At 68.0% G+C, this 57,111-nt stretch carries 53 protein-coding genes (1 of these 53 running past the window's edge); 23 read left to right on the forward strand and 30 right to left on the reverse strand.

The window, feature by feature from the left end; genetic code table 11:
• Together FB464_RS06400 and FB464_RS06405 are read right to left on the reverse strand one after the other, a co-directional pair.
• Window positions 1–799 carry the 5' portion of a glutamate ABC transporter substrate-binding protein gene (locus FB464_RS06400; RefSeq protein ID WP_116414601.1) on the reverse strand. The gene continues 158 nt to the left of window position 1, outside the view, so 799 of the gene's 957 nt are visible here — the first part of the coding sequence; it begins with the start codon at window positions 797–799; the stop codon falls past the left edge of the window.
• A 56-nt stretch (window positions 800–855) separates the two neighbouring features.
• Window positions 856–1,584: an amino acid ABC transporter ATP-binding protein gene (locus FB464_RS06405; RefSeq protein WP_116414600.1), complete on the reverse strand. Its 729-nt coding sequence runs from the start codon at window positions 1,582–1,584 to the stop codon at window positions 856–858.
• Window positions 1,585–1,739: 155 nt separating this feature from the next.
• On the opposite strand from FB464_RS06405, the gene FB464_RS06410 reads away from it, so the two are divergent.
• Window positions 1,740–2,912: an ROK family transcriptional regulator gene (locus tag FB464_RS06410; protein ID WP_116414599.1), complete on the forward strand. Its 1,173-nt coding sequence runs from the start codon at window positions 1,740–1,742 to the stop codon at window positions 2,910–2,912.
• A 15-nt stretch (window positions 2,913–2,927) separates the two neighbouring features.
• On the opposite strand, the gene FB464_RS06415 is transcribed toward FB464_RS06410, so the two are convergent.
• Window positions 2,928–3,557 carry a TetR/AcrR family transcriptional regulator gene (locus FB464_RS06415; protein WP_246092952.1) on the reverse strand — a complete coding sequence of 210 codons (630 nt, stop codon included), beginning with the start codon at window positions 3,555–3,557 and terminating at the stop codon, window positions 2,928–2,930.
• A gap of 88 nt (window positions 3,558–3,645) precedes the next feature.
• Here FB464_RS06415 and FB464_RS06420 point away from each other — a divergent pair, with 88 nt between their 5' ends.
• The 6 genes from FB464_RS06420 (at window position 3,646) to FB464_RS06445 (ending at window position 9,174) form a co-directional block, all read left to right on the forward strand.
• Window positions 3,646–4,620: a zinc-binding dehydrogenase gene (locus tag FB464_RS06420; protein ID WP_116414598.1), complete on the forward strand. Its 975-nt coding sequence runs from the start codon at window positions 3,646–3,648 to the stop codon at window positions 4,618–4,620.
• A 349-nt stretch (window positions 4,621–4,969) separates the two neighbouring features.
• Window positions 4,970–6,223, forward strand: coding sequence for a phosphatase PAP2 family protein (locus FB464_RS06425; protein ID WP_211327362.1), 1,254 nt, complete (start codon window positions 4,970–4,972; stop codon window positions 6,221–6,223).
• A gap of 65 nt (window positions 6,224–6,288) precedes the next feature.
• The gene (locus tag FB464_RS06430) at window positions 6,289–7,335 is read left to right on the forward strand and encodes an NAD(P)-dependent alcohol dehydrogenase (RefSeq protein ID WP_116414597.1); all 1,047 of its coding nucleotides are present in this window, start codon (window positions 6,289–6,291) and stop codon (window positions 7,333–7,335) included.
• Window positions 7,336–7,367: 32 nt separating this feature from the next.
• The gene (locus FB464_RS06435) at window positions 7,368–7,754 is read left to right on the forward strand and encodes an MmcQ/YjbR family DNA-binding protein (protein ID WP_116414596.1); all 387 of its coding nucleotides are present in this window, start codon (window positions 7,368–7,370) and stop codon (window positions 7,752–7,754) included.
• A 19-nt stretch (window positions 7,755–7,773) separates the two neighbouring features.
• The gene (locus FB464_RS06440) at window positions 7,774–8,562 is read left to right on the forward strand and encodes a thioesterase family protein (protein ID WP_116414595.1); all 789 of its coding nucleotides are present in this window, start codon (window positions 7,774–7,776) and stop codon (window positions 8,560–8,562) included.
• A gap of 171 nt (window positions 8,563–8,733) precedes the next feature.
• On the forward strand, window positions 8,734–9,174 hold the full coding sequence (locus FB464_RS06445) for an iron chaperone (protein WP_116414594.1): 441 nt from the start codon (window positions 8,734–8,736) through the stop codon (window positions 9,172–9,174).
• A 38-nt stretch (window positions 9,175–9,212) separates the two neighbouring features.
• Here FB464_RS06445 and FB464_RS06450 read toward each other — a convergent pair whose 3' ends face one another.
• From FB464_RS06450 to FB464_RS06475, 6 genes are all read right to left on the reverse strand, one after another.
• Window positions 9,213–9,524 (reverse strand): hypothetical protein, encoded by a 312-nt coding sequence (locus FB464_RS06450; RefSeq protein WP_116414593.1) that lies wholly within the window; start codon window positions 9,522–9,524, stop codon window positions 9,213–9,215.
• Window positions 9,521–10,210, reverse strand: a complete 690-nt coding sequence (locus FB464_RS06455; protein ID WP_116414592.1) for a hypothetical protein — start codon at window positions 10,208–10,210, stop codon at window positions 9,521–9,523. The genes FB464_RS06450 and FB464_RS06455 overlap by 4 nt, the downstream gene beginning before the upstream one ends.
• Before the next feature lie 61 nt (window positions 10,211–10,271).
• Window positions 10,272–11,312, reverse strand: a complete 1,041-nt coding sequence (locus FB464_RS06460) for a WXG100 family type VII secretion target (protein ID WP_142206625.1) — start codon at window positions 11,310–11,312, stop codon at window positions 10,272–10,274.
• Window positions 11,313–11,356: 44 nt separating this feature from the next.
• Window positions 11,357–13,018, reverse strand: a complete 1,662-nt coding sequence (locus tag FB464_RS06465) for an MDR family MFS transporter (protein WP_116414590.1) — start codon at window positions 13,016–13,018, stop codon at window positions 11,357–11,359.
• Window positions 13,015–13,680, reverse strand: coding sequence for a TetR/AcrR family transcriptional regulator (locus tag FB464_RS06470; RefSeq protein ID WP_116414589.1), 666 nt, complete (start codon window positions 13,678–13,680; stop codon window positions 13,015–13,017). Before FB464_RS06470 ends, FB464_RS06465 begins: the two co-directional genes overlap by 4 nt.
• A 69-nt stretch (window positions 13,681–13,749) precedes the next feature.
• Complete coding sequence (locus FB464_RS06475; RefSeq protein ID WP_170151904.1) at window positions 13,750–15,279, reverse strand: cellulase family glycosylhydrolase; 1,530 nt, start codon at window positions 15,277–15,279, stop codon at window positions 13,750–13,752.
• A gap of 259 nt (window positions 15,280–15,538) precedes the next feature.
• Here FB464_RS06475 and FB464_RS06480 point away from each other — a divergent pair, with 259 nt between their 5' ends.
• Entirely contained in the window at window positions 15,539–15,883 is a 345-nt protein-coding gene (locus FB464_RS06480; protein ID WP_211327361.1) for a MarR family winged helix-turn-helix transcriptional regulator, read from the forward strand.
• Window positions 15,884–15,910: 27 nt separating this feature from the next.
• On the opposite strand, the gene FB464_RS06485 is transcribed toward FB464_RS06480, so the two are convergent.
• The 9 genes from FB464_RS06485 to FB464_RS06525 form a co-directional block, all read right to left on the reverse strand.
• Complete coding sequence (locus tag FB464_RS06485) at window positions 15,911–17,215, reverse strand: anthranilate synthase component I family protein (RefSeq protein ID WP_246092953.1); 1,305 nt, start codon at window positions 17,213–17,215, stop codon at window positions 15,911–15,913.
• Window positions 17,212–18,030, reverse strand: a complete 819-nt coding sequence (locus tag FB464_RS06490) for a glycosyltransferase family 2 protein (protein WP_170151903.1) — start codon at window positions 18,028–18,030, stop codon at window positions 17,212–17,214. Before FB464_RS06490 ends, FB464_RS06485 begins: the two co-directional genes overlap by 4 nt.
• Before the next feature lie 122 nt (window positions 18,031–18,152).
• On the reverse strand, window positions 18,153–19,733 hold the full coding sequence (locus FB464_RS06495; RefSeq protein WP_116414586.1) for an amino acid permease: 1,581 nt from the start codon (window positions 19,731–19,733) through the stop codon (window positions 18,153–18,155).
• Window positions 19,734–19,837: 104 nt separating this feature from the next.
• The gene (gene mnhG, locus FB464_RS06500; protein WP_116414585.1) at window positions 19,838–20,206 is read right to left on the reverse strand and encodes a monovalent cation/H(+) antiporter subunit G; all 369 of its coding nucleotides are present in this window, start codon (window positions 20,204–20,206) and stop codon (window positions 19,838–19,840) included.
• On the reverse strand, window positions 20,203–20,466 hold the full coding sequence (locus FB464_RS06505; protein ID WP_116414584.1) for an MrpF/PhaF family protein: 264 nt from the start codon (window positions 20,464–20,466) through the stop codon (window positions 20,203–20,205). The genes mnhG and FB464_RS06505 overlap by 4 nt, the downstream gene beginning before the upstream one ends.
• Window positions 20,463–21,092, reverse strand: coding sequence for a Na+/H+ antiporter subunit E (locus FB464_RS06510; RefSeq protein ID WP_116414583.1), 630 nt, complete (start codon window positions 21,090–21,092; stop codon window positions 20,463–20,465). Before FB464_RS06510 ends, FB464_RS06505 begins: the two co-directional genes overlap by 4 nt.
• Complete coding sequence (locus tag FB464_RS06515; protein WP_116414582.1) at window positions 21,089–22,651, reverse strand: Na+/H+ antiporter subunit D; 1,563 nt, start codon at window positions 22,649–22,651, stop codon at window positions 21,089–21,091. The genes FB464_RS06510 and FB464_RS06515 overlap by 4 nt, the downstream gene beginning before the upstream one ends.
• Complete coding sequence (locus FB464_RS06520) at window positions 22,648–23,121, reverse strand: sodium:proton antiporter (protein ID WP_116414581.1); 474 nt, start codon at window positions 23,119–23,121, stop codon at window positions 22,648–22,650. Before FB464_RS06520 ends, FB464_RS06515 begins: the two co-directional genes overlap by 4 nt.
• The gene (locus FB464_RS06525; protein ID WP_246092954.1) at window positions 23,118–26,066 is read right to left on the reverse strand and encodes a Na+/H+ antiporter subunit A; all 2,949 of its coding nucleotides are present in this window, start codon (window positions 26,064–26,066) and stop codon (window positions 23,118–23,120) included. Before FB464_RS06525 ends, FB464_RS06520 begins: the two co-directional genes overlap by 4 nt.
• 115 nt (window positions 26,067–26,181) lie before the next feature.
• Between FB464_RS06525 and FB464_RS06530 the strand changes: the two genes are divergently transcribed.
• The gene (locus tag FB464_RS06530) at window positions 26,182–26,643 is read left to right on the forward strand and encodes a YchJ family protein (protein WP_116414580.1); all 462 of its coding nucleotides are present in this window, start codon (window positions 26,182–26,184) and stop codon (window positions 26,641–26,643) included.
• A gap of 28 nt (window positions 26,644–26,671) precedes the next feature.
• Entirely contained in the window at window positions 26,672–28,144 is a 1,473-nt protein-coding gene (gene cls, locus FB464_RS06535) for a cardiolipin synthase (RefSeq protein WP_116414579.1), read from the forward strand.
• A gap of 91 nt (window positions 28,145–28,235) precedes the next feature.
• Here the strand turns inward: cls and glgX are convergent, their stop codons facing one another.
• On the reverse strand, window positions 28,236–30,290 hold the full coding sequence (gene glgX, locus FB464_RS06540) for a glycogen debranching protein GlgX (RefSeq protein ID WP_116414578.1): 2,055 nt from the start codon (window positions 30,288–30,290) through the stop codon (window positions 28,236–28,238).
• Window positions 30,291–30,472: 182 nt separating this feature from the next.
• On the opposite strand from glgX, the gene FB464_RS06545 reads away from it, so the two are divergent.
• From FB464_RS06545 to FB464_RS06565, 5 genes are all read left to right on the forward strand, one after another.
• Window positions 30,473–31,630, forward strand: coding sequence for an acyl-CoA dehydrogenase family protein (locus FB464_RS06545; protein WP_142206627.1), 1,158 nt, complete (start codon window positions 30,473–30,475; stop codon window positions 31,628–31,630).
• 41 nt (window positions 31,631–31,671) lie between these two features.
• Window positions 31,672–33,066: a PIG-L family deacetylase gene (locus FB464_RS06550; RefSeq protein WP_246092955.1), complete on the forward strand. Its 1,395-nt coding sequence runs from the start codon at window positions 31,672–31,674 to the stop codon at window positions 33,064–33,066.
• Window positions 33,063–33,866 (forward strand): glycosyltransferase family 2 protein, encoded by an 804-nt coding sequence (locus FB464_RS06555; protein ID WP_116414575.1) that lies wholly within the window; start codon window positions 33,063–33,065, stop codon window positions 33,864–33,866. The genes FB464_RS06550 and FB464_RS06555 overlap by 4 nt, the downstream gene beginning before the upstream one ends.
• A gap of 163 nt (window positions 33,867–34,029) precedes the next feature.
• Window positions 34,030–35,808, forward strand: a complete 1,779-nt coding sequence (locus tag FB464_RS06560; RefSeq protein WP_116416552.1) for a glycoside hydrolase family 15 protein — start codon at window positions 34,030–34,032, stop codon at window positions 35,806–35,808.
• A gap of 105 nt (window positions 35,809–35,913) precedes the next feature.
• Window positions 35,914–36,459, forward strand: a complete 546-nt coding sequence (locus tag FB464_RS06565; RefSeq protein WP_425472403.1) for a Dps family protein — start codon at window positions 35,914–35,916, stop codon at window positions 36,457–36,459.
• Window positions 36,460–36,528: 69 nt separating this feature from the next.
• On the opposite strand, the gene dhaM is transcribed toward FB464_RS06565, so the two are convergent.
• The 4 genes from dhaM to trpD all read right to left on the reverse strand — a co-directional run bounded on the left by dhaM (window position 36,529) and on the right by trpD (window position 40,089).
• Complete coding sequence (gene dhaM / locus FB464_RS20405; RefSeq protein ID WP_342780664.1) at window positions 36,529–37,263, reverse strand: dihydroxyacetone kinase phosphoryl donor subunit DhaM; 735 nt, start codon at window positions 37,261–37,263, stop codon at window positions 36,529–36,531.
• Between the two features lies 1 nt (window position 37,264).
• Entirely contained in the window at window positions 37,265–37,942 is a 678-nt protein-coding gene (gene dhaL / locus FB464_RS06575; RefSeq protein ID WP_116414574.1) for a dihydroxyacetone kinase subunit DhaL, read from the reverse strand.
• A 5-nt stretch (window positions 37,943–37,947) separates the two neighbouring features.
• Window positions 37,948–38,949, reverse strand: a complete 1,002-nt coding sequence (dhaK, locus tag FB464_RS06580; RefSeq protein ID WP_116414573.1) for a dihydroxyacetone kinase subunit DhaK — start codon at window positions 38,947–38,949, stop codon at window positions 37,948–37,950.
• 81 nt (window positions 38,950–39,030) lie between these two features.
• Window positions 39,031–40,089 (reverse strand): anthranilate phosphoribosyltransferase, encoded by a 1,059-nt coding sequence (gene trpD / locus FB464_RS06585; protein WP_116414572.1) that lies wholly within the window; start codon window positions 40,087–40,089, stop codon window positions 39,031–39,033.
• A 140-nt stretch (window positions 40,090–40,229) separates the two neighbouring features.
• On the opposite strand from trpD, the gene ctaE reads away from it, so the two are divergent.
• From ctaE to FB464_RS06620, 7 genes are all read left to right on the forward strand, one after another.
• Window positions 40,230–40,841, forward strand: coding sequence for an aa3-type cytochrome oxidase subunit III (ctaE, locus tag FB464_RS06590; RefSeq protein WP_116414571.1), 612 nt, complete (start codon window positions 40,230–40,232; stop codon window positions 40,839–40,841).
• Between the two features lie 48 nt (window positions 40,842–40,889).
• Window positions 40,890–41,681, forward strand: a complete 792-nt coding sequence (gene qcrC / locus FB464_RS06595; protein WP_116414570.1) for a cytochrome bc1 complex diheme cytochrome c subunit — start codon at window positions 40,890–40,892, stop codon at window positions 41,679–41,681.
• Between the two features lie 61 nt (window positions 41,682–41,742).
• Window positions 41,743–42,843, forward strand: a complete 1,101-nt coding sequence (gene qcrA / locus FB464_RS06600) for a cytochrome bc1 complex Rieske iron-sulfur subunit (RefSeq protein WP_116414569.1) — start codon at window positions 41,743–41,745, stop codon at window positions 42,841–42,843.
• Complete coding sequence (gene qcrB / locus FB464_RS06605; protein WP_116414568.1) at window positions 42,840–44,501, forward strand: cytochrome bc1 complex cytochrome b subunit; 1,662 nt, start codon at window positions 42,840–42,842, stop codon at window positions 44,499–44,501. The genes qcrA and qcrB overlap by 4 nt, the downstream gene beginning before the upstream one ends.
• A 124-nt stretch (window positions 44,502–44,625) precedes the next feature.
• Window positions 44,626–46,179 (forward strand): Ig-like domain-containing protein, encoded by a 1,554-nt coding sequence (locus FB464_RS06610; RefSeq protein WP_116414567.1) that lies wholly within the window; start codon window positions 44,626–44,628, stop codon window positions 46,177–46,179.
• A 116-nt stretch (window positions 46,180–46,295) separates the two neighbouring features.
• Window positions 46,296–47,858 carry an Ig-like domain-containing protein gene (locus tag FB464_RS06615; protein WP_170151902.1) on the forward strand — a complete coding sequence of 521 codons (1,563 nt, stop codon included), beginning with the start codon at window positions 46,296–46,298 and terminating at the stop codon, window positions 47,856–47,858.
• A 113-nt stretch (window positions 47,859–47,971) separates the two neighbouring features.
• Window positions 47,972–49,633, forward strand: a complete 1,662-nt coding sequence (locus tag FB464_RS06620) for a hypothetical protein (protein ID WP_142206628.1) — start codon at window positions 47,972–47,974, stop codon at window positions 49,631–49,633.
• On the opposite strand, the gene FB464_RS06625 is transcribed toward FB464_RS06620, so the two are convergent.
• From FB464_RS06625 to FB464_RS06650, 6 genes are all read right to left on the reverse strand, one after another.
• Window positions 49,630–49,890 (reverse strand): hypothetical protein, encoded by a 261-nt coding sequence (locus tag FB464_RS06625; RefSeq protein WP_142206629.1) that lies wholly within the window; start codon window positions 49,888–49,890, stop codon window positions 49,630–49,632. The two genes, FB464_RS06620 and FB464_RS06625, sit on opposite strands and share 4 nt — an antisense overlap.
• Before the next feature lie 99 nt (window positions 49,891–49,989).
• On the reverse strand, window positions 49,990–50,406 hold the full coding sequence (locus FB464_RS06630) for a cytochrome c oxidase subunit 4 (RefSeq protein ID WP_116414563.1): 417 nt from the start codon (window positions 50,404–50,406) through the stop codon (window positions 49,990–49,992).
• Window position 50,407: 1 nt separating this feature from the next.
• Entirely contained in the window at window positions 50,408–52,114 is a 1,707-nt protein-coding gene (ctaD, locus tag FB464_RS06635; RefSeq protein ID WP_116414562.1) for an aa3-type cytochrome oxidase subunit I, read from the reverse strand.
• A gap of 9 nt (window positions 52,115–52,123) precedes the next feature.
• Complete coding sequence (gene ctaC / locus FB464_RS06640) at window positions 52,124–53,011, reverse strand: aa3-type cytochrome oxidase subunit II (protein WP_211327359.1); 888 nt, start codon at window positions 53,009–53,011, stop codon at window positions 52,124–52,126.
• Between the two features lie 248 nt (window positions 53,012–53,259).
• Window positions 53,260–53,628: a HesB/IscA family protein gene (locus FB464_RS06645; RefSeq protein WP_104243474.1), complete on the reverse strand. Its 369-nt coding sequence runs from the start codon at window positions 53,626–53,628 to the stop codon at window positions 53,260–53,262.
• Window positions 53,629–53,721: 93 nt separating this feature from the next.
• A complete protein-coding gene (locus FB464_RS06650) occupies window positions 53,722–55,164 on the reverse strand; it encodes a dipeptidase (RefSeq protein ID WP_116414560.1) in 1,443 nt (480 codons plus the stop codon).
• A gap of 57 nt (window positions 55,165–55,221) precedes the next feature.
• On the opposite strand from FB464_RS06650, the gene FB464_RS06655 reads away from it, so the two are divergent.
• Window positions 55,222–55,818 (forward strand): DUF3043 domain-containing protein, encoded by a 597-nt coding sequence (locus FB464_RS06655; protein WP_116414559.1) that lies wholly within the window; start codon window positions 55,222–55,224, stop codon window positions 55,816–55,818.
• A gap of 138 nt (window positions 55,819–55,956) precedes the next feature.
• Here the strand turns inward: FB464_RS06655 and FB464_RS06660 are convergent, their stop codons facing one another.
• Window positions 55,957–56,991: a quinone-dependent dihydroorotate dehydrogenase gene (locus FB464_RS06660; protein ID WP_116414558.1), complete on the reverse strand. Its 1,035-nt coding sequence runs from the start codon at window positions 56,989–56,991 to the stop codon at window positions 55,957–55,959.
• Window positions 56,992–57,111: the final 120 nt, after the last annotated feature.

Genomic DNA, 57,111 nt, shown 5'->3' on the forward strand with positions numbered 1-57,111 from the left:
TCAGGCCGATGCCGTACGACTCGGTCGTGAACGGCTGTCCGACGACCTTGATCGCCGAGTTCGACGCCGCGTCGCTCGCGAGCAGCGTGAAGTCCTGCACGTAGGCGTCACCGCGGCCCTGGGTCAGAGCCTGCACGGCCTCGGGGTCGGTGCCGAAGCTGACGATCTCCGCCGTCGGCTGCTTCTCGGGAACAGCGGTCACGGCCGGCGTGTTCGCGCCGACGATGACCTTCTTGCCGCCGAGGTCGTCGATGCCCTGGATGTCGGTGTTGTCGCTCTTCACCGCGACAGCCAGCCCCGACTGGAGGTAGGGGCCCGCGAAGTCGACCTGCTCGTCGCGCTGGGTGGTGATCGTGTAGGTGTTGAAGACGACGTCGACAGTACCGTTCTGGAGCAGCGCCTCGCGGGTCTCCGAGGCCGGCGGGATGATCTCCACGTTCGGCTCGCCGAGGATGTAGATCGCGAGCAGCTTGGCGAGATCCGCGTCGAAACCTTCGACGTCGTCGGGGCTCGACGGGTTCTGCTGCGAGAGCAGCGGGGCATCGAGCGCCTCCGCGACGACCAGCTTGCCGCGGGCCTTGATCTTCGCCATCGTCGAGTCGGGCAGGAGCGCGGCGGCATCCGCGACAACGGCGTTGTCGTACACCGAGGCCAGGGCGTCCGTCGACGCTGACGAGCTCGGAGCGGCGCCCGGCACGGCCGAGCTGTCCGACGAGCATCCGCTGAACGCGAGAGCCGCGGTGACGGTGATGGCGAGCAGGGGGATGCCCCTCTGGAGGGTCTTACGAGTGCTGGGCACGGGTGGTACCTTTCTGTTCTTCCGGGTGCGGTGGGGTGGTGCAGGAGGGTTCGAAATCAGTGCGGCAGGATCTTCGAGAGGAACGCCTGGGCGCGCGGGCTCGACGCGTGGTCGAAGAAGTTCGCGGGGGTGTCCTCTTCGACGATGCGCCCGTCGTCCATGAAGATGACGCGGTCGGCGGCCCGCCGGGCGAACCCCATCTCGTGCGTGACGACCACCATGGTCATCCCGTCGCCGGCCAGCGACGTCATCACGTCGAGCACTTCGCTCACCATCTCGGGGTCGAGGGCGCTGGTGGGTTCGTCGAACAGCATCACTTTCGGCTTCATCGCGAGGGCGCGGGCGATGGCCGCCCGCTGCTGCTGGCCGCCCGAGAGCTGGGCCGGAAAGCGGTCGGCCTTGTCGGCGATGCCCACCCGGTCGAGCAGCGCGAGGCCCTCGGCGCGGGCCTCCTTGCGAGAGCGGCCGAGCACCTTGATCGGGGCAAGGGTCACGTTGTCGAGGATCGTGCGGTGCGCGAAGAGGTTGAACGACTGGAAGACCATGCCCACCTCGGCCCGCAGCTTCGCGAGCGCCCGGCCCTCGGCCGGAAGGTCGACCCCGTCGACCGCGATGGAGCCCGAGGTGATGGTCTCGAGCCGGTTGATGCAGCGGCAGAGCGTCGACTTGCCGGAGCCCGACGGCCCGACTACGACGACGACCTCGCGCGGGGCGATCGAGAGCGTCACATCCTTCAGCACATGGTGTGAACCGAAGTGCTTCTGCACGTCGGTCAGCTGCACCATCGCCGTTGTCGTATCGGTGGGGGTGGGTGCCACGGTTGCCGCCTTTGCTTCGAGTGTCTCGTCGTTGAAATCAAACTAACAATCCATTGTTGCATCTATATTTCGAGGAACTTTGTTTGATAATGGAATAAGCTTTCCCTCAAAGATCGGATCCCATGCCCTCACGACTCCCCGCGTCGTTCACGCGCTTCTCGGCACAGAACCTCGCCATCCTGGGGCCGCTCCGCGCGGGCACGGCCGATTCGAAAGCCGATCTCGCGAAGGTCACGGGCCTCTCCCCCTCCACCGTCACCGCCCGGATCGACGAGCTCATCGGGCTCGGACACGTGGTCGAGGTGGGCGACGGCGTCTCGCGCGGCGGCCGTCGCCCCCGCACACTGGCCCTCCGCCGCGACGCGGGAATCGTCGGCTGCGTCGACCTCGGCGTCGACCGCACGTCGATCGGCCTCGTGGACCTCTCGGGCGAACTGCTCGCGCGGAGAGACCTCGACCTCGACATCGCCAGCGGTCCCGACGTCGTGCTCGGCCAGGTCTGGACGGCCCTCCAGGCTCTGCTCGCAAGCGACACCGAGCACTCCCGCCGACTCCTCCGCGGCGTCTCGGTCGGCGTGCCCGGCCCCGTCTCGGCCGAGAGCGGTCGGGTCGTCGCCCCGAGCCGCATGCCCGGCTGGAACGGCACGGATGTCGCCCGCATCCTCGGTGGCATCGCCGGCGTCCCCGTGCTGGTGAACAACGACGCCAACCTGATGGCGGTCGGCGAGTTCGCGTGCGGCGACCGCTCGGAGCCCAACCAGGTCTTCGTCAAGGCCGGATCGGGTATCGGCTGCGGCATCATCGCCCGGGGCGAACTCTTCGTCGGCAGCCGGGGCGCCGCGGGCGACATCAGCCACGTCGCCGTGCCGGAAGCCCCGCCCGTGCCCTGCTCCTGCGGGCGCTACGGCTGCCTCGACGCCCTGGCCAGCGGCAACGCCCTCGTGCGCGAACTGCAGAACGCCGGGCTCGAGGTCGCGAACGTCGAGGCCATGATCGCGCTCGCCCGCGATGCGGATCCCGTGGCCACCCGGCTGCTCCGCGAGGCGGGCAGCGTGACAGGCGGCGTGCTCGCGAGCATCGTCAACTTCTTCAACCCCGGCCGTCTCATCGTGGGCGGGGTGCTCAGCCAGTCTGAGGTGTTCGTGGCCGGCGTGCGCTCCACCCTCTACGCCCAGTGCCTGCCGATGGCCACGGACCAGCTCACGATCACCACGCCTCTCCGGCCCGACGACTGCGGCCTGCTGGGCGCCGGCACCGTCTTCCTCGACCGCCTCTTCTCGGAACAGGGCCTCTGAGCGGGGACGAACCGCTCAGCGATCGTCGCCGTCCCGCAGGCCGGGCGGGGTGGCGCGGAAAGCGTCGATCGCGAGTTCGGCGAACCGGCGGGCGGCCAGCACGCGGCGCTCCGGCGTGGTGGCGGTGACTCCCCGGCCCGCCTGCAGGATCAGCACGAGGTCGTCGACCCCGGCATCGGCACGGAGCGCTCCCGCTGCCTGGGCGCGTCGGCAGAGTCCGGCGAGCGACCGGAGCATGCTCACCCGGTGTGCCGCGATCTCCTCGGAAGCGGGGAACGTCGAGAGAAAGGCCTCGGTGAAGCCCTGGTTGCGGGCGTTCAGCTCCCCGATGCGGCGGAGGAACATGCAGAAGCCCCGCCACGGATCACGATCTGCGGAAGCGTCTTCGACGATCTCCCGGCAGAGCCGCATCTCGTCGGCGAAGGCGGCCTCGATCAGCGACGCCCTGGTCGGAAAGCGACGGTAGAGGGTCGCCGGCCCGACCCCCGCCTCGCGGGCGACGACCCGCATCGGCACGTCGAGGCCGCGTTCGGCGAAGAGGGCGCGTGCGGCATCCAGCAGGCTCTCCCGGTTCTCCGCCGCATCGGCACGGAGCACCGGCGACGCGTGGGCTGCGGTGTGGATCTGAGACATCTGGTCGGTCACGGTTCTCACTTCAGCCAAACGGACGGGTGCGTCCGTTACCGTCACTCTACATCGGCGTCTTCCCGGGCGCGATCGAGAGGACGCACCCGTGCAGGCAGTCACCATCCAGACATTCGGTGGAGCAGAGGGCCTCGCGCCCACCGAGGTACCGGACCTACAGCCCGCGGACGGTCAGCTCCTCATCGGCGTCGAGGCGATCGGAGTCGGCGGCGTCGACGCCATGATCCGCCGCGGCACCCTCGGCAGCTCGGCGTTCCAGCCCGGCCATATCCCGGGCAGCGAGGTGGCGGGGCGGGTGCTCGCGGTCGGCGCCGGAGTGGATGCCGCGTGGCTCGGTCGCCGCATCTGGGCATTCACCGGGGTCGGCGGCGGCTACGCCGAGCAGGCTGTCGCGGCACTCGACGACGTGACCGTACTGCCGGAAGGGCTGTCGAGCATCGATTCGGTCGCACTGGGCAGCGCGGGCCCCGTGGCGCACTTCGCCCTCGCGCACGCCCGGTTCGTGGCTGGCGAGAACGTACTGGTGCGCGGCGCCGCGGGGAGCATCGGAATCTCGGTGGTACAACTCGCCGCCGCGGGCGGGGCGGGCCACGTTGCCGTCACGACCTCCTCGCCCGAGCGGGGCGACCTGTTGCGCGCGCTCGGCTCCGACCTCGTGCTCGACCGGACGGGGCAGCGGATGATCGGCGGCACCGCCTCGCCAGAGACACGTTTCGACGTGGTGATCGACCTCATCGGCGGCGAAGCGCTGCCCGGCGTCTTCAACCTCCTCGCCCCGAACGGCCGGCTGGTGTCGGTCGGGATCGTGGGCGGCCACCCGCCTGCAGATTTCGGCATGGCGCTCATTCGCGCATTCCAGCGCTCGCTGACGTTCTCGACCTTCAGTCTGAACACCGTGCCGGTGCCCGAACGCAACCGGGTGCGCGCCGAGTTGTTCACCGCCGCCGCGCGCGGCGAGTTCCGCGCGGTCGTGCAGGGGGTGCTGCCGCTCTCCGCCGCCGCCGATGCACACCGCCGGATGGACGCGGGAGAGGTGTTCGGCCGCGTCGTGCTCGCGCCCTGACCGGCACAGCACGGGTGGTGGAACGCCACCGAATCTGAGAGGAGAGACTGCGCATGCGCCGGTCATCTTCACGCATCGCCACAGTCGCCGTCGCCACGGCAGTCGCGGCATCCATCGCCCTGACGATGCCTGCCACAGCCTCAGCCGCCGAGACCTACCCGAGCGACACGACTCCTCCCGACCTGATCGCCCTGCTTCAGGGATATGACTCGTTCTGGACATCCGACGGCACTCGGCCTACCAGAATGCCGACAACACCGGCTACGACCAGTCGATCACGATTTCGACCGCCCTCGGCTCGGTACTCGGCCCGCTCTACGTGAAGGGTCGCGAGAGCGGCGAACTCCCGTTGACCAGTGCGCTCATCAACAGTTCGAACGGCACCAGCGGCGCCTATGTCAGCACGGGCGCCGCGAAGGCGCACTTCAGCTACCCCCGTCCGTACCTGCCGACGGATCCCGCCACCCCCGCCGTGTCCGGCGACGCCGTCGCCTGCGCGCCAGACGTCGTCAACGCTTCGTCGCTCACGGCGAACCGTACGGGGAAGGCCTACACCGATGCGAACGGCAACCTGGACATCCTGCGCGTTCCGGCGACGGTCGACGCGACCCACGCGTTCTCCCCGAACGACGTGACACTGGATCCCGGCTACGGCACCGTGGGCATCTGCACGGGCGGCTCCTACCCGAGCGGCCACACCACCACGGCATACCAGGCCGGCGTGACCCTCGCCACACTGTTGCCCGAGCTCGCGCCGGAGATCCTGGCCCGGGCATCCGAGGCCGGCAACGACCGCATCGTGCTCGGCGTGCACTACCCGCTCGACATCGTCGGAGGCCGCATCGGCGGTGAGGCCGCTCTCGCCGCCCGCTGGAGCGACGCCGAGTACCGCAGCGCGGCGCTGGAGCCAGCCCGCACCGAACTCGTCGACTACCTCGAGAAGGCGACCGGCAGCAGCATCGCCGCCACGATCGCCGCGGAGGCGCCGTACACGTCGAACCCGTACGGCGGGGCCGCGATCCCCGGCGGAACCTCCCAGATCGTCACCGATCTCGCCTCCGCCGTCGCAGTGTTCGCCGAGCGGGCCACCTACGTTTTCGCCCAGACGGGAACCGAGGGCCTCGCAGCATCCGTGCCCGCGGGGGCGGAGAATCTGCTGCTGACGACGTTCCCGACCCTGACCGACGCGCAGCGCACCTCGGTGCTCGCCCAGACCGAACTCGACTCGGGCTACCCGCTCGACGGCTCCGAAACGGCCGACGGGTCATGGCAGCGCCTCGACCTCGCGGCCGCCACCAGCGCCACGGTACAGCTGAAGGCCGACGATTCGGTCACGGTCGTCTCGACCGGCGGTGCGGCTGCGGTGCTGCCCGTCTCGGTGCCGACCGCCACGCCCACGCCCACGCCTACAGCAACTCCGTCGACGGCGCCGGTGCTGCCGACTGCGACGCCGACGGAGGGCGCATCCGGTTCCGGCTCGAACCTCGCGAACACGGGGTCGGATGTCGCAGCCGTCGCCCCCTGGACCGCCGGCCTACTCGGCCTCGGCCTTCTTCTCTCGGCCATCGCGGGAGTTCGCCGCCGCAGGCACGCGCGCAGCTGATGCCCCGGCGCCCGGTTTAGCTGTATCTACAGCGACCGGGCGCCGTTCGGCGTACAGTGAAGAACATGAAAGCACTCCGTTATGTTGCCGTCGGCCAGGCTCCCGAGGTCGTCGAGATTCCCATTCCCACGCCCGGCCCCGGCCAGGTTCTGCTCAAAGTCACCGCGGGTGGCGTCTGCCACTCCGACGACTACGTGATGAGCCTGCCCGAGAAGGACTACCTCGAGCAGGGCTACCCTCTGCCCATGACGCTCGGCCACGAGGGCGCCGGAATCGTGCACGAGATCGGCGAGGGCGTCGACTCGACCCTGAAGGTCGGCGACGCCGTCGCTGTCTACGGGCCCTGGGGCTGCGGTCGCTGCCACAACTGCTCGGAGGGCAAAGAGAACTACTGCACCAATGCGGCGGCAGAGGGAATCCGTCCTCCGGGTCTCGGCAGCCAGGGCTCCATGGCGGAGTACATGATCGTCGACAACGCCCGCCACCTGGTTCCGCTCGGCGACCTCGACCCGGTCAAGAACGTGTCACTGACAGACGCCGGACTCACTCCGTACCACGCCATCAAGCGTTCGCTGCCGAAGCTCGGCGCCGGCACGGTCGCGGTCGTGATCGGAACGGGCGGGCTCGGCCACGTCGGCATCCAGATCCTGAAGGCCCTCTCGGGTGCCACCGTCATCGCCCTCGACGTGAGCGACGAGAAGCTGAAGCTCGCGACGCACGTCGGTGCGGACCACGTCGTCATCAGCGACGCGGATGCCGCCCGGAAGATCCGCGACCTGACCGGCGGCCTCGGCGCCAATGCCGTCTTCGATTTCGTGGGAGCGAAGCCGACGATCGCCCTCGCCCAGAGCATCGCCGCGGTCGAAGCCGACCTGACCGTGGTCGGCATCGGCGGCGGGTCGCTGGAGTACGGTTTCGGCTCGATCGCCTACGACGTTGCTGTGCGCATCCCCTACTGGGGTTCCCGCAGCGAACTGATCGAGGTGCTCGATCTGGCTCGCGCCGGAAAGATCGACGTCGAGGTGCAGGAGTACAGCCTCGACGACGGCCCGAAAGCGTACGCCGACCTCGCCGCCAGCACCATCCGCGGCCGCGCCGTCATCGTTCCGTAGCGCGCCGACCGGCCGTCGGGCAGACTGGGACCATGGATCGGGTCTCGCTCGTCGATACAGCCCTGCGGGTGGCGGCGTCCTTTCCCGCCGTCACCCAGGGGCAGCCGTTCGGTGAGGGCGCCGAGGTCTTCAAGGTCGTCGGCAAGGTGTTCGCGATCGTGGACACCTCCGACGACGGCAGCGGAGCCGCGCATCACCATAGCCATTCCGTGATCACCCTGAAGTGCGCGCCGCCGCACGGCCGCTCACTCGTGCGGGACCACCCCGGCATCATTCCCGGCTACCACATGAACAAGGAGCACTGGATCTCGGTCTGCCCCACCGACGACATCGACGAGACCCTGGTCGAAGACCTCGTCGGCAACTCGTACGACATCATCGTCGCGCAGCTCCCCCGTGCGAAACGCCCGAGCGCCTAGCCGGAGGTAGTGTCGAACGGTGCCTGCCTACTTCGAGCCCCTCGGCGACGACCGCTACCGCCCGACCGCCGAGGCCGAAGGTGCCTGGAACCCGGGCGAGATCCACTTCAGCCCGCTCGGCGGACTGGTCGTGCATGCGATCGACAAGCACCGCGCTGAGCGGGCCCCGGGTGGCCCCGACACCAAGCTGCTGGGGCGGATCAGCTTCGACATCCTCGGATTCCTGGCCGACGATGTCTGCACCGTCTCGGTGCGCACCACGAGGCCCGGGCGCACGATCGAACTCGTCGAGGCCACCGTCGTCATCGGCGACCGGCCCGCGGTGCTGGCCCGGGCCTGGTTCATAGGGGCTTCCGACACCGCGATCGTCCGGGGCGGGGAACCCGATCCGATTCCCTCGCCGGAGACGGTCGAACCGCAGACGCTCTCGCACACCTGGTCGGGTGGCTTCGTCGCCTCGCTCGACGTGCGGGAGGTCGCGCCCCGGTCACCCGGCCGCGGCACGGTCTGGCTCAACACCGATGCGCAGCTCGTCGAGGGCGAGCAGGTGAGCCCTGCCGCATCCTTCATCGCCCTCGTCGACACGGCCAACGGGATCGCCGCCCGGGAGCCGGGCAGCGCGTGGATGTTCCCGAACGTCGACCTGACCGTCCACCTCTTCCGTCAGCCGCAGGGCAGCTGGGTCGGGCTCGACACGTCCGTCGTCTTCGGTGCGTCGGGCCTCGGTCTCACCAGCTCGGTGCTCCACGACGCGCACGGCGCCGTGGGACGCGCCGAGCAGCTCCTCACGGTGCGCCCGGTCCCCTGACCCCCGGCCCTCCTCCCCTCCCGCGCCCCTCGCCCCCGCCCCGCGCCCCTGCGGGTTTCGCGCCGGTTCGTCGCTTCCGCGCGTGCGCGCCGGGGCGCGGAAGCGACAATCGTGCGCGGAAACCCTGTCGATGTAGTTGGATGGTGTCCCGACGAGGGGAAGGGCAACACGATGACCGCCGAGGACGCCGCGAGCTTCAGCGCCGAAGAGAAGGCCGCGATGAAGGAGCGCGCGAAGGAGCTGAAGACAGCCGCGCGCCGGAAGGCCACGGGCGCGAAGGCCGATCCGCTCGCCGATCAGCTCGAGAAGATCGCCGAACTGCCCGAACCCGACCGCAGCACGGCCCGGCGCATCCACGACATCGTCAGCGCCAGCGCCCCCGCCCTCACGCCGAAGACGTGGTACGGGATGCCCGGCTGGGCCCGCGACGGAAAAGTGGTCGTCTTCTTCCAGAGTTCCGCGAAGTTCAGCACGCGGTACTCCACCCTCGGTTTCAACGATTCGGCGGCTCTCGACGAGGGCGACATGTGGCCGACGTCGTACGCGATCGCCGAGCTGACCCCCGAAGTCGAGGCCCGCATCGCCGACCTGGCGGCACGCGCGGCGAGCTGACACGGAGCCCGACGCCGACTCCGGCGCTGGCGCTGGCCCTAGAAGGGTGGATGCCCGTGCACCTGCCGGTACGCGCGGGCCCACCGGGAGCGGGCCGACGCCATCACGAGCAGCACGATGCCGAAGCCGCCGAAGATCACGAAGAGCAGCACGCCGAGGGCCACCGCGCCGCCGGCCCCCCGGCTGAAGAGGAACACGGCGAAGACGATCCCGGCGAGCAGCAGGAAGACGCCGAGCACGGCCTCACTCGTCGGAGTCACCAGCGAGATCTTGTACCGGCCGGCAGGCTTGTCCCGGCTCAGCCAGGCGAACGGCTCGGGGGGCACGGCGCCCGGGCGCGTTCCGCTCATCGCTGGGGCAGCCGCACGAGGTCGGCGAGCCGGTCGAGCAGGGCCGCCGTGCTCGTGTTCTCGGTGCGCTCCTGCGTGACGCTCTCCCCGTCGGTCGCCCGCACGTCGGCGACATCCCAGCTGAAGACGCCGGCAGGGCGCACGAACAGGTTGCCCGTCACAGCATCTGCCGGACCCGTCCCCACCAGCTCCGTGCCGAAGTAGGCGACCCCCTCCGGGTGCCGGCGCGCGTTGTCGTCGATCACCTGCTTGAGCAGTGCGCTGTCGGCGGCCTCCGGCGCTTTCACCACCATCGACCAGGTGCCCATCGACCCCGGCTGCAACAGCAGCGAGAGCTCAGGTGACTGCACGTAGAGCGCAGCCTCCGGCCCGGCCTCGTTCACCATCGCGATCTCGGTGAACCGCACGGCGTTCTGCAGCACTCCGATCAGCAACCGGATCCCGCCGCTCGGAACAAGAGCGTCCCCGTCGACGGTCAGCTCACCGCGCGCGATCAGGCTCGACGCACCGAGTGCCGCGACCTGGGGCGTCACGAAACCCGGCTCGACCTGCAGGAACCTCGACGCCCGCTCACGCGCCTCCTCGCTGCAGAGGGAGAGCGCGTAGGCGACCTCACCCGCTCCGAAGACGGCGATGTCGTCGAGTGACGCGGCGGGCGGGGCCGCCTGCTGCCAGGTGCTGGTCATTTCTGCTCCCCTGTCGAGAATGTGTACACGTGTCTTGGTTCAGGTGCGCTGCGGATGCCCATCAGAACGGCCACAGGTCTTTGGCTTTGTCGGCGACGTCGCCCGCGAAGTCCTCGGCACCGTGGGCGAGCGCCACTGCCCCGTCGCCGATGGCCTCGGCACCGTCACCGGCGGCCGCGATCGTACCGTCCACCGCATCGTGGAACACCGGAACGTGGTCGTAGAGCAGGCCGCCGAGCGCCATCGTGCCGGCGGCGGCACCGAGGACGAGGTCGGCGGGTGGCGGGGTGACCAGGGCGGCGAAGCCGAGCCCCGTCGCGACACCGTCGTAACCGGCCCGGCCGTAGTTGCCCTCGGCGATGTCCGTGCCGACGCCGACCACGCCGAGTACGACACCCGCGGGGCCGAGCACTTTGCCCGCGGAGCCGAGGAACTCCGCCGCCGAGCCGAGCCGGCCGGCCAGAGCACCATCGCCGAGCAGGTTGCTGAGGCCCTGGGTCGCAGCCCCCCAGTTGCGGCCGCCGAGAAAGTCGTTGAGCACGTCGAACTTGCCGGCGAACTGGCTGAAGCGGAGGGCGTCGTCGAGCGACCCGAACGAGCCGAGCAAACGCAGCTGGGCGAGGGCGTTGGCCCCGTCGACCACGCCGAGCGAGTCGAACAGTTCGCGGGTGGCGAGGAGCGCCGGATTCTCCAGCAGATCGCGCAGGAGGTCGTCGTCCTCAGGCGCGCCAGGGGTTCCCGGAGAACCCGGGGCGCCGCTGCCGGGGCCGGAACCGCCGGGCCCGCTCCCGCCGGGGCCGCCACCCGTGCCCGGCCCACCGGAGCCGTCGGCGGCGCTGGCCTGCTCCTGCTCGTCGGCGTTCCGCACGAGCGCGGTCGAGGCCGCCGTGAGCACGCTGTTGGCGTTCTGGAGCGATGTGCGATGCGTCGAGTTCCACTGCTGGCGGAACGATTCCGCATCGGGCCCGCCCCAGGCCTGCGTGCGGTTGATCTCGACGGTCAGGGTGCTGAGCAGTCCCTGCAGCTGAGATGCCTTCTGGTCGAAATCCTTTGCGAGGGCTCGAAGCTCACCCGCGTCCACTCCCCAAAACCCCGGCGTCATGGCACCAACGTTACCCGAACGGGACGTCGGCGCCGTCGATCACCTCACTCTTTCGGGGCGTCGCGCATGGCCCGCGGCGCCTCGCGGGCGGCACGAGCCGCCTCGCGCTGCTCGGCCTCAAGAGCCTCGGCCTCCTCGCCGGTGACGGCTTCGCCGCGGGCGACCATTCCCGCGACATCCGAGAGCTTGATCTGCGGGAGGAAGAGCGAGAGCACAAACGCGACGGCGAGGAACGGGATGAGGTACCAGAACACCGGCGCGAGCGAATCGGCGTACGCCGTGACGACCTGGTCCTGCACGGCCTGCGGCAGCTGGTTCAGCGTCGCCGGGTCGAGCGTCGCGGTGGCCTGCGAAGCGTCACCCGCCGAGGCTCCGGCACCCGAGAAGACCGCGAGCAGCTTCTCCGAGAGGCTGCTGGTGAACAGAGCGCCGAACACGGCCACGCCGAGAGCGGATCCGACCTCGCGGAAGTAGTTGTTCGTGCTCGTCGCCGTGCCGACCTGCGTGGCCGGAACAGAGTTCTGCACCACGAGCACGACGACCTGCATGATGAGCCCGAGGCCCGCACCGAACACGAAGAGGAACACGCAGATGAGCCAGATGGGCGTCGAGGCGCTGAGCGTCGTCATCGCGAACATGGCCACACCGGTGATCAGCGTGCCGAGGATCGGGAAGATCCTGTACCGCCCCGTGCGGGTGATGGCGATACCGGAGAGGATCGAGGTGCCGATCAGGCCGACCATCATGGGGAGCAGCAGCAGACCGGACTCCGCGGCCGACGTCTTCGATGCCATCTGCAGGAACGTCGGCAGGAAGCCGATCGCGGCGAACATGGCGATGCCGAGCACGAACCCGATGGCCGTCGCGATCACGAACACGCGGTTCGTGAAGAAGGAGAGCGGGATGATCGGATCCTCTGCCCGCGCCTCGACCAGCACGAACAGGGTGCCCGCCACCAGCAGGCCGGCCCCGAACATCCACGTCTCCGGCGCACCCCAGCCGTGCTGCCTGTTGCCGCCGAACTCGGTGAAGAAGATGAGGCAGGTGGTGGCGATCGAGAGCAGCAGCACACCGGGCAGGTCGATCTTCATCGTCGCGTGCTTGCTCGGCAGCTTCAGCGCGAACCAGGTGATCGCGAACGCGGCGATACCAACAGGGATGTTGATGTAGAACGCCCACTGCCACGTGAGGTGGTCGACGAAGTAGCCGCCGAGCAGCGGGCCGCCGACGGCCGCGAGACCGAAGATGCCGCCGAGCGGGCCGAGGTACTTGCCGCGCTCCGAGGCGGGCACGATGTCGGCGATGATCGCCTGCGAGAGGATCATCAGGCCACCGCCGCCGAGGCCCTGGAGCGCCCGGAACACCACGAACATCCAGAAGTCCGTGGAGAACGCGCAGCCGATCGACGCGAGCGTGAACAGGGCGATCGCGATGAGGAACAGGTTGCGGCGCCCCAGCACGTCACCGAACTTGCCGTAGATCGGCATGACGATCGTGGTGGCGAGCAGGTAGGCCGTGGTGATCCAGGCCTGGTTCTCGACGCCACCGAGCTGCCCGACGATGGTGGGCATCGCGGTCGACACGATGGTCTGGTCGAGGCTCGAGAGGAGCATGCCGGCGATCAGGGCGCCGAAGATGATCCAGATCCGGCGTTTCGTGAGCAGGATGGGCTCGGCCTGGCCTTTGAGGGATTGTGCGGTGGTCATGGCGTGTACACCAGGTCTTTCGATCGGAGGCGGGTGAGCAGAACGGATGCCGCGGCAAGGCGGCTCTCGAGGATCTCGGAGAACGGCAGCAGGTTTCCCGGTGCGAAGAAACCCTCGGCGCTGAGGGAGACGAGCCCGCCGACCAGCTTGACCGCGACCTCGGCGGTGACCCGGTCGGAGCCGAGCTCTTCGCGCTCGGCGACCATCGCGACGAAACGTTCCTGCTGGGTCTGGGCCGACCGGAGCAGGATGGCCAGCAGGGCGGGCTCCCTGTCGAGTATGGTCCGGAACGTCTCAAGATCCTCGGCGGTGAGGGCGAGTTCAGCGAAGGCCTCGACGGCGAGGTCGGCGAGGTCGGTGACCAGGTCCCCGGAGCGCGCGGCCATGAACGCGCGCACGTGGTCGTCGTCGGCGCCGCGGGCGACGCCGAGCACAGCGTCCTCCTTGGCGGAGAAGTAGTTGAAGAAGGTGCGCCGGGAGACGCCGACCTCATCGCACAGGCGCTGCACGGTGAAGCCGGCGAGTCCGTTCTCGACCGTCAGCTCACGGGCCCGGGAGGTGAGGAGCCGGCTGGTGCGGCGCTGCCTGGCGCCCACACCGGATTCCGGCTCCTCCCCCTCGGCGACACCGGTCGTCGTCTCCGCGTCGGCTGTCGTCTGCATGGGTTCAATTTTGCACTTATCGCGCGAAAGTGCAAACCATTCACCCGATCAGTGCATCCGCGACAATCGTCAGCTCTTCATCGACAGAGTGGAACCGGTCGTCGGCGACCACACGATCTGGCCGCCCTGGAAGTCGACCGCCCGGCTGGTGGTCCCCTGGTAGGCATACTCGTCGGTCGTGGGCAGGCCGAGACTCGGCACGTAGGTGCTGAGGATCGCACCGTACACCGCATGCGTGCCCGTCGACGCGGAGGTGAAGATCGCGAAGCCGCCGTCGACGTCGAAGTCCTGCCGGCCGTTGACCAGGGCGGTCGAGGGAACGATCTGGAACCGGCGGGCGAGGGTGCCCACATCCGTCGGCGAACTGAACCACCCGTTGTTGGTCAGGAATCGCGTTCCGTTCTCGCACTCCTGCGCATAGCCCCGGCCCAGCGCGTACACGGGCGAGACGGTCGGTCCGAGGGCCGAGTCGGGTGAGCCGGCGAAGACCGACCCCTCGTTCCGCCCGGGCATGCCCTGGGACTGCAGATACTGCACGGTGTAGGCCGACGTCTTGGCCTGGAAGTCGTTCGTGACGGCCCCGAAGGAGTCCGTGTCGGTCGTTCCATCACGGACCGTGTAGATGTACACCGGCCCTGCGTAGGAGACTTCGTTCCAGGTCATCAGGGTGTCGGCGATCATGTCCGAGACGTGCTGCTGCGAGTAGAGGTTCGTCGGAACGCCGTACTCGGTGAGCCAGATCTTCTTCGAGCCGTCGCCCTTGGCCTTCATGATGGCGTGCATCTCGATCATCCGGCGCATCGGGGTCGTGTCCCAGAGGCAGCTCGGGCTGAGGGTGTAGTCGAAGTCGTAGGGATGGAACGAGAAGGCATCGAAGAATCCCTGCGCGCCGGCTGCGTACATCCCGTTCATGAAGGTGACCGGGTCGATCAGACCATCGGCGGTCGGAGCCGGGCCCAGCGCGCCAGCAACGACCTTCGCCGCCGGGTCGGCCTTCTTGATCGCCGGGTAGGCGGCTTTGACCATCTGGGCGTAGAAAGCGGGATCCGGGTTCGGCGTGAAGGCCTCCCGGCCGTTCGGTTCGTTCCAGATCTCGTAGGCACCGATCTTTCCCTTGTAGCGTTTGGCCACCGCACCGGCGAAGGTGCCGTAGAGCGCCGCGGTCCGCGGCCGATCGGTCGAAACCGTCTTGACGCCGCCCAGGGAGGCCCACGGTGGACTCGACAGGATGATACCGAGGATGCTGAGACCCCTCGCCAGCGCACCCGCCACCATGTAGTCGACCCGCGACCAGTCGAAGGTCGTCGACGACGTCGGCTGCACCCAGTACCACATGATGTCGATCCGCACGATCGTTCCGCCGATGTTGGCGATAGCATCGAGCGTCTGGTCGACCTCGGCCGTCGTCCCCCAGAGGATGTTCGAGCCGAGCGAGTAGCCCACCGGGAAGCTCGCGATGCGGGCGGGCGCCTGTTGTGCGACCAGCGCTGGAGCGGCCGAGGCGAGGGCTGGAGCGACTCCGCCTGCCAGGACTCCTGAACCCATCAGAGCTCCGGCAGAGATGCCGGTGGTGAGTGCTGCACGTCGTGTGAATTGCATGAGTGTGCCCCGTCTGCGACCCGGGGGGCTGCGAGTATCCCCCGTTAGGGGGAGCCTATGGCGAATTTCGGTACCGGGTGTCATCGTCACCCACAAACGGGGGGTTCGTAAAGGCGACTGATCAGTCTCCTGACGGTTTTGCTATCGTCTGACCATGAATGAGTCGCTCACTGACAGGGATGCGAGTACTCACACGCTCGCAGCGGAACTTCGTACCGTCTTGGGTCGTCTGGCGCGACGCCTTCGTGAGACCTCCGATTTGGGCGATATCACGTCGTCCCAGAAGTCGGTGCTGTCCCGGCTGGAGAACGGCCCTGCCACGAAGAGCGACCTGGCGCGGGCCGAATCGATCAGCCCCCAGTCGATGGGCGTGATCATCACCTCCCTCGAAGCAGCGGGCCTGGTCATCGGTTCCCCGGACGAGACCGACGGGCGGAAGACGCTCTATCTCCTGTCCGGAACCGCGATGGAACGGTATTCCAGCGGTCGGTTGGCGAAGGACGACTGGTTGTTCCGGGCGATCGCCGAACAACTCTCGGCGAACGAGGAACGCCTCCTCGAGGAGTGCCTGCCGTTGCTCAGGAGGCTTGCGCAGGGCCTCTGACCGTCCGTTCGGCAGCGCGAGTCGACGTCAGGTCGCCGCCAGGGCGCGGAGCAGGGCCGCGGCCTTGAGCTTGGTCTCCGCGAGTTCCTCGGCCGGCACCGAGAGGGCGGTGATGCCGCCGCCGACGCCGATCGAGGCGCGTTCTCCGTCGATCACGATGGACCGGATGGTCATGGCCAGCTCGGCGCGGCCGTCGGTGCCGAAGAACCCGAATGCTCCCGCATAGAGCCCCCGGGCGCGATCCTCGAGCCGGTCGAGAATCGCGACGGCACTCAGCTTCGGCGTTCCCGTCATCGAGCCGGCGGGAAAGGTCGCCGCAACGGCGTCGACGGCTCCGAGGCCCTCGCGGAGGATCCCCTCGACCGTGCTGACCAGCTGGTGCACCTGCGGGTGCGTCTCGACGGACAGCAGACGCGTGACCTCAACGCTGCCGGGGCGGCAGACGCGAGTGAGATCGTTCCGCATCAGGTCGACGATCATCGTGTTCTCGGCCCGCTCCTTGGGGTCGGCTTCGAGCGCGGCTGCAGCACGGGCATCCAGAGTCGGATGCTCGGAGCGCGCGCGCGTGCCCTTCACCGGCGACGTGCTGACTCGGCCGTCGACGCCCACCCGGAGGAACACTTCGGGCGATGCGCTCAGCAGACTGACGCCGCCGATGCGGAGAAGGGCACCGTGATCGCTCGGCGACTCCCGCCGGAGGGCGTGGTAGACGGCGACGGCGTCGAGGGAGCCCCGCACCGTGACTTCTGTGGTGAGGTTCAGAACGTAGGCGTCACCGGCAGCGATGGAGCGCTGGCAGTCGGCGATCTTCGCGAGATACTCAGCGTCGGTGTCGCGCCAGGCGACCGGGAGCGGGGCCCCCGGACCCGCCTCCGGATCGTGCATGGGGGCCGCCACGCTGTGGCCCGGGGTCTCGAGCAGTTCGACCGTGCGGCGGCGCCAGAGCTCGAGGTCGCCCTCCCAGCGGTCGCCGGCCGCCCGGAGTTCGGCGCTGCCGTCGCGGTGCACCGCCACCAGCCGGTCGACCCGCAGGAACGCCGCGTCGGGGTACGGAGACGGTCGCCCACGGCCGACGGGGCCGATCGTCTCCGTGAGAACCTCGTACCCGATCCAGCCGACGACTCCGAGGGAGGGCCAGAGCGGCTCGGCCAGCTCAGCGCGCAGGGTGCCGAGCACATCTTCCCGGGGAAGGATCGGCTCCCCCAAGCCGATGTAGCTCGTTTCGCCGCCATCGAGCCAGAACGCCTCCGTGCGCTCGCCGCAGATCAGCCGGAAGACGTCGGGTGCCGACACGGGCCGGGCGAGCCGGTGGTGCAGCACTCCTGCGGTCATCCTCCGAGTGTAGGGCGGCCGGCCCCGGTGAGCAGGCGTGCTCTTCTGCCGAGACGACGGCGCCACCGGAGCAGCGCCGAGTCGCCGGGCCAGTGCAGGGCCAGTGTCATGAACCCGCGGTGGAACCGGTAACCGAGGCTCCGCCACTGCACGAACGGACGGAACGAGATGCCGACGGTGACGGAGCGGTCATAGATCACTCGGTGGGCGGGAGCAAGGTGGATGCTCAGGTCGAGGTCATCGTGCAGCGAGGTGCCCCAGCGGTGGGTCACGGATGCCACGGCGTGCCAGGCGGTGGTGCGGAGGAAGAACGTCGAACCGAAGAGCGGGGTCATGCCGATGGCGAGCCTGATCGAGCCGATGTAGGCACCCACGTAGGCTCGCGCCCAGACCCCCGCGCCGTGGCGCGGGCCGTCGTAGAAGGTGGCCGGCCCCGTGACGGCGGCGATCTCCGGCCGCGCTGACAGCACCGCGAGCCCGCTGGCGATCCATTCGGGTGGCGGCAGGGTGTCGGCGTCGAGGCGTGCGATGACCGAGAAGCGGGCAGCATCGTAGCCGGTGGTGCTGGCGGCCAGGATGCCCGGTTCCGGTTCGTGCAACAGCCGTGCACCCCACCGGGCGGCGACGGCGCGGAGGTCGTGAGCGCCGCCACCGTCCGGGCCGTCATCCGTGCTGCCGTTGTCGACGACGATGATCTCGTCCGGCAGGCGGGACTGGCGGCTGAGGGCTTCGAGGCACCGCGCCAGGGCGAAGGCATCGTTTCTCACGGGCACGACGACGGAGACTCCGGTCTGCGGGTTCACAGGGTATGGCACCCGGCCAACACTGCGGCACCCACAGCACCCGGGCAACCCCTTGTGGGCGCGCGAAACAGTGTGCGCGGGCCTCTGCCGATATTCCTTCTCCGGTCGGGCGCTACGCCTTCTCCGGTCGGGCGCTACTCCTTCTTCGGTCGGGCGGAGCTGTCGCCGACGGGCCTGTTCGCCACCGTCGGGAAGGCGCCGGTGTAGCCCTCGCGGGCCTTCGCGATCTCGAGGATGCGCCCCCGCATCAGGTACCAGCCGAGGATGAGCAGCGGAATGATGATCACCAGCGACGCGATCGTGTAGGTGCCGGCGGGATAGTCGAACGCCATCAGGATCAGCACCACCACGAGGAACCCCAGCGTCAGGTACGACGTGAACGGCGCCCCGAACAGACGGAACTTCGGCCGTTCGAGGAGCCCCTGCTTCGCCATCTTCTGCAGCTTCATCTGGCAGAGGATGATCGTTCCCCAGCTCGAGACGATGCCGAGCGCTGAGACGTTCAGCACGATCTCGAAGGCCTCCTTCGGCACGAAGAAGTTGAGGGCCACACCGAGCAGGGCCACCGCGGCCGTGAGCAGGATGCCGCCGTAGGGCACTCCGCGCTTGTTCATCACGCCCGTGAACTTCGGCGCCGCACCGCTGATCGACATCGAGTGCAGGATGCGGCCGGTAGAGTACAGCCCCGCGTTGAGGCTCGACAGCGCAGCAGTCAGAACGACGAAGTTCATCGCCGAACCGGCGATGGCCGCAACCGTGGGGTTGCCGATGTGGGAGAAGAACGTGACGAACGGGCTCTCGTCGGCCGCGTAGACGCTCGACGGTAGGAGGAGCGCCAGCAACAGCACAGACCCGCAATAGAACACCGCGATGCGGAGCACGACACTGTTGATCGCCCGGGGCATGATCTTCTCGGGGTTCGGCGTCTCACCGGCGGCCGTGCCGACCAGCTCCACACCCGCGTAGGCGAACACCACGCCCTGGATGATCACGACGGCCACCACGATGGTCGAGATGCCGTTCGGCAGCAGTCCGCCGTTGTTCGCGATCATGGCGACACCGGTCGCGCCGACGTCGGTCGGGAAGCTGAACGCGAGGAAGATCGCGCCGATGACGAGGAACGCCACCAGGGCGACGACCTTGACCAGCGCGAACCAGAACTCCATCTCCCCGAACACCTTCACCGAGATCATGTTCAGGGTGAGCACGATCGCCAGCGCGATCAGCGCGAGGAGCCACTGCGGCACCACCGTGAACGCCGACCAGAACTGCACGTAGACGGCCACCGCGGTGGAGTCGACGATCGCGGTCATGGCCCAGTTGAGGAAGTACATCCAGCCGGCCACGTAGGCCGCCTTCTCGCCGTAGAACTCCCGGGCGTACGACACGAAGGAGCCCGACGAGGGTCGGTGGAGTACGAGTTCACCCAGCGCCCGGAGGATCAGGAAGGCAAAGAACCCGCAGATCGCGTAGTCGAAGATGAGCAGAGGACCGGCCTGGTTGAGCCGCCCGCCGGCGCCGAGGAACAGCCCGGTGCCGATGGCCCCGCCGATGGCGATCATCTGCAGCTGCCGGGACTTCAGGCCCTTGTGGTAGCCGGCCTGCTCGTTCGAGAAGTCCTGCGCGGCTGGGCCTTCGCCACTGGCTCGGTTCCCCGGGCTTTCCAGGGATGCGCCCTGGTCGCCACCTGAGGAGCTCTGGTCGGTTCTGGACATGTGTTCCCCCGATCGTCACCACCCCCCGATCGGGGAGTTCGTTCGGGACACGCTACTCCGCTGGGTGTTTCAGGAGAATTAACTGCCCACCTCTTGTGGAGAAGTCATTCATCCGAAGAATGTGAGCGAGAGGAACCCGACAGGGGGCTCACCTCGTCGACGACGAGGATGTCGCGCCGGAAGTGATCCGTGCGGAAGGCGGCCCGCCCGAGCATGTGCGCCGCAATCGGCGCCGTGAGGCTCTGGAAGAAGACGATCGCCAGCGCCAGCGTGATCGTCGCCACCGACGGGTTCGCGACCACCACATCGGCGACGATCGCCATCAGGCCGAGGATCTGCGGTTTCGTCGACGAGTGCAGGCGCGACAGCACATCGCGGAACCGGATCAGGCCCACCCCGGCCGCGAAGCACAGGAAGGCGCTGAGCAGCACCAGCACGGCCGTGAACACGTCGCGGATGACGTCGCCGCTCATGTGTCGTCCCTTGTCGAGATGAAGCGCGCGACGCTCACCGAACCGACGACCGTGAAGAGCGCGAGCACGAGGAGCACGGGCAGATTGTCAGTGTGCCTGTTGATGGCCATCTCCGCGCCGACCGCGCACATCGCTGTGGCGATCAACACATCAGAGGCGATGATCCGGTCGAGGGCGGAGGGCCCCCGGATGATCCGCCAGAGGGCGGCGACGGCGCCCGCGCCGAACAGCAACCCTGCGATGACGATGACGACACTCATCCGGCACTCCTCTCGTCTGTCTGGTTCGACCCTGTCTGCCCGATGGGCTCCTGCTTCCGCAGCCGCGCGAGGTCGTCGGCCGAGCCCACGGCGAGGATCAGCCGTCGCTCCGCGGCGAGCACCGCACGCTTCAGCGCCGGCACGTCGTCGACCGAGGCCACGTTCAGCGTATGCAGGTGCAGCGTCGCACTGTCTCGGTCGATGTCGAGGACGATCGAGCCGGGCACCAGCCCCACCATCACCGCGGTGAACGTCATGATCAGGTCGGAGCGCGTCACCAGCGGCACAGCGATGATCGCATTGCTGGGAGTGTAGCGGGGCCGGATCGCCGACCACGCGACCTGGAGCGACGCCCGGACGATGTCGAACAGCAGGACGGCGAGGAGCACGACCGCCCGCACGAGGTCGAACCGTCCGCTCAGCCTCACCGCCGGCAGGTAGAAGACGATCGACACCAGTGACGCGAGCAGAACGCCGGTCGCGAGGGCGAGCCAGGTGAACTGGCCCCAGAGGAGCATCCAGAGCAGCACGAGCCCCACGAACGGGATCAGGCCGCTCAGAACGCGGGCCCGCAGCATCCGGGGCCCTGTACCGTTCGAGCCGGGGCGCGCCTCGCCGGCACTCATGGCGCACCGTCCGGGAAGACGGCCCTGATGTACTCCGCCGGGGTCGCGACGCCCACCGAGGCGCGCTCGGAGAGTTCGAAGAGCGGTCCGGCGAACACCGTGAGGCAGACCGTCAGGGCGATCAGGCCCGTCGTGGCGGCGACCATCAGCTTCGGGAGGGTCGCGGTGACGACGCCGCCGGTGTGGTCGGGGCTCTCCTGCAGGGAGTTCAGCATCGGCGACTCGTAGCCCGCGACATCCGCGGCGGGACGCCAGAAGGCCATGTTCCAGACCCGCATCAGGGCGTAGAGCGTCAGCAGCGAGGTCAGCGCGCCGGCACCGATCAGCACGTACACCAGGGGGCTCGGGCTCTCGGCGCCCGCCTCGAACAGACCGACCTTGCCGAGGAAGCCGGAGAACGGGGGGATGCCGCCGAGGTTCAGCGCACCGATGAAGAACAGCACCGCGACGAAGGGCGCCTTCTTCAGCAGTCCGCCGAGATGGGTGATGGAGGTCGACCTGCCCACTCGTTCGATCAGTCCGACCGACACGAACAGGGCCGTCTGCACCATGATGTGGTGCACGATGTAGTAGATCGTCGCCCCGGTGCCGAGTTCACTGCCGATCGCGATGCCGAAGATCATGTAGCCGATATGGCTCACCAGCGTGAACGAGAGCAGCCGTTTCACGTCGGCCTGGGTGAGCGCGCCGAAGATCCCGATGATCAGGGTGAAGAAGGCCACGATCATCAGCGGAATGGTCAGGGGGACGTCGAAGAACAGCAGCTTGTCGGTTCGGATGATCGCATAGACACCCACTTTCGTGAGCAACCCAGCGAACACCGCCGTGACGGGCGCGGGCGCGGTCGGGTACGAATCGGGCAACCAGAACGACAGCGGGAACACCGCGGCCTTCACCGCGAACCCGATCAGCAGGGCGGCGCACAGGATGATCTGCACATCGAGGGGCAGGGCCTGGATGCGCGTGGAGAGCAGCGCCATCGTGACCGTGCCCGTGGCCCCGTAGATCAGCGCGATCGCGGCGAGAAAGAACAGCGACGAGACCAGGCTGACCACGATGTAGGTCGTACCGGCCCGGATCCGTGCGCCGGTGCCGCCGAGCGTGAGCAGCACGTAGCTCGCCGCGAGCAGCATCTCGAACCCGACGTACATGTTGAACAGGTCGCCCGCGATGAACGCGTCGAAGAGCCCCGCCGACAGGATCAGGTAGGTCGGGTGGAAGATCGACACCGGGGTGTCCTTGTCGCCGTCCGCGATGCCCTGCCCGATGGCGAAGATCAGAACGCCGAGCAGCATGAGCGCGGAGACCAGCACCATGATCGCCGAGAGCCGGTCGACCATCAGCACGATGCCGAACGGCGGCTCCCAGCCGCCGACCTTCACGACGGCTGCCTGCCCGGTCGTGTCCACGACGTAGAGCAGCACCGCGGCCGCCGCGGTCACGATCACCAGCGTGCTGACGCTGATCGCGACCTGCAGGCGCGGGTTCCGGCCGAGGATCAGGGTGATCGCGGCGCCCATCAGGGGCAGCACCACCAGAAGGGGAACGAGTGCGTTCACCGGCCGGCCCCCTTCTCCTCGTCGTCCGACGAGTCGCCGGCACCCAACAGCTGGATCCGCACCGCCTCATCGTCTTCGTCGAGCGACGCGTGGTAGACCTCGGCCTCCTCGGCGTCGATCACGTCTTCGTCGTCGACCGTCACATCGTCACCTTCGTCGCCCAGGTTGGCCAGCCACCACGAGCGGTAGATGAGCGCGAGGATGAATGCCGTCACACCGAAGTTGATGACGATCGCCGTGAGCATCAGCACCTGCGGAACCGGGTCGACCGCGCTCTCCCCGGTCGTCGTGCCGTCGATGATCGGCGAGTCCCCCGCGCGCCCCGACATGAGAAAGATCAGCAGATTCGTCGCGTTGCCGACCAGCAGGAAGCCGATCAGGATGCGCGTGAGGCTCTTCTCGAGCATCACGTACACGCCCGTGCCGTACATGATCGCCATCAGCACGACGAGGGTCAGGGAAGCACTCATGCGCGCTCACCGCCTGCCGTCACGGGTTCGGCCTCGCCCGGAACATCATCCGACTGGGCCTGTTGCCTGTCGACCTCGCCGCCGAGGCTCCGCAGCACGTCGAGCACCACGCCGATCACGACGAGGTAGACCCCGATGTCGAAGATCGTCGACGTTCCGAACGACACATGCCCGAGCAGGGGCAGGTTGCCCTCGAAATATGCCGAGGTGAGAATGTCCGCTCCGATGAACAGTGAGCCGAGGGCGGTGCCCGTGGCGATGAGCAGTCCCCCGCCGAGCAGGATGCCCGGCCCGATCGGCAGCGTCTCGCCGAGTTCGTAGCGGCCGCCCGCGAGGTAGCGCGCGATGAGGGCGAGACCTGCGAGCAGCCCGCCGGCGAACCCGCCGCCCGGGGCGTTGTGCCCGGCGAAGAGCAGGTAGATCGAGACGAGGATCGCCGGGTGGAACAGCAGCCGCACGAGCACCTCGATCATCAGCGACCGCTGGTCGGGTGCCAGCGTGCGACCGCCGAGCAGCCAGGTGTGCTGGCGGTCATCCGGTGCATCGTTCTGGGTGTGCGGGTCTTCGACCAGCCGGACTCGCTCGAAGCCCCGGCGGCGGCCACGGGACTCGCGGAGCCTCGGAACCGTGGCATTCCGGCCCGTCACGAAGAGCAGGCTCGCGACGCCGGTCGCGACGACGACCAGCACGGAGAGTTCGTTCATCGTGTCCCAGGCGCGGATGTCGACGAGCATCACGTTCACGACGTTCTTGCCGTGGCCCTCCTCGACGGCGAGCCGGGCGAGTTCGGGGCCGAGCCCGCCGGCCTGGCGGGCACCCAGCGCGATCAGGCCGATGAGCCCCATCGTCACGCCGACGGCGGCTCCGATCAGACCCCGCCGGATGCGCCGCACCGGTTTGTTGTGCTGGGCGATCTTTCGCGGCAGACGCCGGAGCACCAGCACGAACACGACGATCGTCACCGTCTCGACGAGCGCCTGCGTCAGGGCCAGGTCGGGGGCGCCGTGGAAGGCGAAGAGCAGCACCATGCCGAACCCGGTGGCGCCGACGAGCAGCACGGCGGCGAGGCGGTGCGTCGCCCGGGCGGCCATCACCGCGGCGGCGGCCATCACCGCGGCGATGAACACCTGGGCGGGGTAGTCCCAGGCCACAAGAGTCTCGGGCCAGCTGCGGTTCAGCACGGTCGAGACACCGAGGCAGAGCACGAAGACGAGCAGGATCGTCGTGAGGTACTGCGGCAGGCCGCCGCGCTGGGCGAAGAGCGTGATGCGGGCCGCGAGACGATCGACGGCGTGCACGATAGACCAGTACGTGCGGGACGCGTCGAGTACGGGCGGGATCGCGCGCTGTACCCGGGCGAAGCCCCGGCGCACGGCGAACAGGCCCGACCCCGCTCCGATGGCGACCGCGGAGAGCCCGAGGGCCAGCTCGAAACCGTGCCACAGGGCGAGGTGGTAGTCGCCCTCCCCCGGCACCGTGTCGGCGTAGGACTCGAGAGCCTTTCCGAGCGGACCGGCAAGGAGCCCGAGAGCGATGGTGGCGAGCGTCAGGATGACCGGGGCGGCCAATATGCCCCGAGAGGAATGTGACCCATGGCCGGCGCCGTTCGCGTCGGGCCGGGCACCGGCATCCTGCAGTTCGGGCTTTCTCGCGAAGGCACCCCAGAAGAACCGAGCACTGTACGCCACCGTCAGGGCGGAGCCGATCACCGTGCCGACGAGAGCGACCCAGCCCCAGCCGTCGCCCGCCGACCCGGCCTCGATGAAGGCCGAGAACACCGACTCCTTCGCGACGTAGCCAAGGAGCGGCGGGATGCCCGACATCGAGGCCACTGCAATCAGCCCTACCGCGGCCAGCACCGGCCGCCGGCGTCCGAGGCCCGAGAGCTGGCGGAGATCCCGGGTGCCCTCATCGTGGTCGATGATCCCGACCACGAGGAACAGCGTGGCTTTGAAGAGGGCGTGCGAGAGCAGCAGGGTCGCACCGGCCAGAGCAGCGTCGCGGGTGCCGAAACCGACGACGACGATCAGGAAGCCGAGCTGGCTGACCGTGCCGTAGGCCAGCAGCAGCTTGAGGTCGTTCTGCCGGAGCGACCGCCAGGCGCCGAGGATCATCGTGCTCGCCCCGACGATGACGATGACGGGCATCCAACCGGGTGTGTCGGCGAAGCCGGGGGCGAAGCGCGCGACGAGGTAGATGCCGGCCTTCACCATGGCGGCGGCGTGCAGGTAGGCGCTCACCGGGGTGGGTGCCGCCATCGCGGCCGGCAGCCAGAAGTGGAACGGCACGAGGGCCGACTTCGAGAACGCCCCGGCGAGGATGAGCATCATCGAGACCGTCACGATCGCACCCTCGGGCGGGTCCGCCACGAGCTCATGGATGCTCGTGGTGCCGCCCGCGACCGAGAGCAGCACCACGCCGACCAGCATCGCGAGCCCACCGAACGTCGTCACCAGAAGAGCCTGGAGAGCGGCACCGCGGCTCTCCTTGCGCTCGGTGTAGTGCCCGATCAGCAGGTAGGAGAGCACACTGGTGATCTCCCAGAACATGAACATGATGTAGATGTCGTCGGCGGTGACGAGACCGAACATCGTGCCCGCGAAGGCGAGCAACAGAGCTGCGAACCGGCCGAGCGAGGGCTCCCGGTCGAAGAAGTAGCGGGCGCAGTAGACCATCACGAGCGCGCCGACACCCGTCACCACCAGGGCGAGCAGCCAGGCGAGGGTGTCCATGCGGAAGGAGAAGGCGATGCCGAGCTGCGGGATCCACGGCACCGACTCGGTGACGACCCCGCCCGCCAGGACGGTCGCCGACTGCAGGGCGGTGTAGACGAACACCGCGGCAGGCAGCAGGGCCACAACGTAGAAGATGCGGGCACCGAGGAGCCTCGTCAGCCACGGAGTGAGCGCTGCAAGCCCGACGAACGTCAGCAGGGCAAGGATCACGCGGATCTCCTCGTGTTGGGGAGAGGGGCTCCGTACAGTTTACCGGGAAGACGAGCGCGAGTCTGAGAGGTCACACATGCGGGCCGCGGATCGGTCGGGGAGGGAAGATGGGGGGATGGGTGATCGCGAGAAGAGTTCAGCAGACGGGTCGGCGGCGGCGAGCGGCTGGCCGACGGTCGGGCCGACCGACCGGTGCCCGTGCCTCAGCGGCAACACCTACGGCGACTGCTGCGGGCCGTTCCACACCGGCGAGCGGCAGGCGCCCACTGCCGAACGCCTGATGCGTTCCCGCTACTCGGCCTTCGTGCGGGGTGACGCCGCCTACCTGCTCGCCACGTGGCATCCATCGACCCGGCCGGCCGCCGCCGACCTGCAGCTCGACCCCGACCAGCGTTGGTACCGCCTCGACATCCTGCAGCGCACCGGCGGCGGGATGCTCGACAGCACCGGCACGGTCGAGTTCGTCGCGCGCTACCGTCTCGGAGGCGAACGCGGCGGGCGAGGCGAGCGCGGCGAGCTGCACGAGACGAGCACCTTCGAGAAGGTCGACGGACAGTGGTTCTACCGGGCTGGATAGACTCGCAGAACACGCAGCAGGGGGCCCCATGACAGGCGAACAGTTCACCATCATCGTCCTGGTGATCGCGCTCATCGTCGATCTGGCCGTGCGTATCGTCGCGATCATCGTCGTTCCGCGCAACCGCCGGCCGAGCGCCGCCATGGCCTGGCTGCTGGCGATCTTCCTCATCCCGTACCTCGGTGTGCTCGTCTTCCTGCTGATCGGCAGCTACAAACTCCCGAAGAAGCGCCGGGACAAGCAGAAGGCGATCAACGAGTTCATCATCGAGACCACGAACGGTATCGAACTGGTCACCGACGACACTCCCTGGCCGGCGTGGCTGCGATCGGTGGTGCACCTCAACCGGGAACTGGGCGCGATGCCGCTGGTGGGCGGCAACTCGGCGAGGCTCATCGGGGACTACGCCGCATCCATCGCCGCGATGAGCGAGGCGGTCGACAACGCCGAGCGGTTCGTGCACTGCGAGTTCTACCTCATCGCGCTCGACGAGGTCACCGCGGGCTTCTTCGACTCCCTCGAGCGGGCCGTGCAGCGCGGTGTCATCGTTCGCGTCCTGGTCGACCACATCACGGCCATCCGGAGCCCCACTCACAAGGCGACCTTCAAGCGGCTCACGGCGATGGGCGCGAAATGGCAGTTTATGCTGCCGGTGCAGCCGCTGAAGGGCAAATGGCAGCGACCGGATCTCCGCAACCACCGGAAACTCCTCGTCATCGACGGCGTGGTCGGTTTCATGGGATCGCAGAACATGGTGAGCCGGGACTACAACAAGAAGAGCAACATCCGCCGGGGACTGAAGTGGCAGGACCTGATGACCCGTGTCGAGGGCCCGATCGTCAACGGCATCAACGCGATCTTCATCACCGACTGGTACAGCGAGACCGACGAGCTCCTCTCCCGCGAGACCGTGACGATCACCGATGAGATCGTGAACTCGGCGCCCGACGCCCTCGACTGCCAGATCGTGCCGAGCGGCCCCGGATTCGACGGCGAGAACAACCTCCGGCTCTTCCTGGCGCTGATGTACTACGCGCAGAAGAAGGTCATCATCACGTCGCCCTACTTCGTTCCGGATGATTCGATGCTGTACGCCATCACAACGGCCGCCCAGCGCGGGCTCGACGTACAGCTCTTCGTCTCGGAGGTCGGCGACCAGGCGGGGGTGTACCACGCGCAGCGCTCCTACTACGAGGCGCTGCTGAAGGCGGGGGTGACCATCTGGCTCTACCCCGCCCCGTACATCCTGCACGCCAAGCACTTCACGATCGACGAGGATGTCGCGGTGATCGGTTCGAGCAACATGGACATCCGCTCCTTCAACCTCGACCTCGAGATCTCGATGATGGTGCGGGGCCGGGCCTTCGTGACCGAGATGCGCGGCATCGAGGACGGCTACCGCGCCCTCAGCCGCCGGCTCACACCCGAGGAGTGGGAGCGGCAGCCGCTCCGCTCGACCATCCTCGACAACCTGGCGCGTCTCACCTCCGCCCTGCAGTAGCGCAGCTCCGTCGCTTGGGGGTTCCGGTCGGTTCGCGAGGCGAATACCGACCGGAACTCCCGACTCGATCCGGGGGGCCGGGGGTCGATGCTCAGGCGCGCGAGCGCAGGAGCGTGAAGGAGCAGTCGCGCACGATCAGCGTCGACACGGGGGCCGCCACCTGCTGCTCGGGGTCGCTGGAGAGCGCCAGCTCCCACTCGGCGTTCGGCGCATCCGGAACCTGGAACTCCACCCCGTTCTCGGCCGCGTTCAGCAGGAGCGCGAACGCGTCGCCGCCCTCGTTCTCGAGCAGGAACACGATGGAGCGGGCATCCGGGTTCGCCCAGTCCTCGTCGCTGAATTCCTCGGCGTCGCTGCGTTCGACGACCACCGTGTTCTCGTCTCCTGTGGAGGGCGCCGACCGGAACCAGGCCGGGTGCAGCGCCAGGTTCTCCCGGCGCAGCGTGATGAGCGATGTCGTGAAGGCCAGCAGCTCCTCGTCGGCGTTCGCCCAGTCGAACCACGAGATCTCGTTGTCCTGGCAGTAGGCGTTGTTGTTGCCGCCCTGGGTGCGGCAGAGCTCGTCGCCGCCGAGGATCATCGGCACGCCCGCCGAGAGCAGCAGCGTCGCGAGGAAGTTACGGCGCAGGCGCCCGCGCCGTTCGTTCACGGCCTCGTTGTCGGTCGCGCCCTCCGCGCCGCCGTTCGACGACTTGTTGTCGCTCTCGCCGTCGTTGTTGTCCTCGCCGTTCGCCGAGTTGTGCTTGGAGTTGTACGCGGTCAGATCGGCCAGCGTGAACCCGTCGTGGGCCGTCACGAAATTGATGCTCGACAGCGGCGAGCGCCGGTCGGCCTCGTACACGTCGGGGCTGCCGAGCACGCGCTGCGACAGGGTGCCGAGGATGCCGTCGCTGCCGTTCCAGAAGTCGCGCACGTCGTCGCGGAACTTGCCGTTCCACTCCGACCAGTCGGCCGGGAAGCCGCCGACCTGGTAGCCCGCGGTGTCCCACGGCTCGGCGATCATCTTCACCGGGGCGAGCACCGGGTCCTGCTGGATGAGCGTCAGGAACGCGCTGTGGATCTCCGCGTCCCCGCCCTGCCGGGTGAGGGTGGTGGCGAGGTCGAACCGGAACCCGTCCACGTGCATCTCGGTCACCCAGTAGCGGAGCGAGTCCATGATCAGGCCGAGGGCGGTCGGGTGCGAGACGTTCAGACTGTTGCCGGTACCCGTCGTGTCGAAGTAGCTCGCCCGGTCATCCTCGACCAGGCGGTAGTACGACTCGTTGTCGATGCCCTTGAACGAGAGCGTCGGGCCCATGTGGTTGCCCTCGGCCGTGTGGTTGTAGACCACGTCGAGGATGACCTCGAGCCCCGCCGCGTGCAGGTTCTTGACCATCTGCTTGAACTCGGCCACCTGCCCGCCGCCGTCTCCAGCCGCCGCGTACTCACCGTGGGGTGCGAAGAAGCCGATGCTGTTGTACCCCCAGTAGTTGCGGAGGTTCTTCTCGAGCAGGTGGCTGTCCTGCACGAACTGGTGCACGGGCATGAGTTCGACGGCGGTGATGCCGAGGTCGGTGAAGTGCTTGATGGCTGCAGGATGCCCGAGGCCGGCGTAGGTGCCCCTGATCTCTTCGGGCACACCGGGGTGCAGTTTCGTGAAGCCCTTCACGTGCGTCTCGTAGATGACGGTCTCGCTGAGCAGGGTGCGAGGGGAGGTGTCGGTGCCGCCGCCCTCGGTGCTCCAGTCGAACGCCGGGTCGGTGATCACGCAGAGCGGGGTGGAGCCGGCGGCATCCGTCTCGTCTCTCGTCTCGGGCTCGTTCATGTCGTGCCCGAACACGGCCTGGCCCCAGGTGTAGTCACCCTCGATGGCGGTCGCGTGCGGGTCGAGCAGCAGCTTGTGGTGGTTGTGGCGGAGGCCCTCGGCGGGGTTCCACGGGCCGTCGACGCGGATGCCGTAGCGGGTGCCGACACCGGCTCCCTCCACGATGCCGTGGAAGACGTGGCCGGTGCGCTCGGTCAGGCGGGTGACGGTCTCGGAACCGTTCTCGTCGAAGCTGCAGAAGTCGACGGAGTCGGCGGTCTCGGAGTAGATCGCGAACGAGATACCACCCTCGAGCAGGGTGACACCGAGCGGATAGGGCAGGGAGCGGGGGAAAGACGACATGGCTCACATCATTCCGGAATCCCCGCTGGCAGAATGCCCGGCGGAGCGGGGCTTGACGCGCGGGGTCGGCGCATGCGTGGCACGCGCACTGCCGCAAAACGGAGTGTCGCGCAAGGGGTGGGCCGAGCCTCGCCGGGCTTCCGGAGCGTCCCCTACTGTGGGGGCGTACAGGAGGAGACGTCATGGCGGGCGAGCATGTGTGGGTTTCCCTGTCGCCGCGGCGTCCGGATGATCGACCACCCGGGCCCGCCCTGGCGGCGTCGTGGGTGTCGGAGGTCAGCGGCGCCCCTGTACCCGGGCACGCGGGTCGCGGGCCCGACCTCGTCGACGCCGCTCTGGACTTCGCGCTCCGGCTGGGCCGGGAGAATCCGGCACCCGTGCCCGGGGGCGGGCACACCCGCGAGCTGTGGGAGACGCTCGCGACCCTCGCGGCGGCAGACCTCGGAGCGGCACGGGCGATCGAGCCGCACCTCGATGCGCTGGCGATCCTCGACCAGGCCGGGATCGCCGGGGTGAACGCCGGAGACTCGACCTGGGGCGTGTTCGCCGCGGAGGGCGGTGCCGACCCGCTGGTCGCAAGCGATGACGGGAGCGTCAACAGCGGCGACGGCAGCGGCGGCAGCTGGACCCTCACCGGCACCAAACCGTGGTGCTCCCTCGCCGACCGCCTCGACCGCGCGCTCGTCTCCGCCACCGTCTCCCCCGCCACCGTCTCCCCCGCCCTCGACGGTGGGGGAGCAGCCGTGCCCCGCAGGCTCTTCTCTGTCGACCTCCGCCAGCCCGGGGTACAGGCGCTGCCGGACTCCTGGCACGCGCGCGGCCTGACCGAGGTGCCGAGCGGACCCGTGCACTTCGACTCCGTCGCCGCCGAGCCCGTGGGCGAGGCCGGCTGGTACCTCGCCCGGCCCGGCTTCGCGTGGGGCGGCATCGGGGTCGCGGCCTGCTGGTTCGGCGGAGCGGTCGGCGTCGCCCGCACCCTCGCCGGGCGCGCCCGGGGCACCTCCGACACTCTGCTGCACCTCCACCTCGGCATCGTCGACGAACGCCTCGGCGACGCCCGGCGCGCGCTCGCCGAGGCCGCTCGGCTCATCGACTCGGGGCAGGCGACCGGAGAGCAGGGCAGGGTGCTGGCGAAGCGCGTCCGCGCGACGGTGGCCCGGGCATCCGAAGACGTGCTCCGGCAGGTCGGCCACGCGCTCGGCCCTGCCCCGCTCGCCCTCGACGACGAGCACGCCAAACGCGTCGCCGACCTCGAGCTCTACCTCCGCCAGCACCATGCCGAGAAAGACGAGGCCTCGCTCGGCCGGCAGCTCACAGAGGGCGCGGACCTGCCGTGGTGAGCTTCGACTCCCGCGACCCGGGAACGCCGTCGGCGGTGTGGATGACCGACCCCCGTCTCGCCGAGCTCCCCGCCTTCCCGCTCACCGGCGTCGACCGGATGATCGTGCTCGCCGCCCACCCCGACGACGAGACCCTCGGGGCCGGCGCCCTGCTCGCCAGCGCCTTCGCGGTCGGCATCCCCGCCGAGGTCATCATCGTGACGGACGGTTCCGCCTCCCACCCCGGCTCCCCCACTGTGGATGCAGCCGACCTCGCCGCCGCGCGCACCGCCGAGGCGACCGAGGCGATCGCTCTGCTGAACCCCCGGGCAGGAGTCACGTTCCTCGGCTTCCCCGACGGCCGCGTGCGGGAGCATGCCGACGAGATCCGCGCCGCCCTCGGCGAGCACGCCGCCGCGCCCGCGCCCGCCGCCGCGCCCGCGCCCGCCGCCGCGCCCGCACCCGTTGCCGCGCCCGGCCGCACCCTCCTCGTGGCCCCCTGGCGCGGCGACGGTCACCGTGACCACCGCGTGCTCGGCGAGATCGCGGCCAGCCTGGCGCTCGAGCGCGGCGCTGAACTCGTGGAGTACCCGGTCTGGCTCTGGCACTGGGCGACCCCGGCCGATCCGGCCACGCCGTGGGAGCGTTTCGCCGCCGTCACCGACCCCGCCGCCCTCGCGCGGAAGCGCACCGCCCTCACCGCCTACCGTTCGCAGTCCGAGCCGCTCTCCGAGGCTCCGGGCGATGAGGCCCTGCTGAATCCGACCTTCCTCGCGCACTTCGACCGCTCCCAGGAGGTGCTGATCGTGTCCCCTCCTTCCACCGCCACGACGAGTTCCACCGCCACCACGAGTCTGTCCCGCGACTACTTCGACGACACCTACGCCCGCCACGACGACCCGTGGGGCTTCACCAGCCGCTGGTACGAAGAACGGAAGCGCTCCGTCACCGTCGCGAGCCTCCCCCGCCCGAACTTCGCGAGCGCCCTCGAGATCGGCTGCTCGATCGGAGTCCTCACCGAGCAGCTCGCCCCGCGCACCGGTACCCTGCTCGCCGTCGACATCGCACCGGCAGCGATCGAGCGGGCCCGGGAGCGCCTGGCCGGGCATCCGAATGTGCACCTGGCGGTGGCGGATGTGGCCGAGACCTTCCCCTCCGGCGCCTTCGACCTCCTGCTGCTCAGCGAGGTCGGCTACTACTTGGACGTCCCCACCCTGCAGAACGTGTTAGCCGGCATCGCAGCGTCCCTCACCCCCGACGGCGTCTTCGTCGCCTGCCACTGGCGACACCCGGTCGCCGACTATCTGCAGACCGGTGACGGTGTGCACGAGCAGGTCGCCTCCGCGGCGACGACAGCCGGCTGGACTCTTCTCAGCCACCACCTCGAACGCGACTTCGTGCTCGACGTCTACTCTCCCGACCCCCGCTCGGTCGCCGAACAGACGGGTCTCGCATGACACCTCCCCGATCATCCAGAACCGACGACAGAACCGGCAACGGAGCCGGCACCGGCAGCGTCGACAGCACGGCCGGCACCGGCAGCATCGACAGCGTTGCCGTCGTCATTCCCGCCCGGAACGAGGAACAGCTGATCGCCCGCTGCCTGCGCTCGGTCGAGCAGGCGATCGCCCTCACCCGCTCGCGCCTCGGCGACGCCGGACCGAACATCGTCACCGTCGTCGCGGTCGACAGCAGCGGTGACGACACCGAGGCCATCGCCCGGTCGTTCCCGGGCGTGTCCGTGTTCACAGTGGACGCGAAGAGCGTCGGCGCCGCCCGGCGCGAGGGAGTCGATCTCGCTCTCGACGCCCTCGACCTGTTCGCGCATGGCGATGCCTCCCGCGTCTGGATCGCGAACACCGACGCCGACTCCGCCGTCCCCGCCACGTGGCTGCTCCACCAGCTCGACCTCGCCGCCGAGGGTGCGGACGTCGTCATCGGCACGGTGCGCCCCGACTTCGCCGATCTCAGCGCCCGGCAGGTCGAGGCGTGGCTCCGCCAGCACCCGCCGGGCGTGGCGAACGGCCACATCCACGGGGCCAACCTGGGATTCCGCGCCGACTTGTACATTCGCGCGGGCGGGTTCGCGCCGCTCAGCGAGCACGAAGACGTCGACCTCGTCGCGCGCCTGGCGGCTCTGGATGCCCGGACCGTCCCCACCGCGTCCGCCGAGGTGCTGACCTCCGGCCGCCAGGCGGGCCGCACCCCCGGCGGCTATGCGGGTTACCTCCGCACCGAGCTGGTCCCCCCGGCCTGACCAGCCCGCCCTCTCCCCGTTCGGCACCGCAACCCCGCCGCCCGCGCCGCGACCTCCCAGCCGTTTCGTCGTACGGTAGACCGTGACCAGAGTGACCAAGAAGCACGCGAACCCCACCTCCACCCAGCGACCGGCCGGAGCCACGCAACCGCCGACCGGAACCGTGCCCATCCGCACGAACGGCTACACCGATCTCCGCTCCTACGGGGCCATCGGCGACGGCCGCACCGTCGCCCTCATCGCCCTCGACGGCAGCATCGACTGGTTCCCCGTGCCGAACCTCAATGGCACCCCTGTCTTCGCGCGCCTCCTCGACGAGAGCGAGGGCGGTTCGCTGGAGCTCACCCCCACGCAGGCCTTCACGGCAAGCCGCCGCTACCTGCCCGGCACCAACGTGCTGGAGACCACGTTCACCACCGACACCGGCACCGCGGTGCTGACCGATGCGCTCGTCACCGGGTTCGCCGGCCGTCTGCCCTGGGCCGAGCTCGCCCGCCGCGTCGTCGGGGTGAAGGGCAGCGTGCGGTTCCGTTGGCGGGTCGCGCCGGGCACCTGCCTGTCGACCGCCAGCCCCTGGATCCAGAAGACCGCCCACGGCCCCGTCATCCGGGTCGACTCCGTCACCATCGCGGTGCGCGGCATCGACCACGGCCCGCGCGGCGGCGGAGACCGCGCCCTCGCCGGCCGGTTCACCACGAGCCCGAAGTCGCACCACGTGCTGGCCGTCGCCGGCACGTCGAACGAGCCCCTGCACATCCCGCAGCCCGAACTCACCGACAGCGGCATCGAGCGCACGGTCAAGAACTGGCAGCACTGGTCGGAGGAGTTCACCTACGACGGCCCCTGGAAGGACGCAGTCGAGCGGAGCGCCCTCGCCCTGAAGCTGCTGATCTTCAGCCCCACCGGAGCGATCGCGGCCGCCGCGACCACCTCTCTGCCCGAGAGTTCGCGGGGCGGCAAGAACTGGGACTACCGCTTCGCCTGGATCCGCGACCTCGCCTACACCGTGCACGCTCTCATCCGGTTCGGCCTCCGTGAGGAGACCCACGCCTCCGTCTCCTGGCTGCTGAAGACGATCCGCGCGAACGGTCCCGAACTGCACGTCTTCTACAGCCTCGACGGCGCACCCCCCGGCAGTGTCGAGAAGCACGACTCCACCGGCTGGCGGGATGCCGGCCCGGTGGTGACGGGCAATCCGGCCAGCGGCCAGCTGCAGCTCGGCGTCTTCGGCGACCTCTTCGACGTGATGCGGCTCTATGTCAAGGCCGGAAACGTGCTCGATTCGGAGACCGGACGGATGCTCGCGGGCGTCGCCGACCGCGCGTGCGACGACTGGCGCCGCCCCGATGCCGGCATCTGGGAGCTGGCGGACACCCGGCACTACACCTCCTCGAAGATGGGCTGCTGGCAAGCTCTGGATGCCGCGGTCGAACTCGCCGAGCTCGGCCAGATCCCGGGCGACCCGGCCCGCTGGCGATCCGAGAAGGGCATGATCCAGGAGTGGGTGCGGGAGCACTGCTGGTCGGAGACCCTGCAGAGCTACGTGATGTACCCGGGCAGCGAGGAGCTCGACGCAAGCGTGCTGCTGCACGCGACCAGCGGCTTCGACCGCGGCGAGCGGATGTCGCAGACGATCGACGCGATCCAGAAGGAGCTCGCCCGCGGCCCGCTCGTCTACCGGTACTCCGGCGCAGAGGCCGAGGAGGCCACGTTCGTCGCGTGCGCCTTCTGGCTCGCCTCCGCCCTCGTCTGCATCGGCCGTGCCGACGAGTCGGTTGCGCTCATGGACGAACTCATCGGCCTCTCAAACGACGTCGGCCTCTACTCCGAGATGATCGACGCCGACGACCTGTCGTTCCTCGGCAACCTCCCGCAGGGCCTCAGCCACCTCGCGCTGATCAACGCCGCCATCACGATCGAGGAACTCACCCGCGACAAGTGACCCCGTGCCTGACGTGCGTTGTCAACCACCCCCTCTGCAAGGTGACCGGCCGCCGGCACCGGCGTAGCGTAGAAGCCAGCCATCCGCAGAACAGAAAGGCACACTGTGTCCACGACAACAATCGAACGAGACGTGCACGTTCCCGCCGACGGCGGCCCCAAGGCCACCCGGCGCCAGAATGCCGAACGCGGCTTCAAGGCCCCGAAAGACCTGACCGACGCGATGCAGGCCGTGCTCGTCGACCTGATCGAGCTCCACGTGCAGGGCAAGCAGGCGCACTGGAACGTGGTCGGCAAGAACTTCCGCGACCTGCACCTCCAGCTCGACGAGATCATCGACGCCGCGCGGGAGTTCAGCGACACGATCGCGGAGCGCATGCGTGCCCTGCACGCGGTTCCGGATGGTCGTTCCGACACGGTCGCGGCCACGACCTCGCTGCCCGAATACCCCAACGGTGAGATCGACACCGCCGAGACCGTCGACCTGGTGGTCGTGCGCCTCGAGGCCACCGTCGGCACCATGCGCGACGTGCACGACACCGTGGACGAGGCCGACCCGACAAGCGCCGACCTGCTGCACGCCATCATCGAGAAGCTCGAGCAGTACGCCTGGATGGTCGGGGCGGAGAACCGCACGGCGACCGCGAAATAGGTTTTCGCCCGAAGGGACGCAAACTGTCGGAAAGATTCGTCTTTCGAGCAGTTTGCGTCCCTTCGCGGTCTACTCCTCGCCGAAGCCCGACTCGATGAGGGCGACGAGGGCGTCGAGGGCCGCGAGGCCCGCGGCATCCTGAGCGGTGAGAGTGGCCGTCGCGCCGCGCACCAGGCCGAGGGACATGATCCCGAGCAGGCTCTTGGAGTCCTTGCCGTTGATCGTCACCTTCGCATCGAACGTGTTCGCGAGCTTCACGAACTCCGCCGCGGGGCGGGCGTGCAACCCGTCACGGTTCACGATCGTCACGGTTCTCGTCAGCGCGGCGTCGGCCGCGTCATCCACGGCACCGGATGCTCCGCCTCCCGCCCGGGCGTCGGCAGGGCCCGGCCCGGGCACCTCACCGAACGCACTCCGGGCGGACTCGGCCGCCGCGACGACGGCGGCGAGCGATCCGCCTGTCTCCGCGGTCACCGAGGCCGCAACCGCACCCTCGACCAGCGGTGCATCCACGATGCGCACACGCTCCCGCACCTCGTCGTCGAGGAAGTCGAGGGCCGTCTCGGCGGTCAGGATGGCCGAACCGAGGTCGCACAGCACGACCACACCCTCGCCCGAGTCGGCCTCCGCGATCGCGGCCGTCACCTTCTCGAAGCTGGTGCCGATACCGCCCTCGTCAGTGCCGCCGGCCGCGACGAGCGCCGCTCCAGGCGCCATCTGCCCGGCGAGCTCGGTCAGCCCGTCAGCGATCTTCCCGCTGTGCGAGACGAAGACGAGCCCGACCTTCCCCGGCACGCCTGCCACGTCAGGACGCGTCCGGGGCAGAGGAACCGGATCCCGTGCCGCTGGTGCCCGCAGCCGCATCGGACGCAGCCCGCAGAATGAGCGCCGACGACTGAGAACCCGGGTCCCGGTGACCGATGGCCCGCTCGCCGAGGTAGCTCGCGCGACCCTTCCGCGCCACGAGCGGTTCGGTCGCCTTCGCGCCCTGCTCGGCCGCGTCCGCCGCCGCCGCGAGGATCCCGGCCTCGTCCGCACCGTCGGCCAGAGCGGCCGCGGCGGCGTCGACGGCCGGAGTCCAGGCATCGATCATCGTCTTGTCGCCGACCTCGGCCTTGCCGCGCAGCACCACACCGTCACGCGCTGCGGTGAGCAGCGCGACGACAGCCGCGCCATCCAACTGCTCGGCTTTGCCGACGGCACCCGCGGCCTTGAGGTACGCGGTTCCGACCAGCGGGCCGGACGCACCGCCGACCGTCGAGATGAGCGTCGTCGCCACCAGCTTCAGGGCGTCGCCCGGAAGTGCGCCCTCCGGCAGGTCGCCGAGCTTCTGGATGACCGCGCTGAACCCTCGGTCGAGGTTCTCTCCGTGGTCGCCGTCGCCGATCTCGCGGTCGAGGGTGATCAGTTCGACCCGGTGATCCGCGATCACCCGTGCACTCTCCCGGATCCATTCGGTCACCCAGTCGATACCGAGGCTCATCCCGTCTACCTTCCCCATCGGAGAGCGGCAGTCTGCACGGGGGCATCCCACAGCTCGGTCAGTTCGTCATCCAACTTCAGCACAGTGATCGACGCGCCCTGCATCTCGAGCGAGGTCACGAAGTTGCCGACCAGCGAACGGGTCACCTCGACGCCCTTCTCCTTCAGCACCTCGGCCGCGCGGCGGAAGACGATGTAGAGCTCGATCTGCGGCGTTCCGCCCATGCCGTTGACGAACAGCAGCACCTTGTCGCCTGAGGCGAACGGCAGGTCTTCGAGGATCGGGCCGAGCAGACGGTCGACGATCGCGTCGGCCGGCTCCAGCTTGATGCGTTCGCGGCCGGGTTCGCCGTGGATGCCGATCCCGATCTCGATCTCGTCGTCAGCGAGGGTGAAGCTCGGCTCACCGGCGTGCGGAACGACGCACGGGGTCAGAGCGACTCCCATCGAGCGGGTCTGGTCGTTGACCTTCTGGGCGATCCGGGTCACGGTTTCGAGGTCGTCGAGGCGCTCGGCCGACGCGCCGGCGATCTTCTCGACGAGCACCGTCCCTGCGACACCCCGGCGCCCGGCCGTGTAGAGGCTGTCCTTGACCGCGACATCGTCGTTGATGATCACGGAGCGCACCTCGATGTCATCCGCCGAGGCCAGGTCGGCTGCCGTCTCGAAGTTGAGCACGTCGCCGGTGTAGTTCTTCACGATGTGGAGCACCCCGGCACCGCCGTCGACCGCCTTGGTGGCCGCGACGATCGGGTCGGGTGTCGGAGAGGTGAACACCGGCCCGGGAACGGCGGCATCGAGCATCCCGAAGCCGACGAAGCCGCCGTGCAACGGCTCGTGGCCGCTGCCGCCGCCGCTGACGAGGGCGACCTTGCCCTGCACCGGCGCACCCTTCCGCACGATGTAGATGGGGTCGTAGAAGACGTCGACGAGATCGCCGTGCGCAGCTTCGATGCCTCTCGCTGCCTCGTCGACGACATTCTTCGGGTCATTGATGAGCTTCTTCATTGAAATTCCCTTTCACCAAAGTCCGATGCGCCCGCGCACCGGGTGGACAGAACAAGACCGAGCCGGGACTCGACGCTAAACCTACGCCCCGCGGTTGGTCGCCGCGACCCACTTCGTCAGTTTGCGGAGCGCCGATCCGGAGTCGATCGACTCTGCAGCGACGACCATCTTCTCGGCGAACCGTTCCACAATGCTGCGCTGCACTTCGGAGGGGTCGCGGGCCAGGTCGAACGCGGCCAGCCCTGCCGCCGCATTCAGCAGCACGATGTCGCGCACCGCGCCGGTCTCGCCGCCCAGCACCCGCCGGACGGTGTCGGCATTCGCGGCGGGGTCGCCGCCCCGCAGTTCGTCGATGGATGCCCGGCGGAGCCCGAGGTCACGGGGATCCAGATCGTGTTCGGTGACGGCGCCCCTCGACACCTCCCAGATGTGGCTGTGGCCTGTTGTCGTCAGTTCGTCGAGTCCATCGTCGCCCCGGAGAACGAGAGCCGTCGCGCCGCGCGTCTGGAATACTCCCACGATGAGCGGCACGCGGTCGAGCTGGGCGACGCCGACCGCGGAAGCCTCGGGCCTCGCCGGATTGCAGAGCGGGCCGAGGTAGTTGAAGACGGTCGGAATCCCGAGCTCGCTCCGCACCGCGCCGGCGTGCCGGAAGCCGGGGTGGAACTTCGCCGCGAAGGCGAAGGTGATGCCGGCCTCGTGCAGCACCCGCGCGACCGAGACGGGTTCGAGGTCGAGGTTCAGCCCGAGCGCCTTCAGCACGTCCGACGATCCGGCGAGCGAACTCGCCGCCCTGTTGCCGTGCTTGATCACCGGCACGCCGGCACCGGAGGCCACGATCGACGCCATGGTGGAGACGTTCACCGTGCCGAAGCGGTCGCCGCCGGTACCCACGATGTCGAGGGCGAAGGGGTCGACATCCAGAGGCAGAGCATGGTCGAGGATCGCATCGCGGAACCCGACGATCTCGTCGACCGTCTCACCCTTGGCGCGGAGCGCCACCAGGAATCCGGCCAGCTGGGCAGGCGACGCGGAGCCCTCCATCACCTCGTTCATCGCCCAGGTGGACTCGGCGACGGTTAGGTCCCTCGCGGCCAGAAGAGCGGAGAGCAGGTACGACCAGCTGAGTTCAGACGCCATGGGAACGATCCTAAACGGTGGGCATTCTCCGCCCTTCCGCGCCGAACTTCTACACCCGGTAAAAAAGTCGTCTCTAGACCCCGCAAATGCGAAACACCTGAACAGAAATCGGACATAATGGGTGAGTGACTAGCAGCTCGATGACCCAAACATCCGCACCCCTGGTGCAGCGCCCGAACGTCGTTGCCGTCGGCACGATCGTCTGGCTCGGCAGCGAGGTCATGTTCTTCGCCGGCCTCTTCGCCATCTACTTCACGCTGAGGTCGACGAGCCCCGAGCTCTGGAGCACCGAGAGTTCGATCCTGAACGTGCCGTTCGCCACCGTGAACACGCTGATCCTCGTGTCAAGTTCGTTCACCTGCCAGTTCGGTGTCTTCGCCGCGGAGCGCCTGCAGTCGCGCGCCACCGGGTGGAAGCCCACACAGTGGGGCATGGTCGAGTGGTTCTTCCTCACCTATGTGCTCGGTGCGCTGTTCGTCTCCGGGCAGGCCTGGGAGTACGCGAACCTCGTGCAGGAGGGCATCACGCTGAACTCCTCCTCCTACGGGTCGGCGTTTTACCTCACCACCGGCTTCCACGCCCTGCACGTCACGGCCGGGCTCTTCACCTTCCTGCTGATGATCGGCCGCGCCTTCGGTGTGAAGAACTTCGGACACCGGGAGGCCACCAGCGCCATCGTCGTGTCGTACTACTGGCACTTCGTCGACGTGGTGTGGATCGGCCTGTTCCTCGTGATCTACATCCTGAAATAGCTCGTGTTCCGCCGCACCACCAGCATGTCCCGACAGAGAGTTGAGAGAATGGCCCGCACCTCCAAGAAAGCGAACAGACGGCACCCCCTGGCGACCGTCGTTCTGATCGCGATCGGGTTGGCCTTCACGGGCGGCGGTTACGCGCTGTTCTCGAGCACCGCCACGGCTGACACCAGCACGGCCGCCTCGCAGGCCACGGTCGAAGAGGGCAGCAAACTGTTCGCGGCGAACTGCGCCACCTGCCACGGCATGAACCTCGAAGGCACGACCGCCGGCCCGAGCCTGCTCGGCGTCGGCGCGGCATCCGTCGACTTCCAGGTAGGCACCGGCCGCATGCCCCTCGCCATGCAGGGCCCGCAGGCCATGCAGAAGCCCGTGCAGTTCACCGAGGAGCAGACGGCGGCCCTCTCGGCCTTCGTGGCCTCGCTCTCGCCCGGCCCCTCCGTCCCCACCGACTCCCAGCTCACCGATGACGGCAACGCCACGAACGGCGGCGAACTCTTCCGCATCAACTGCGCCATGTGCCACAACGTCGCGGGTGCGGGTGGAGCGCTCACCGAGGGCAAGTTCGCCCCCGAGCTGACCGGTGTCGAGTCGAAGTACATCTATGAGGCCATGCTCACCGGCCCGCAGAACATGCCCGTCTTCAACGACCACAACATCACCCCCGAAGACAAGCGCGACATCATCACCTACCTGAAGTACCTCCAGAACAACCCGTCCCCGGGCGGATTCGAGCTCGGCAACCTCGGGCCGGTGGCCGAAGGCCTCTTCATCTGGATCTTCGGTATCGGCGCGGTCGTCGCACTGACGGTCTGGCTCACGGCGAAGTCGAACTAGCCCCCCACCGGCACAGACACCCGCACCGGCACACATTCTTCTCAGGTTCGAAAGGAACACCATGGCACACGACGACACGAGCGGCACAGACGTCGCCGCGTTCTCGTCAGGCGCAGACGGCGTGAGCAACACCTCCGGCAGGGCGGTCGAGCCCTCCGCTGCCTCCGGCGGTCTCGCCGTCATCACGAGCGACGGCTTCGCCGACCCGGGAGTCCCGCCGCACCGCAAGCGGGTGACCGATCTCGACCCGAAGAAGGCCCGGACCGCCCAGCGCACCGTCTACACACTCTTCTACCTCTCCATCGCCGGCTCGATCTTCGCGATCGCGGCCTACATGGCGTTCCCCATCAACGAGAACGACCCGGGTTCGGTACGACTCAACACGGTCTTCCTTGGACTCGGCATAACGCTGGCCCTGATGGGCATTGGAATCGGCGCCGTGCACTGGGCGAAGTCGCTCATGCACGACGAGGAGGGTGTCGACATCCGGCACCCCGTGCGTTCGTCCGACGAGACCCGCGCCCGTGCGGTCGAGATCTTCCACGAGGGCAATGTGGAGTCGGGCATCGGTCGCCGCTCCCTCATCCGCAACAGCCTCATCGGTGCCCTCGTCGCGTTCCCGCTGCCCGCGGTCATCCTGTTCAGGGGCCTCGGCCCGCAGAACGAGATCCCGGCAGATCTCCTCTCGCACACCATGTGGAAGGCGGGGGCGCGGCTGACGCTCGACCCCTCGGGCCTCCCCATCAAAGCTGCCGATGTCACCATCGGTTCGGCGTTCCACATCATCCCGGAAGGCCTCAACGACGCCCCCGACCGCCTCGAGCAGAAGGCCAAAGCGGCCGTGCTGCTGATGCGCGTCAACCCGTCTGACCTCAACGTCAGCGCCGGCCGCGAGAACTGGAACTACGACGGCATCGTCGCGTACTCCAAGATCTGCACGCACGTCGGATGCCCGGTGGCCCTGTTCGAACAGCAGACCCACCACCTCCTCTGCCCCTGCCACCAGTCCACGTTCGACGTGGACAACGAGTGTGCGGTCATCTTCGGCCCGGCCAAGCGTGCCCTGCCCCAGCTGCCCATCACTGTCGACGGCGAGGGCTACCTCATCGCACAGAGTGACTTTCTTGAGCCAGTCGGCCCTAGTTTCTGGGAGCGTTCATGACAATCGAAAAAACCAAGGCCGACGGCCTCGTGGACGGAACCACCGACCACGCGGTCGGCGCCCCGCCCAAGATCTCCAACGCCCCCTCGGCCCGCTTCACGTCGGCGGCCGCGAACTACATCGACGAGCGTACGAGCATCTCGGCTGTCGTCAAGGAGTTCGGGCGCAAGATCTTCCCCGACCACTGGTCGTTCATGCTCGGTGAGGTCGCGCTCTACAGCTTCGTCGTCATCATCATCACGGGAACGTTCCTGACGTTCTTCTTCCAGGCTTCGATGGCCCCGGTCGTCTACGACGGCAGCTTCGTCCCCCTCAAGGGCGTCGAGATGTCGTCGGCGATGTCGTCGACGCTGAACATCTCGTTCGAGATCCGCGGTGGCCTCCTGGTACGCCAGATCCACCACTGGGCCGCGCTGCTCTTCATTGCGTCCATCGGTCTGCACATGCTGCGCATCTACTTCACCGGTGCTTTCCGGAAGCCCCGTGAACTGAACTGGGTGATCGGCTTCGTGCTGTTCATCCTCGCGCTGGCTGAAGGCTTCACCGGCTACTCGCTCCCCGACGACCTGCTCTCCGGCAACGGCCTCCGCATCATCGACGGAATGGTGAAGGGTGTGCCCTTCGCGGGCTCCTGGCTCTCGTTCCTGATCTTCGGCGGCGAGTTCCCGGGCGAGGAGATCGTGGGCAGGCTCTACACGCTGCACATCCTGCTCCTGCCGGCCATCATCGTGGCGCTGATCGCGCTGCACCTGGTGTTCGTCGTGGTGCACAAGCACACGCAGTACGCGGGCCCCGGCAAGACCAACGACAACGTCATCGGCTACCCGGTGCTCCCGGTCTACGCGGCCAAGGCCGGTGGATTCTTCTTCATCGTCTTCGGCATCATCGCCCTGATCGCCTCGTTCTTCACGATCAACCCGATCTGGAACTACGGGCCCTACGACCCCTCCCCTGTCTCGGCGGGAACGCAGCCCGACTGGTACATCGGCTTCGCCGACGGTGCCCTGCGGTTGATCCCCCCGCACCTGGAGTCGGTGATCTGGGGCCACACCTACTCGTGGAACATCCTCATCCCGATCGCCGTGCTCGGGTTGTTCATCCTGACCGTGCTGATCTACCCGTTCATCGAGGGCTGGGTGACGGGCGACAAGCGCGAGCACCACATCCTCGACCGCCCGCGGAACGCTCCCACCCGTACCGCGATCGGTGCTGCCGGTGTGACGTTCTACGCGGCACTCTGGTCGGCGGCGAGCTCGGACATCCTCGCAACCCACTTCCAGCTGTCGATCGAATCGGTGATCCACGCCATCCAGGCCGCCGTCATCATCGGCCCGGTCATCGCCTACTTCGTCGCCAAGCGCGTCTGTCTCGCACTGCAGAAGAAGGACCGCGAAATGGCCCTGCACGGTTTCGAGTCCGGCCGCATCGTGCGCCTGCCGGGTGGCGAGTACATCGAGGTCCACCAGGACGTCGACGAGTACGAGCGCTGGAAGCTGGTCTCGTTCCACGAGTACAAGCCGCTGATGATCCGTCCGAACGCCAAGGGCAAGATCACCGCCCCGCAGCGTCTCCGCGCCGGCATGTCCAAGTGGTTCTTCGAGGACCGGATCGCGCCCGTCACGCGCACCGACCTCGAGCACCAGAAGTCGCTCCACTAGGCACAGCACCTGCTCGACAGGAAGGCCCCCGTCCGATTCCCTCGGACGGGGGCCTTCCTGCAGTCCCGGCTCCCCTTCTGCCGAACCCGCGTAATGGATGGGCCGTGCCTGCGTCTTGGTGAGTATGAAACTCAGATACTGTGCCCTGGCCGTCGTCGCGCTGCTCGCCGGCGTCACGCTACAGGCCACACCTGCCTCCGCAGACATCAATCTGCCCCCGGAAAAATCGAAGATCTACGAGACGCAGTTCGACAAGCTCTCCTTTCCCGGGTGGGTGACACTTCCCACAGGGGGAATGAGTCCGCACGAAGCTGCGGGGGTCGGCAGGGCCTCCACGAAGGGCGGCGACGGATCGACAGGTGCCGACAAGACGGACACTCACACGTTCAGCAATCCGCACGCGGGCATGTATCCCGCCCTCGTTCCGATGGAGCTGACCGTTCTCAACCCCGGCAGTCTCGACACGATGTCCACGAAGACGATCAACACCATCAAGGAGCTCGCCGCCGTCGCACAGATCATTCCCCAGGTGAAGGAGTCGGCGGACGGCTCCCGGGTCCAGCTCGGTACCACCATCATCTTCGATGCCAACGTCGTCACACCGCAGGCGGATCTCGGAGAGCGACTTCTCAAACTGACCGGCGGCGAATTCTTCAGCTGTGACGCGGTCGGCAACACGTTCAACTGCAAGAGCACCCTGTGGCGGACGCTCCCCTCCCGGCCCAGTGCACCACGACCCACGGGCGGCACCGTGTATTCGCCACCCTTCGCTGCGCGGCGGGCTCCCTCGTGCTCCGGCGCACTCGCGGATGGCGGGGTCGGCGTGCAGACGGTCGTGACGATCGCCGATGTCATCTGCGACGAACGCCCGACCGATCCCGTTGTGCGTCTGGAGGTCGACACGGTCTACGCCGACACGGCTTCGGGCATCCCGACGTCGCGGGGTGGAGACGGGAGCATCGTCTACAGCGGCACCGGTGCGGCCGAAGGCACCTACCTCTGGATGAAGGTCTATGCCGTGACGGCCGGAGGCCTGTACTCCTGGCCTTTCACTGTCGGCGTCAGAAACCATTACGCGCCGACCACCGTCGACGCCCCTGCTCTGGGTGTTCTGAGAGGCGTGGACACCGTGCTGAGTGGTGCATCCCTCTTCCATGACGTCGACGTCGACTCCTACGGCACGGAGAGCCACGATTTCCTGACAATGGAGGTGGTGAACCAGGGAGACAGGGGCAGCGCACGTTTTGATGCCGACGGCACGCTGCACTACCAGTCCATCGAGGTGATTCACGGCGAGGCCGTCGACCACATCACCGTCAGGGCGACCGACAGCTACGGGATCACGTCCCCCGATCTGACAGTGGCCGTCCACATCGGCGACATCCGGCCCGGCTGCGCGAACGGTGCCGCCAGAACCGACGCGCACACTCCCGTTCGAATCCAGCTTTCCTGCTGGATCACACCCACGGCCGGCTGGCGCCAGCTTGAGGGAATGCAGTATGCGATCGTCTCCGGGCCTGCCTACGGCGCGCTCAGTGACTTCGATCCCGTTTCAGGCACCGCAACGTACACGCCCGACCCGACTCACCCGGGCGCGGACCATTTCGAATTCTCTGCGTCAGACAATGGAACCTCGCGGACGACGACCTTCGGTCTCGAGGTGATGCCCGCACCCTGACCACGGAATCCAGAGGCCCCCGTCCAATCGACTCGGACGGGGGGTTTTCCTTTGTGCGAACCTTGTGTTCTGCCGAACCCGCGTAATAGACAACGGCAGACGCTGTCTTGATGAGTATGAAGCTCAGAATCGCCGTAGTTCCCGTCACACTGCTCCTGGCAGCGCTGCTCCTCCCCGCCACTCCTGCCGCAGCGGAGATCAATCTGCCTCCCGAGCGAACGCGCCTCTACGAAACACAAGGGAGTGGTCTCGACTTTCCGGGTTGGGCCAGCATCCCTTCCCTCCCCGGCCACACCGTCGGCGAAAGTCGGAACATGGACGGCGGCGGAGACGGAGGCGACAAGGGCGGCGACTCGTCAGCGGGCGGAGACAAGAAGGTTCTGCCGCACGATGAGTCCTACATGAACCCTCACTCATCACCCCGGACCCAGCCGAAAGACGCGACGCTGCAAGTCCTCCACCGGGGCAAGGACGGCGACTCGTACGACACCATCACCCTCACCACCACCAAGGACTTCTCGCTCATCGCGAGGGTGGAGCCGCTGATAGATACGACGGGCACTCAGAAAACGCAGACGGGCGTAGTTCTGACATTCGATCCGCGTGTGATCAGCAGTGCGGCAGACATGGCCAAGGCGATCTTCGACAGAAGCGGTTCAACGTTCGTCGGTTGCATCGCCACAGACAGAGTGTTCGTCTGTGCGCTGAGAACTCCCCGGCCGATCGCCAGCGTGCCCAAGCCATTCGTCGCTGACCTTCTCGCTGACACATCCACAGCACAGATCCCCCTGTGTTCGGGAGTCGTCGTCGACGGCGGCTACGGACGGACGACCGTGATCACGCCAGCCGATGTGAGCTGCGAAGCGGCGCCCGATAAGGAACCGGTCCGGCTTGAGATCGAGACCATTCTGAGCGAGACGGATGGAGCCTTCCCGGTGGTGCGAGGCGGCGATGGGAGCATCGTGTTCGATGCCCCTGCGACCGTAGAGGGTACGTACACCATCATGCGCGTCTGGGCGATCGCGGCAGACGGCACCACCTCGTGGCCGTTCTACGTCGCCATCCGCAACCGCTTTGCTCCCACCGCGGATGTGGGAGCGAGCGCAGACGCCATTCGCGGCGTCGACACGGTCATCCCCCGAGCATCCCTCTTCGCTGACACAGACGTCGACACGTACGCCGCCGAGAGTGGTGACCATCTGTCGTCCAGCGTCGTCAGCCAGGGCTCGATGGGCGGGGCATGGTTCGACAGTGCGGGCGACCTTCACTACCGATCGATCGACGTGATCCGCGGGAGTTTCACCGATCACATCTCCGTGCAGACCACGGACAGCTTCGGCCTGCCCTCCGCGGTTCTCGACGTTCCCGTGCACATCTCAGACATCACACCGGGCTGTTCCACCGGAGGCGTGACCACGGACGCAGCCACTCCGGTACGTGTTCAGCTCTCGTGCTGGATCACCCCCAAGTCGGACTGGCGCCAGATCGATGGGCTCAACTATGCAGTCGTCGAAGGCCCGTCCTTCGGCTCGCTCAGCGCCGTGGATCCCGTTTCGGGCACGGCGACCTACACGCCCGACCCTGCACACACCGGCCCTGTCCAGTTCACCTTCAGCGCGGAGAACAACGGGGCGGTGCGCACCTCGACTTTCACCGTCAACGTCCTTGCGGCGCCGTGATTCGAGAACTGGCGTAATGGTGTGCCCTCTTCTGTATCCAGTGAAGTGAGACGCAGGTTTGTCTCACTCCACTGGATGGAAGAGGTCACCGAATGAATTCCCGGAACACTCTCGTGATATTTGCATCTTGCCTCGTGCTTGTATCTTTGGGCTTCACCCAACCGGCATACGCGGCCGACGACGACCCGCACGGCGGTGTCGAACCAGGCACACATCCCGGAGTCGAGCTGCCCGAGCCGGCCGGGGGAACAGGGGCGGGGTCAACCCCGCGCGACCCCGGAACTCTGGTCATCATCGAGCCAGCGCCCCCGATCGACTCAGGAAGCATCTATCCCGACACCGAAGACAAGACGCCCGCCAAGATCCGAACACAGTTCGGCGGCATGACCGATGGCGAACGAAGCTCCTCCGGCGGCGGCTCCGACAAAGGCGGCGACAGCTCGGGCGGCGGAGACAAGGTGACTACGACCGAGACGGTCACGACCCGCAACCTGCGGGCGGGGAAACCCGACCCGGTCAAGCCCATCGCCTTCCAGGTGGTGCAGCACGGCAGCGACGGCGACAGCTTCGTGACGGTGAAGATCGAGAATGCCCACGACCTCAAGAAGATCGCCGTCGTCACTCCCGTCACCTCCGTCGACACCGCCGGCCAGGCCAGCACCTTCGCCTACACGATCGTGTTCAGCCAGACACCGACCTCCTCACCCGGCGATATAGCGCGCGGCCTCTTCGGCCTCACCAGCGGTGCCTTCTCGGCGTGTGTCTCGCACGAGAACTACTTCTTCTGCACCTTTGCCACCCCCAAACCCGTCAAGAGTGCTTCGGCGCCGCTCTCGACAGCTCCCCCGGTTCGTCCCGACGAACGGCAGGTGCCTGTCTGCTCGAACACGATGAAAGACGGCGGATACGGTTCGACGACCATCATCAGCGTGGACGATGTGGACTGCGAGGCGGCACCCGGGAAGGAGCCGGTGCGGCTCGAGGTGAGCACGATCTACTCCGACCTGTCGCTGGGCATCCCGACTGCCCGGATGGGCGACGGTGCGGTGGTCTACAGCGCTACAGCGGAGGCGCAGGGCACCTATGTGTCGGCAGAGGTGTGGGCCGTCGCCGCGAACGGTACGTACTCGCTGCCGTTCTCCCTCGCCATCCGCAACCGGTACGCGCCCGCACCGCAGCCGAGCACCGCGGCAACTCCCGTCCAGGCGGTCCGTGGGGTCGACACGGTCGTTCCGGCGAGCAGGCTGTTCAGCGACGTCGACGTCGACCAGCACGCGATGGAGAGTGGTGACCACCTCACGTCCGTCGTGACCGACCAGGGCGCCATGGGCGGCGCGTGGTTCGACGCAGCGGGAAACCTTCACTACCAGTCGATCGACGTGATCCACGGCGACTACACCGACCACGTGACCGTGCAGACCACGGACTCGTTCGGACTGCCCTCCCCCGAACTGCGGCTGAGCATCCACATCACCGACATCGTGCCTGGCTGCGCAAACGGCGGTACAACGACAGACGCGCTCACGCCGGTGCGCCTCCAGCTCACCTGCTGGATCACCCCGGCCGACGGCTGGCGCCAGATCGACGGACTCCACTACCGCATTACCGACCAACCGGAGTACGGCACCGTGAGCGACCTCGACCCCGACTCAGGAATCGCGACTTATACACCCGACCCCGCGCATCCGGGACCCGTGACGATCGGGTTCACCGCCACGAACAACGGCGCCATCCGCGATGCGGCATACGCCGTCGACGTGCTGCCGGTTCCCTAGCGCTGCCGACCGGGGCGACGGAACATCCGACGGAGCCCCGCGCGAAGACGGCCGGTGTACTCGTCGGTGAAGTCGTTCGACAGGGCGGTTGCCTCGGCACCGAGATCCCCGCCGGCGAAGATGCGACGGAGCGTCTCCTCAGCGCGGGCCTCACGTTGCTCAGCCGTCGTCTTCGGGGCAGTCACCTCCGGGGCAGTCACCCCCGGGTCGACTGCCGGCGAAGAAACTTCCGCGACAGGATGCTCGTCATCACTCACCGTTCGATCCTGCCACACCCACCACCGTCAGCCACGCCCAACGAAGAAGGACCCTCACCGCGGATGCGGGAGGGTCCTTCTCACGTGCTGTGCGAGTGTCTAGCGGGCGAAGAAGCCCCGGTAGTACTCGTAGGTCCAGCCGACGATCGCAATCAGGATCATCGCCACACCGATGAAACAGATCCATGTTCCGACGGCCAGACCGAGGAAGAAGACCGCCGCGGAACCGGCGAGGATGACCGGCCACCAGCTCCAGGGGCTGTAGAAACCCATCTCGGGGTCGCCGTCGTCGATGTTCGAGTTCGTGAGGTCCTCGGGCAGCTCGCCGCCCTGGGCACTGTGAACGCGACCGAGGTAGAACGCGATGAAGGCGGCGAGCACGGCTCCGAGGGCGATGCCGAGTGTGCCGACCCATTCCACTTCACCGTACGAGACCAGCGACCAGAGCACATAGATCGCGTCGGCCAGGAGGAAGAAGCCCGACAGGATCCAGAAGACGTTGATATTGGCGCGCATGCTATTTCACCTTCTCCTGGTCGATGTCGTAGGTCGGCGCATCGGGGGCGTCCTTCGCGGGGCCCACTCCGACCGGGATCCCGGCCTCGGGGTGGTTCAGGTCGAAGGCCGGCGACTCCGAACGGATACGCGGGATCGACGTGAAGTTGTGCCGGGGCGGCGGGCAGGATGTCGCCCACTCCAGTGACCGGCCGTAACCCCACGGGTCGTTGACGGTCACCTTCGGAGCGTTCCGTGCCGTGATGTACACGTTCAGGAAGAACGGGATCATCGACGAGGCCAGCAGGAAGGCACCCACGGTCGAGAGCTGGTTCATCCAGGTGAACCCGTCGGCCGGCGAGTAGCTCGCGTAACGGCGGGGCATACCCACCACGCCGAGCCAGTGCTGGATGAGGAACGTGGTGTGGAAGCCGATGAACAGCAACCAGAAGTGCCACTGGCCGAGCTTCTCGTTGAGCATCTTGCCGGTCCACTTGGGCCACCAGAAGTAGAAGCCCGAGAACATCGCGAACACGACGGTGCCGAACACCACGTAGTGGAAGTGGGCGACGACGAAGTAGGAGTCCGAGACGTGGAAGTCGAGCGGCGGCGACGCGAGGATCACACCGGTCAGTCCACCGAAGGTGAACGTGATCAGGAAGCCGATCGCCCACATCATCGGGGTCTCGAAGGTGACGGAGCCTCGCCACATCGTTCCGACCCAGTTGAAGATCTTCACGCCCGTCGGTACCGCGATGAGCATCGTCATCAGGGCGAAGAACGGCAGTAGAACCGATCCGGTGACATACATGTGGTGAGCCCACACCGTGACCGAGAGGGCCGCGATGGAGATCGTCGCGTAGACGAGAGTCTTGTATCCGAAGATGGGTTTGCGGCTGAACACCGGGAGAACTTCGGAGATGATGCCGAAGAACGGCAGCGCGATGATGTAGACCTCCGGATGCCCGAAGAACCAGAACAGGTGCTGCCAGAGCAGTACACCGCCATTCGCCGCGTCATAGATGTGCCCGTCGAACACCCTGTCTATACCCAGGGCGCTGAGCGCCGCCGCCAGAACCGGGAAGGCCATCAGCACGAGGATGGACGTGACCAGCACGTTCCAGGTGAAGATCGGCATACGGAACATCGTCATGCCGGGGGCGCGCATCGTGATGATCGTCGTGATGAAGTTCACACCACCGAGGATCGTACCGAAGCCCGAGAGCACAAGCCCGAAGACCCAGAGGTTGCCTCCGTCACCGGGAGTGAAGGTCGTACTCGACAGCGGCGCATAGGCGAACCAGCCGAACGACGCGGCACCCTGCGGGGTGAGGAAGCCGGCGACGACGATGAGCGAACCGAAGCTGTAGAGCCAGTAGGCGAACGCGTTCAGACGGGGGAACGCGACATCCGGAGCACCGATCTGCAGCGGCATGAGCACGTTCGCGAACCCGGCGAAGAGCGGGGTGGCGAACATCAGCAGCATGATCGTGCCGTGCATGGTGAACAGCTGGTTGTACTGGTCTTTCGTGGCCAGCAGTTCCGCACCCGGCTCGAAGAGCTGGGCCCGGATGACCAGGGCCATGACTCCGCCGAGGCAGAAGTAGATGAACGACGAGATCAGGTACATGTACCCGATCGTCTTGTGGTCCGTGGAGGTGATCCACTTGACCAGAACGTTGCCCTTACGCTCGACGGGCGTGATTCTCGGCGCAGTCAGTGTGCTCATCGTCGCCTTCTACTTCGAAGTCTCGGACGAGGTCTCTGCCAGGGGCGAGACCTTGCCGGGAAGGTTGGTGTTGCGGTTGTAGTCGTCGCCCAGCTGACCGGTGAAACCCTGGTCGGCAAGAGACTTCGTGTAGGCGTCGTAGTCGGCCTGCGACACGACCTTCACGTTGAAGAGCATGTCGGAGTGGTACTCGCCGCACAGCTCCGCGCACTTGCCGGCGAAGGTGCCGATGCGCTCCGGCGTGACGTACATGTAGTTCGTCTTGCCGGGGATCATGTCCTTCTTGTACAGGAAGTCGATGACCCAGAAGGAGTGGATGACGTCGCGGGCGTGGAGCTCGATGGTGATCTTCTTGTCCACCGGGAGGACCAGGGTCGGGATCTCGCTCTCGACGAGCGATCCGTTGGGGTCGGCGGGGTCGGCCTGGGCCTGGACTCCCGCGGTGTAGACGTTCTGGTTGACGTAGTTGAAGTCCCAGGCCCACTGCTTGCCGTAGACCGAGATGACCTCGTCGGGAGCGGAGTAGGGCTGCTCGATCTCCGCCTGGTCCTTCGCGGTGAAGGCGAAGAAGCCGAGCACGAGGATCAGTGGAACCACCGTGTAGAAGATCTCGATGGGCATGTTGTAGCGCAACTGCACCGGAAGCCCGGTCTGGCCGCGACGGCGGCGGAACACGACGACCGCCCAGATCGTGAGGCCCCAGGTGATGACACCCACGGCGAGCAGTACGAGCCACGACGTCACCCAGAGGCCGGTGACCTTGTCGGTGTTGTTCGTGGTGCCCTGTTCTCCCGGGAGGAAGCCCTGGAGCTGCTGCTGGGAGCAGCCCGCCAGAAGCAGGCCCATGCTCACCATCACGGGAATGGCGACCCATCTGAGACGTCTTTTCGAGCGCACCTGAAACCCTTCGGAACTACTGCTGGCGATACTTGTGTCAAGTGTATTTGACCCTGCCTAGCCTAATGTGTCGAATCTCGGCTGAATGTTTGCGGCAGCACAGCTGGCAGGTGTGTCTGGGCATGCCCAGAGCACGAAAAAACCCCCGAGATCCGCCAGATGACGGGCCTCGGGGGCTAAAGCTGAGCGATTCTACTCAGCGTAGAAATTTTTTGCCGAGTTGCCTCGGCAGGCGGGTTGCAGGCCCTCTAGTGGAAGGAGTCGCCGCACGCGCAGCTGCCGCCGGCGTTCGGGTTGTCGATGGTGAACCCCTGCTTCTGGATGGTGTCCTCGAAGTCGATCGTCGCGCCATCGAGGTACGGCACGCTCATCTTGTCGACGATGACCTCGACGCCGTCGAAGTCGACCACGCCGTCACCGTCGAGCTGGCGCTCGTCGAAGTAGAGCTGGTAGATGAGCCCCGAGCATCCACCCGGCTGCACAGCGACGCGGAGACGCAGGTCGTCGCGACCCTCCTGGCCGAGCAGGCTCTTCACCTTCGCTGCGGCACCGTCGGTCAGACCGACCTTGTGGGCGGGCGCCTCGACCTGCGGGGTGAGTGAGATGGTGTCGCTCATGACGTCTCCTTAGTGGTGAGTCGGTGGGTTTGAGAAGAATACTAAACCGAGAACCTGCGAACAGGGCGTTCTATTCCGGAACGGGGCGCCCGGCTACTCCGGAATCCGGTTCTCCGCCAGGCGCGAGAGCAGCAGCGCCTCGGTGAGGATGGCGCGCTTGAAGACACCGAGGTGCAGAGACTCATTGGGGCTGTGGGCCCGGGTGTCGGGGTCTTCGACGCCGGTCACGAGGATCTGCGCGTCGGGGAACACCCGCACCAGATCGGCGATGAACGGGATCGAGCCGCCGATCCCGGTCTCCATGGGTTCGACGCCCCAGCCGTCGGCCATCGCCTTCTTCGCTGCGGTCACCGCCCACCCGCTGGTGTCGACGAGGAAGGGCTGGCCGCCGTCGGTGTCGCTGATCTCGACGTGGGCGCCGAAGGGCACGTTCGCGTGCACATGCGCTTCGAGCGCTGCCAGCGCCTCCCGGGCATCCTGCCCCGGGGCGATGCGCGCGCTCAGGCGCACGGAGACCTTCGGCAACAGGGTGTTCGAGGCGTTCGCGACGCTCGGGGCGTCGATGCCGGTGATCGTGATGGCGGGCTTCGCCCAGAGCCGTGCCAGCAGTGGCCCGCTGCCGATCGGAGTGACCCCGGGCAGCAGCGCCGCGTCGCGGGTGAAGTCGGCGATCGCGTCCGGGCTGTCGGGCACCGTCTCGCCCGACTCCGTGAGGCCCTCGACCGCGACGCTGCCGTCGGGCCCGTGGAGCGTCGAGAGGAGGCGCACCATGGCCATCATCGCGTCGGGAGCGGCTCCCCCGAACATCCCGGAGTGCGAGGCGTGTTCGAGCGTTTCGACCGTGAGCTTGAAGGTGACGTTGCCGCGCAGGCTGATGGTGAGGGAGGGAGTGTCGACGTTCCAGTTGTCGGAGTCGGCGACGATGATCACGTCGGACGCCAGGGCGACGCGGTTCTGTTCGAGGAAGTCGGCGAACGACCGGGAGCCGAACTCCTCCTCGCCCTCGATGAAGAGCACGAGGCCGAGGTCGAGGTCGTCGCCGTATTCGTGCGCGAGCGCGCGCACTGCGGCGAGGTGCGAGACGACGCCGGCCTTGTCGTCGGCCGCGCCCCGCCCATAGAGGCGGTCGCCGCGCACGGTCGGCTCGAAGGGGGGCGAGTCCCAGTCGGCGTCGTCGCCGGGCGGCTGCACGTCGTGGTGCGCGTAGAGCAGCACCGTGGGCCGGCCGTTCCGGGCCCGGCGGGTGGCGAGCACGGCGGGCTGGCCGAGTTCACCGCTCTGCGGGTCGGCGACGGCCTGCTTGATGTGGACGGCGTCGAAGACTCCCGTCGCTTCGAACAGGGCGGCGACGGCCTTCGCGCTGGCGGCGACGTGGGCGGGGTCGAAGGCGCTCCACGAGACGCTCGGGATGCGCACCAGGTCGGTGAGGCCGGCGATCGTCGCCGGCAGGGCACCGGCCAGGAAGCTCCGGATGCCCTCCTCCCGCTCGCTGGATGCTGTGTCTTGGCGGTCGGACGTGCCCTGTTGCTCGGTCATACGGGTAATCTTAGAAGGCAGGCAGCATCCACTGCCCGCGAGACTCAAGGACTGACTGTGTTCAAGCGCCCCACCCCCGCCGCCCCGACCGAGACCGCCGAGCAGGTCGCGGCCCACGCCGCCGCGCAGCAGCGCCAGGCCGGTTCGGGCAAGGGCGCGCCGACACCCACCCGCCGGGAGCAGGAGGCTGCGCGGAAGCGCCCGCTCGTGCCGAGCGACCGCAAAGAGGCGGCCCGGCAGGCGAAGAGCCAGACGTCGGCCGAGCGTGAGCGTGCCCGCATCGGTATGGCCGCCGGCGAGGAGAAGTACCTGCTCGCCCGCGACCGGGGCGTGCAGAAGCGATTCGTGCGCGACTACGTGGACTCGCGGTTCAGCATCGGCGAGATCGTGATCCCCGCCGTGTTCGGCATCATCCTGCTGCAGCTCGTTCCGAACCCGCAGATCCAGACCTACCTGACGCTCGTGCTCTACGCCTTCGTGATCATCGTCGCGCTCGACATCGTGCTGATGGGCAACCGCATCAACAAGCTGCTGCGTGCGAAGTACGGCACTCTCGACCGGGGCCTGCGCTGGTACGGCGCGATGCGCGCCCTGCAGCTGCGCCCGATGCGGCTGCCGAAGCCGCAGGTCAAGCGCGGCCAGCGCCCCAGCTGAGCCGCGTCGCTGCTTCCGTCGCATCCGCGCACGTTTGTCGCATCCGCTGGTGCGCGCGCAGGCGCGGAAGCGACAAACGGTAGCGCAAGTCGTGCCGGGCCCGGGAGCAGCGTAGAGCGCGCTGTGCGCGGCGGAGCTTCAGTGGGCGGCGCGGAGCGCGGCGAGGCCGCGGTTGACCTGGCGGGCCCAGAGCGGGCCTCGGTAGAGGAACCCGGTGTAGCCCTGCACGAGGGTGGCACCGGCGGCGAGGCGTTCGGCTGCGTCATCCGCCGTCTCGATGCCGCCGACCGAGATCACACAGAGGTCCGCGGGAACGACGGAACGCACCAGCTTCAGCACCTCGAGGGACCGGGTCGCGACGGGCGGGCCGGAGAGTCCCCCCGCGCCGGCCGCAGCGACGATCTGCGGATCTGTGGCGAGTCCTTCCCGCGAGATGGTGGTGTTCGTGGCGATGATGCCGTCGAGCCCGAGTGAGACGGCGAGTTCCGCGATGCGGCGCACCTCGTCGTCGCTGAGGTCGGGGGCGATCTTCACGAGCAGCGGAACGGCGCCCGCCTCCTCGCGAACGGCGGTGAGGAGCGGGGCCAGCTTGTCGAGCTCCTGGAGTCCGCGGAGCCCGGGAGTGTTCGGCGAGCTGACGTTCACCACCAGATAGTCGGCGACGGGGGCGAGCGCGCGAGCGCTCGAGCGGTAGTCGTCGATCGCGTCGTCCACGTCGACGACGCGGCTCTTGCCGATGTTGATGCCGACGATGGGCCGGTAGGCGGCGCCAGACGTGCGCGCGACCCGCAGGGCAGCGGGGCCCGCTCCCCCGTTGTTGAAGCCCATCCGGTTGATCACGGCGCGGTCCGGCACCAGGCGGAACAGTCGCGGGCGCTCGTTGCCGGACTGCGCCTTGGCCGTGAGGGTACCGATCTCGACGTGGCTGAAGCCGAGCATCCCGAGCCCGACGATGGCGCGCCCGTCTTTGTCGAACCCGGCCGCGACGCCGAACGGCGAGTCGAAGTCGAGCCCGAGGGTGTGCACGGCCAGAGACGGGTCGGGCGCGGTGAAGCGTCGCACGAGGGACCCGAGGCGCGTGCGCGGCAGGGCACGGATGACGTCGAACGCGAGGTGATGCGCCTGCTCGGGGTCGAGCCGCGACAGCACGAACCGGAAGAGGAGGGGGTACACCGGTGCCGCTACTCGGGCCGGGCGGCCGAGGCCGCGCTGGCGGGCTTGGCCGCGGTTCCGGATGTCGCGGCGGAGCCGGCGCCGACGCCGGCCGGCGAGCTCGCCGAACCGGAGCTCCCC

It is taken from the genome of Subtercola boreus (assembly GCF_006716115.1).
In the GTDB taxonomy this organism is placed as follows: Bacteria; Actinomycetota; Actinomycetes; order Actinomycetales; family Microbacteriaceae; genus Subtercola; species Subtercola boreus.

Excerpts from the sequence above, each read along its gene's own strand:
- FB464_RS06405 (WP_116414600.1), bottom strand. The coding sequence starts at position 1,584 with ATGGTGCAGCTGACCGACGTGCAGAAGCACTTCGGTTCACACCATGTG.
- FB464_RS06410 (WP_116414599.1), top strand. The coding sequence starts at position 1,740 with ATGCCCTCACGACTCCCCGCGTCGTTCACGCGCTTCTCGGCACAGAAC.
- FB464_RS06430 (WP_116414597.1), top strand. The coding sequence starts at position 6,289 with ATGAAAGCACTCCGTTATGTTGCCGTCGGCCAGGCTCCCGAGGTCGTC.
- FB464_RS06435 (WP_116414596.1), top strand. The coding sequence starts at position 7,368 with ATGGATCGGGTCTCGCTCGTCGATACAGCCCTGCGGGTGGCGGCGTCC.
- FB464_RS06445 (WP_116414594.1), top strand. The coding sequence starts at position 8,734 with ATGACCGCCGAGGACGCCGCGAGCTTCAGCGCCGAAGAGAAGGCCGCG.
- FB464_RS06450 (WP_116414593.1), bottom strand. The coding sequence starts at position 9,524 with ATGAGCGGAACGCGCCCGGGCGCCGTGCCCCCCGAGCCGTTCGCCTGG.
- FB464_RS06455 (WP_116414592.1), bottom strand. The coding sequence starts at position 10,210 with ATGACCAGCACCTGGCAGCAGGCGGCCCCGCCCGCCGCGTCACTCGAC.
- FB464_RS06460 (WP_142206625.1), bottom strand. The coding sequence starts at position 11,312 with ATGACGCCGGGGTTTTGGGGAGTGGACGCGGGTGAGCTTCGAGCCCTC.
- FB464_RS06465 (WP_116414590.1), bottom strand. The coding sequence starts at position 13,018 with ATGACCACCGCACAATCCCTCAAAGGCCAGGCCGAGCCCATCCTGCTC.
- FB464_RS06470 (WP_116414589.1), bottom strand. The coding sequence starts at position 13,680 with ATGCAGACGACAGCCGACGCGGAGACGACGACCGGTGTCGCCGAGGGG.
- FB464_RS06475 (WP_170151904.1), bottom strand. The coding sequence starts at position 15,279 with ATGCAATTCACACGACGTGCAGCACTCACCACCGGCATCTCTGCCGGA.
- FB464_RS06485 (WP_246092953.1), bottom strand. The coding sequence starts at position 17,215 with ATGACCGCAGGAGTGCTGCACCACCGGCTCGCCCGGCCCGTGTCGGCA.
- FB464_RS06495 (WP_116414586.1), bottom strand. The coding sequence starts at position 19,733 with ATGTCCAGAACCGACCAGAGCTCCTCAGGTGGCGACCAGGGCGCATCC.
- mnhG (WP_116414585.1), bottom strand. The coding sequence starts at position 20,206 with ATGAGCGGCGACGTCATCCGCGACGTGTTCACGGCCGTGCTGGTGCTG.
- FB464_RS06505 (WP_116414584.1), bottom strand. The coding sequence starts at position 20,466 with ATGAGTGTCGTCATCGTCATCGCAGGGTTGCTGTTCGGCGCGGGCGCC.
- FB464_RS06510 (WP_116414583.1), bottom strand. The coding sequence starts at position 21,092 with ATGAGTGCCGGCGAGGCGCGCCCCGGCTCGAACGGTACAGGGCCCCGG.
- FB464_RS06520 (WP_116414581.1), bottom strand. The coding sequence starts at position 23,121 with ATGAGTGCTTCCCTGACCCTCGTCGTGCTGATGGCGATCATGTACGGC.
- FB464_RS06530 (WP_116414580.1), top strand. The coding sequence starts at position 26,182 with ATGGGTGATCGCGAGAAGAGTTCAGCAGACGGGTCGGCGGCGGCGAGC.
- cls (WP_116414579.1), top strand. The coding sequence starts at position 26,672 with ATGACAGGCGAACAGTTCACCATCATCGTCCTGGTGATCGCGCTCATC.
- glgX (WP_116414578.1), bottom strand. The coding sequence starts at position 30,290 with ATGTCGTCTTTCCCCCGCTCCCTGCCCTATCCGCTCGGTGTCACCCTG.
- FB464_RS06545 (WP_142206627.1), top strand. The coding sequence starts at position 30,473 with ATGGCGGGCGAGCATGTGTGGGTTTCCCTGTCGCCGCGGCGTCCGGAT.
- FB464_RS06550 (WP_246092955.1), top strand. The coding sequence starts at position 31,672 with ATGACCGACCCCCGTCTCGCCGAGCTCCCCGCCTTCCCGCTCACCGGC.
- FB464_RS06555 (WP_116414575.1), top strand. The coding sequence starts at position 33,063 with ATGACACCTCCCCGATCATCCAGAACCGACGACAGAACCGGCAACGGA.
- dhaL (WP_116414574.1), bottom strand. The coding sequence starts at position 37,942 with ATGAGCCTCGGTATCGACTGGGTGACCGAATGGATCCGGGAGAGTGCA.
- dhaK (WP_116414573.1), bottom strand. The coding sequence starts at position 38,949 with ATGAAGAAGCTCATCAATGACCCGAAGAATGTCGTCGACGAGGCAGCG.
- trpD (WP_116414572.1), bottom strand. The coding sequence starts at position 40,089 with ATGGCGTCTGAACTCAGCTGGTCGTACCTGCTCTCCGCTCTTCTGGCC.
- ctaE (WP_116414571.1), top strand. The coding sequence starts at position 40,230 with ATGACCCAAACATCCGCACCCCTGGTGCAGCGCCCGAACGTCGTTGCC.
- qcrC (WP_116414570.1), top strand. The coding sequence starts at position 40,890 with ATGGCCCGCACCTCCAAGAAAGCGAACAGACGGCACCCCCTGGCGACC.
- qcrA (WP_116414569.1), top strand. The coding sequence starts at position 41,743 with ATGGCACACGACGACACGAGCGGCACAGACGTCGCCGCGTTCTCGTCA.
- qcrB (WP_116414568.1), top strand. The coding sequence starts at position 42,840 with ATGACAATCGAAAAAACCAAGGCCGACGGCCTCGTGGACGGAACCACC.
- FB464_RS06610 (WP_116414567.1), top strand. The coding sequence starts at position 44,626 with ATGAAACTCAGATACTGTGCCCTGGCCGTCGTCGCGCTGCTCGCCGGC.
- FB464_RS06615 (WP_170151902.1), top strand. The coding sequence starts at position 46,296 with ATGAAGCTCAGAATCGCCGTAGTTCCCGTCACACTGCTCCTGGCAGCG.
- FB464_RS06630 (WP_116414563.1), bottom strand. The coding sequence starts at position 50,406 with ATGCGCGCCAATATCAACGTCTTCTGGATCCTGTCGGGCTTCTTCCTC.
- ctaD (WP_116414562.1), bottom strand. The coding sequence starts at position 52,114 with ATGAGCACACTGACTGCGCCGAGAATCACGCCCGTCGAGCGTAAGGGC.
- FB464_RS06645 (WP_104243474.1), bottom strand. The coding sequence starts at position 53,628 with ATGAGCGACACCATCTCACTCACCCCGCAGGTCGAGGCGCCCGCCCAC.
- FB464_RS06650 (WP_116414560.1), bottom strand. The coding sequence starts at position 55,164 with ATGACCGAGCAACAGGGCACGTCCGACCGCCAAGACACAGCATCCAGC.